At 57.3% G+C, this 57,671-nt stretch carries 53 protein-coding genes and 10 tRNA genes (1 of these 63 cut by a window edge); 21 read left to right on the top strand and 42 right to left on the bottom strand.

The window, feature by feature from the left end; genetic code table 11:
• On the top strand, positions 1-1,284 hold the end of the coding sequence (locus AC6I79_RS13375; protein WP_498027331.1) for an ATP-binding protein. It extends 1,797 nt beyond the left edge of the window; the window shows 1,284 of its 3,081 coding nt (coding positions 1,798-3,081); the start codon falls outside the window, past its left edge; it ends in the stop codon at positions 1,282-1,284.
• A complete protein-coding gene (gene zitB, locus AC6I79_RS13380; protein WP_159378365.1) occupies positions 1,259-2,215 on the top strand; it encodes a CDF family zinc transporter ZitB in 957 nt (318 codons plus the stop codon). The genes AC6I79_RS13375 and zitB overlap by 26 nt, the downstream gene beginning before the upstream one ends.
• Here zitB and pnuC read toward each other — a convergent pair.
• The 3 genes from pnuC to AC6I79_RS13395 form a co-directional block, all read right to left on the bottom strand.
• A complete protein-coding gene (gene pnuC / locus AC6I79_RS13385; RefSeq protein ID WP_021508522.1) occupies positions 2,212-2,931 on the bottom strand; it encodes a nicotinamide riboside transporter PnuC in 720 nt (239 codons plus the stop codon). The two genes, zitB and pnuC, sit on opposite strands and share 4 nt — an antisense overlap.
• A gap of 25 nt (positions 2,932-2,956) precedes the next feature.
• Positions 2,957-4,018, bottom strand: coding sequence for a quinolinate synthase NadA (nadA, locus tag AC6I79_RS13390; protein ID WP_159378366.1), 1,062 nt, complete (start codon positions 4,016-4,018; stop codon positions 2,957-2,959).
• Between the two features lie 126 nt (positions 4,019-4,144).
• On the bottom strand, positions 4,145-4,660 hold the full coding sequence (locus AC6I79_RS13395) for a methylated-DNA--[protein]-cysteine S-methyltransferase (RefSeq protein WP_058757867.1): 516 nt from the start codon (positions 4,658-4,660) through the stop codon (positions 4,145-4,147).
• Positions 4,661-4,818: 158 nt separating this feature from the next.
• Here AC6I79_RS13395 and AC6I79_RS13400 point away from each other — a divergent pair, with 158 nt between their 5' ends.
• Positions 4,819-6,285, top strand: a complete 1,467-nt coding sequence (locus AC6I79_RS13400) for an AlkA N-terminal domain-containing protein (protein WP_159378432.1) — start codon at positions 4,819-4,821, stop codon at positions 6,283-6,285.
• Between the two features lie 363 nt (positions 6,286-6,648).
• Here the strand turns inward: AC6I79_RS13400 and AC6I79_RS13405 are convergent.
• From AC6I79_RS13405 to sdhC, 22 genes are all read right to left on the bottom strand, one after another.
• A tRNA-Lys gene (locus tag AC6I79_RS13405) sits at positions 6,649-6,724 on the bottom strand.
• A gap of 32 nt (positions 6,725-6,756) precedes the next feature.
• Positions 6,757-6,832 (bottom strand) — tRNA-Lys (locus tag AC6I79_RS13410).
• A 50-nt stretch (positions 6,833-6,882) separates the two neighbouring features.
• Positions 6,883-6,958, bottom strand: a tRNA-Lys gene (locus tag AC6I79_RS13415).
• A 166-nt stretch (positions 6,959-7,124) separates the two neighbouring features.
• Positions 7,125-7,916, bottom strand: coding sequence for a cell division protein CpoB (gene cpoB / locus AC6I79_RS13420; protein WP_058757869.1), 792 nt, complete (start codon positions 7,914-7,916; stop codon positions 7,125-7,127).
• A gap of 9 nt (positions 7,917-7,925) precedes the next feature.
• A complete protein-coding gene (gene pal, locus AC6I79_RS13425; RefSeq protein WP_021508527.1) occupies positions 7,926-8,444 on the bottom strand; it encodes a peptidoglycan-associated lipoprotein Pal in 519 nt (172 codons plus the stop codon).
• A gap of 64 nt (positions 8,445-8,508) precedes the next feature.
• Positions 8,509-9,804: a Tol-Pal system beta propeller repeat protein TolB gene (gene tolB, locus AC6I79_RS13430; RefSeq protein WP_021508528.1), complete on the bottom strand. Its 1,296-nt coding sequence runs from the start codon at positions 9,802-9,804 to the stop codon at positions 8,509-8,511.
• A gap of 116 nt (positions 9,805-9,920) precedes the next feature.
• Positions 9,921-11,180: a cell envelope integrity protein TolA gene (gene tolA, locus AC6I79_RS13435; protein WP_021508529.1), complete on the bottom strand. Its 1,260-nt coding sequence runs from the start codon at positions 11,178-11,180 to the stop codon at positions 9,921-9,923.
• Between the two features lie 25 nt (positions 11,181-11,205).
• Entirely contained in the window at positions 11,206-11,634 is a 429-nt protein-coding gene (gene tolR, locus AC6I79_RS13440) for a colicin uptake protein TolR (protein ID WP_021508530.1), read from the bottom strand.
• A gap of 13 nt (positions 11,635-11,647) precedes the next feature.
• Positions 11,648-12,334 (bottom strand): Tol-Pal system protein TolQ, encoded by a 687-nt coding sequence (gene tolQ / locus AC6I79_RS13445; RefSeq protein ID WP_010616001.1) that lies wholly within the window; start codon positions 12,332-12,334, stop codon positions 11,648-11,650.
• Positions 12,331-12,753: a tol-pal system-associated acyl-CoA thioesterase gene (gene ybgC / locus AC6I79_RS13450; protein WP_168714917.1), complete on the bottom strand. Its 423-nt coding sequence runs from the start codon at positions 12,751-12,753 to the stop codon at positions 12,331-12,333. The genes tolQ and ybgC overlap by 4 nt, the downstream gene beginning before the upstream one ends.
• Before the next feature lie 177 nt (positions 12,754-12,930).
• A complete protein-coding gene (ybgE, locus tag AC6I79_RS13455) occupies positions 12,931-13,224 on the bottom strand; it encodes a cyd operon protein YbgE (protein WP_058775290.1) in 294 nt (97 codons plus the stop codon).
• Positions 13,224-13,337 carry a cytochrome bd-I oxidase subunit CydX gene (gene cydX, locus AC6I79_RS13460; protein WP_010615998.1) on the bottom strand — a complete coding sequence of 38 codons (114 nt, stop codon included), beginning with the start codon at positions 13,335-13,337 and terminating at the stop codon, positions 13,224-13,226. Before cydX ends, ybgE begins: the two co-directional genes overlap by 1 nt.
• Before the next feature lie 15 nt (positions 13,338-13,352).
• Positions 13,353-14,492 carry a cytochrome d ubiquinol oxidase subunit II gene (gene cydB / locus AC6I79_RS13465; RefSeq protein ID WP_021508533.1) on the bottom strand — a complete coding sequence of 380 codons (1,140 nt, stop codon included), beginning with the start codon at positions 14,490-14,492 and terminating at the stop codon, positions 13,353-13,355.
• Positions 14,493-14,503: 11 nt separating this feature from the next.
• Positions 14,504-16,075: a cytochrome ubiquinol oxidase subunit I gene (gene cydA / locus AC6I79_RS13470; protein ID WP_058757874.1), complete on the bottom strand. Its 1,572-nt coding sequence runs from the start codon at positions 16,073-16,075 to the stop codon at positions 14,504-14,506.
• A 676-nt stretch (positions 16,076-16,751) separates the two neighbouring features.
• Positions 16,752-17,627, bottom strand: coding sequence for a succinate--CoA ligase subunit alpha (gene sucD, locus AC6I79_RS13475; protein WP_021508535.1), 876 nt, complete (start codon positions 17,625-17,627; stop codon positions 16,752-16,754).
• Positions 17,627-18,793 (bottom strand): ADP-forming succinate--CoA ligase subunit beta, encoded by a 1,167-nt coding sequence (gene sucC / locus AC6I79_RS13480; protein WP_006118458.1) that lies wholly within the window; start codon positions 18,791-18,793, stop codon positions 17,627-17,629. Before sucC ends, sucD begins: the two co-directional genes overlap by 1 nt.
• Before the next feature lie 70 nt (positions 18,794-18,863).
• On the bottom strand, positions 18,864-20,078 hold the full coding sequence (gene odhB, locus AC6I79_RS13485) for a 2-oxoglutarate dehydrogenase complex dihydrolipoyllysine-residue succinyltransferase (protein ID WP_021508536.1): 1,215 nt from the start codon (positions 20,076-20,078) through the stop codon (positions 18,864-18,866).
• Positions 20,079-20,093: 15 nt separating this feature from the next.
• Positions 20,094-22,901, bottom strand: a complete 2,808-nt coding sequence (gene sucA / locus AC6I79_RS13490; protein WP_021508537.1) for a 2-oxoglutarate dehydrogenase E1 component — start codon at positions 22,899-22,901, stop codon at positions 20,094-20,096.
• 206 nt (positions 22,902-23,107) lie between these two features.
• Entirely contained in the window at positions 23,108-23,824 is a 717-nt protein-coding gene (locus AC6I79_RS13495; protein WP_021508538.1) for a succinate dehydrogenase iron-sulfur subunit, read from the bottom strand.
• A gap of 14 nt (positions 23,825-23,838) precedes the next feature.
• Positions 23,839-25,605 (bottom strand): succinate dehydrogenase flavoprotein subunit, encoded by a 1,767-nt coding sequence (gene sdhA, locus AC6I79_RS13500; RefSeq protein WP_021508539.1) that lies wholly within the window; start codon positions 25,603-25,605, stop codon positions 23,839-23,841.
• Positions 25,606-25,953 (bottom strand): succinate dehydrogenase membrane anchor subunit, encoded by a 348-nt coding sequence (gene sdhD / locus AC6I79_RS13505; protein WP_021508540.1) that lies wholly within the window; start codon positions 25,951-25,953, stop codon positions 25,606-25,608.
• Positions 25,947-26,336, bottom strand: a complete 390-nt coding sequence (gene sdhC, locus AC6I79_RS13510; RefSeq protein WP_021508541.1) for a succinate dehydrogenase cytochrome b556 subunit — start codon at positions 26,334-26,336, stop codon at positions 25,947-25,949. Before sdhC ends, sdhD begins: the two co-directional genes overlap by 7 nt.
• A 755-nt stretch (positions 26,337-27,091) precedes the next feature.
• Here sdhC and AC6I79_RS13515 point away from each other — a divergent pair.
• The gene (locus tag AC6I79_RS13515; protein WP_021508542.1) at positions 27,092-28,375 is read left to right on the top strand and encodes a citrate synthase; all 1,284 of its coding nucleotides are present in this window, start codon (positions 27,092-27,094) and stop codon (positions 28,373-28,375) included.
• A gap of 350 nt (positions 28,376-28,725) precedes the next feature.
• Here AC6I79_RS13515 and nei read toward each other — a convergent pair whose 3' ends face one another.
• The 11 genes from nei to AC6I79_RS13570 form a co-directional block, all read right to left on the bottom strand.
• Complete coding sequence (nei, locus tag AC6I79_RS13520; protein WP_021508543.1) at positions 28,726-29,514, bottom strand: endonuclease VIII; 789 nt, start codon at positions 29,512-29,514, stop codon at positions 28,726-28,728.
• A 12-nt stretch (positions 29,515-29,526) separates the two neighbouring features.
• Positions 29,527-30,174 carry a pyroglutamyl-peptidase I gene (gene pcp / locus AC6I79_RS13525; RefSeq protein ID WP_498027332.1) on the bottom strand — a complete coding sequence of 216 codons (648 nt, stop codon included), beginning with the start codon at positions 30,172-30,174 and terminating at the stop codon, positions 29,527-29,529.
• A gap of 7 nt (positions 30,175-30,181) precedes the next feature.
• A complete protein-coding gene (locus AC6I79_RS13530; RefSeq protein ID WP_058769447.1) occupies positions 30,182-31,198 on the bottom strand; it encodes a DUF979 domain-containing protein in 1,017 nt (338 codons plus the stop codon).
• On the bottom strand, positions 31,198-31,926 hold the full coding sequence (locus AC6I79_RS13535) for a DUF969 domain-containing protein (protein WP_058775286.1): 729 nt from the start codon (positions 31,924-31,926) through the stop codon (positions 31,198-31,200). Before AC6I79_RS13535 ends, AC6I79_RS13530 begins: the two co-directional genes overlap by 1 nt.
• A 57-nt stretch (positions 31,927-31,983) precedes the next feature.
• Positions 31,984-32,721 carry a 5-oxoprolinase subunit PxpA gene (gene pxpA / locus AC6I79_RS13540; protein ID WP_058769446.1) on the bottom strand — a complete coding sequence of 246 codons (738 nt, stop codon included), beginning with the start codon at positions 32,719-32,721 and terminating at the stop codon, positions 31,984-31,986.
• Positions 32,705-33,643: a 5-oxoprolinase subunit PxpC gene (pxpC, locus tag AC6I79_RS13545; protein ID WP_058757884.1), complete on the bottom strand. Its 939-nt coding sequence runs from the start codon at positions 33,641-33,643 to the stop codon at positions 32,705-32,707. The genes pxpA and pxpC overlap by 17 nt, the downstream gene beginning before the upstream one ends.
• Complete coding sequence (pxpB, locus tag AC6I79_RS13550) at positions 33,637-34,293, bottom strand: 5-oxoprolinase subunit PxpB (protein WP_136545587.1); 657 nt, start codon at positions 34,291-34,293, stop codon at positions 33,637-33,639. The genes pxpC and pxpB overlap by 7 nt, the downstream gene beginning before the upstream one ends.
• Positions 34,294-34,454: 161 nt before the next feature.
• Positions 34,455-35,198, bottom strand: a complete 744-nt coding sequence (locus tag AC6I79_RS13555; RefSeq protein ID WP_498027333.1) for a type 2 GTP cyclohydrolase I — start codon at positions 35,196-35,198, stop codon at positions 34,455-34,457.
• Between the two features lie 18 nt (positions 35,199-35,216).
• A complete protein-coding gene (phrB, locus tag AC6I79_RS13560) occupies positions 35,217-36,644 on the bottom strand; it encodes a deoxyribodipyrimidine photo-lyase (RefSeq protein ID WP_477529664.1) in 1,428 nt (475 codons plus the stop codon).
• Positions 36,645-36,656: 12 nt separating this feature from the next.
• Positions 36,657-37,613 carry a YbgA family protein gene (locus AC6I79_RS13565; RefSeq protein ID WP_058775282.1) on the bottom strand — a complete coding sequence of 319 codons (957 nt, stop codon included), beginning with the start codon at positions 37,611-37,613 and terminating at the stop codon, positions 36,657-36,659.
• 151 nt (positions 37,614-37,764) lie between these two features.
• A complete protein-coding gene (locus AC6I79_RS13570; RefSeq protein WP_031279882.1) occupies positions 37,765-37,965 on the bottom strand; it encodes a YbfA family protein in 201 nt (66 codons plus the stop codon).
• A 246-nt stretch (positions 37,966-38,211) separates the two neighbouring features.
• Between AC6I79_RS13570 and kdpE the strand changes: the two genes are divergently transcribed.
• Positions 38,212-38,886 (top strand): two-component system response regulator KdpE, encoded by a 675-nt coding sequence (gene kdpE, locus AC6I79_RS13575; protein WP_058775281.1) that lies wholly within the window; start codon positions 38,212-38,214, stop codon positions 38,884-38,886.
• Positions 38,887-38,930: 44 nt separating this feature from the next.
• Here the strand turns inward: kdpE and pgm are convergent, their stop codons facing one another.
• Both pgm and seqA read right to left on the bottom strand, forming a co-directional pair.
• Positions 38,931-40,571, bottom strand: coding sequence for a phosphoglucomutase (alpha-D-glucose-1,6-bisphosphate-dependent) (gene pgm, locus AC6I79_RS13580; protein ID WP_021508555.1), 1,641 nt, complete (start codon positions 40,569-40,571; stop codon positions 38,931-38,933).
• Positions 40,572-40,596: 25 nt separating this feature from the next.
• Positions 40,597-41,136, bottom strand: coding sequence for a replication initiation negative regulator SeqA (gene seqA / locus AC6I79_RS13585; RefSeq protein WP_058775280.1), 540 nt, complete (start codon positions 41,134-41,136; stop codon positions 40,597-40,599).
• Between the two features lie 248 nt (positions 41,137-41,384).
• On the opposite strand from seqA, the gene ybfF reads away from it, so the two are divergent.
• The 4 genes from ybfF to fur all read left to right on the top strand — a co-directional run bounded on the left by ybfF (position 41,385) and on the right by fur (position 44,064).
• On the top strand, positions 41,385-42,149 hold the full coding sequence (gene ybfF, locus AC6I79_RS13590; protein ID WP_058769443.1) for an esterase: 765 nt from the start codon (positions 41,385-41,387) through the stop codon (positions 42,147-42,149).
• A 169-nt stretch (positions 42,150-42,318) separates the two neighbouring features.
• The gene (ybfE, locus tag AC6I79_RS13595; protein WP_010616122.1) at positions 42,319-42,594 is read left to right on the top strand and encodes a LexA regulated protein; all 276 of its coding nucleotides are present in this window, start codon (positions 42,319-42,321) and stop codon (positions 42,592-42,594) included.
• A 137-nt stretch (positions 42,595-42,731) separates the two neighbouring features.
• Positions 42,732-43,262, top strand: a complete 531-nt coding sequence (gene fldA, locus AC6I79_RS13600; RefSeq protein ID WP_021508557.1) for a flavodoxin FldA — start codon at positions 42,732-42,734, stop codon at positions 43,260-43,262.
• Between the two features lie 352 nt (positions 43,263-43,614).
• Positions 43,615-44,064: a ferric iron uptake transcriptional regulator gene (gene fur / locus AC6I79_RS13605; RefSeq protein ID WP_021508558.1), complete on the top strand. Its 450-nt coding sequence runs from the start codon at positions 43,615-43,617 to the stop codon at positions 44,062-44,064.
• A 61-nt stretch (positions 44,065-44,125) separates the two neighbouring features.
• Here the strand turns inward: fur and AC6I79_RS13610 are convergent, their stop codons facing one another.
• The 3 genes from AC6I79_RS13610 to nagE form a co-directional block, all read right to left on the bottom strand.
• Positions 44,126-44,521, bottom strand: a complete 396-nt coding sequence (locus tag AC6I79_RS13610; RefSeq protein ID WP_021508559.1) for a hypothetical protein — start codon at positions 44,519-44,521, stop codon at positions 44,126-44,128.
• A gap of 236 nt (positions 44,522-44,757) precedes the next feature.
• Complete coding sequence (glnS, locus tag AC6I79_RS13615; RefSeq protein WP_338670413.1) at positions 44,758-46,425, bottom strand: glutamine--tRNA ligase; 1,668 nt, start codon at positions 46,423-46,425, stop codon at positions 44,758-44,760.
• Positions 46,426-46,576: 151 nt separating this feature from the next.
• Positions 46,577-48,610, bottom strand: a complete 2,034-nt coding sequence (gene nagE / locus AC6I79_RS13620) for an N-acetylglucosamine-specific PTS transporter subunit IIBC (RefSeq protein ID WP_031279883.1) — start codon at positions 48,608-48,610, stop codon at positions 46,577-46,579.
• Between the two features lie 343 nt (positions 48,611-48,953).
• On the opposite strand from nagE, the gene nagB reads away from it, so the two are divergent.
• From nagB to AC6I79_RS13680, 12 genes are all read left to right on the top strand, one after another.
• A complete protein-coding gene (gene nagB / locus AC6I79_RS13625) occupies positions 48,954-49,754 on the top strand; it encodes a glucosamine-6-phosphate deaminase (protein WP_031279884.1) in 801 nt (266 codons plus the stop codon).
• Positions 49,755-49,812: 58 nt separating this feature from the next.
• A complete protein-coding gene (gene nagA / locus AC6I79_RS13630) occupies positions 49,813-50,961 on the top strand; it encodes an N-acetylglucosamine-6-phosphate deacetylase (RefSeq protein WP_058758042.1) in 1,149 nt (382 codons plus the stop codon).
• A 7-nt stretch (positions 50,962-50,968) separates the two neighbouring features.
• Positions 50,969-52,189 (top strand): DNA-binding transcriptional regulator NagC, encoded by a 1,221-nt coding sequence (gene nagC, locus AC6I79_RS13635; protein WP_058757890.1) that lies wholly within the window; start codon positions 50,969-50,971, stop codon positions 52,187-52,189.
• A gap of 41 nt (positions 52,190-52,230) precedes the next feature.
• Positions 52,231-52,983, top strand: coding sequence for an HAD-IIA family hydrolase (locus tag AC6I79_RS13640; RefSeq protein WP_021508565.1), 753 nt, complete (start codon positions 52,231-52,233; stop codon positions 52,981-52,983).
• A 339-nt stretch (positions 52,984-53,322) separates the two neighbouring features.
• The gene (asnB, locus tag AC6I79_RS13645) at positions 53,323-54,990 is read left to right on the top strand and encodes an asparagine synthase B (RefSeq protein ID WP_021508566.1); all 1,668 of its coding nucleotides are present in this window, start codon (positions 53,323-53,325) and stop codon (positions 54,988-54,990) included.
• 216 nt (positions 54,991-55,206) lie between these two features.
• Positions 55,207-55,283, top strand: a tRNA-Met gene (locus AC6I79_RS13650).
• A 7-nt stretch (positions 55,284-55,290) separates the two neighbouring features.
• Positions 55,291-55,375, top strand: a tRNA-Leu gene (locus AC6I79_RS13655).
• 21 nt (positions 55,376-55,396) lie between these two features.
• Positions 55,397-55,471 (top strand) — tRNA-Gln (locus tag AC6I79_RS13660).
• Between the two features lie 34 nt (positions 55,472-55,505).
• Positions 55,506-55,580, top strand: a tRNA-Gln gene (locus AC6I79_RS13665).
• A 29-nt stretch (positions 55,581-55,609) separates the two neighbouring features.
• Positions 55,610-55,686: transfer RNA gene (locus tag AC6I79_RS13670), tRNA-Met, on the top strand.
• 7 nt (positions 55,687-55,693) lie between these two features.
• A tRNA-Gln gene (locus AC6I79_RS13675) sits at positions 55,694-55,768 on the top strand.
• Positions 55,769-55,796: 28 nt separating this feature from the next.
• Positions 55,797-55,871 (top strand) — tRNA-Gln (locus AC6I79_RS13680).
• Positions 55,872-55,976: 105 nt separating this feature from the next.
• Here AC6I79_RS13680 and ubiF read toward each other — a convergent pair.
• Positions 55,977-57,158, bottom strand: a complete 1,182-nt coding sequence (gene ubiF / locus AC6I79_RS13685) for a 3-demethoxyubiquinol 3-hydroxylase (protein ID WP_498027334.1) — start codon at positions 57,156-57,158, stop codon at positions 55,977-55,979.
• Positions 57,159-57,671 lie beyond the last annotated feature (513 nt).

The raw sequence follows: 57,671 nt of genomic DNA on the forward strand, positions 1-57,671 counted from the left end.
GCCCGGTCGCTGATGACGCTGCTGAACGATTTGCAGGATCATGCGCGTATCGAGAATCACAGCTTCCGCCTGACGCCGCGCCCGCTCGATCTCAGGTTGTGGCTACAGCAGCAACAGCAGTTTTACCACCCGCTGATGCGCGATGGCGGGCCACAGCTGCACGTAGCGGCGCTGACCCCGCTGCCGGCCAGCGTGATGCTCGACAGCGATCGCCTGCAGCAGGTGGTGAACAATCTGGTGGCCAATGCGCTGAAATTTACCCGCCACGGCGAAATCCGCCTGACGCTGGCGGTCACTGGGGATATCGCGCTGACGGTGAGCGACAGCGGCAGCGGCATTCCGCTCAGCGAGCAGGCGCAGCTGTTTGAACCGTGGTATCAGGCGCCGTCGGGCAAGCGCCATGCGGTGCAGGGCAGCGGCCTCGGGCTGTTTATCTGTCGCGAGATTGTACAGCGCATGGGCGGCACGCTGTCGCTGCACTCCGCACCGCAGCAGGGCACCACGGTAAGCGTGCGCCTGCCGCTGGAACCCTGTGCGGCGACGGCGGTGGATGACGCCACGCACTGGCCGCACTATCCGCAGCTGCGCGTGGCGATTGTCGACGATCACCCGACCAATCTGCTGGTGATGCAGCAGCAGCTGGCGAGCTTTGGCATTACTGCGGCGGTGTTTGAGGATGGTCGCGAACTGCTCCGGGCCGATGCGCAGCAGCCGTTTGATGTGCTGTTTATTGACCAGATGATGCCGCGCCCGGATGGCCTGACGCTGCTGCGCATCCTGCGCCGCCGTCAGCGCCAGCGCGTGCAGCCTGCGCTGCGCATACTGTGCTCCGCCGACGTACAGCTGCTGAAACTGCCGCTGCAGGCGCACGAAGCGCAGCTGGTCAAGCCGGTGACTCTGCGGGATATTGCACCGCTGCTGGCGCAGGCGGTGCGCGATCCGTTGCAGGTGTTGCCGGACAGCCTGCAGATTCTGGCGCAGCACAATCCGGCTTTCATCCCGCGTATTTGCCATACCCTGCAGCGTACGCTGCAGCAGGATCATGATGCGCTGCTGCAGGCGAGCGCGGCCGCAGACTGGCCCCAGCTGGCGCGCGCGGCGCACCGCCTGAAAGGCAGCTGGCTGATGCTCGGCATTGACGACGTAGCCGCCCGCTGCCAGCAGCTGGCCGACGCGGCAAAACAGCATCAGCCTGACCCTGATAATCTCAATTTACTGATATCATTAACGAACAGGCTACTTAACCAACTGGAACGTTATGGCACACACTCATTCTCACAGTGAGCACGGCGGCAACCGCACGCGTCTCGCCGCCGCGTTTGGCGTCACCGCGCTGTTTATGGTTGCCGAGGTCATCGGCGGGCTGGTGTCCGGCTCGCTGGCGCTGCTGGCCGATGCCGGACATATGCTTACCGACGCTGCCGCGCTGCTAATGGCGCTGCTGGCCGTGCAGTTCGCCCGGCGCAAACCGAATGCGCGTCACACCTTTGGCTTGCTGCGTCTTACCACACTGGCAGCGTTCGTTAACGCGATCGCGCTGCTGGTGATTACCGTCCTGATCGTCTGGGAAGCACTGCGCCGTTTTTATCAGCCCGAGCCGATTGAAGGCGGCCTGATGCTCGGCATCGCCATTGCCGGCCTGCTGGCGAATCTGCTGTCGTTCTGGCTGCTGCACCGCGGCAGCGAAGAGAAGAATCTCAACGTGCGTGCTGCCGCGCTGCACGTGCTGGGCGACCTGCTGGGTTCGGTGGGCGCAATCGTGGCGGCGGTGATCATCATGCTGACCGGCTGGACGCCGATCGATCCGATTCTGTCGCTGCTGGTGGCGTTGCTGGTGGTGCGCAGCGGCTGGGCGCTGCTGCGCGAAAGCCTGCACGAGCTGCTGGAAGGCGCACCGACGCATATCGACGTGGATAAGCTGGCGCGGGCGCTGACACGTCACATTGATGAAGTGCGCAATGTGCATCATGTGCATGTGTGGCAGGTGGGCGAAAAGCCGGTACTGACGCTGCACGTACAGGTGATTCCGCCGTACGATCACGACGGCCTGCTGCGACGTATTCATCAGTATCTGCACCAGCATTATCAGATCGCCCATGCCACGGTGCAGATGGAGTATCAGCCCTGCGTCGGCCCGGACTGCGAGTTATGCGAGGAGAGCGGCACGCAGCACGAGCACGCAGCGCAGGAAGGCCACGCGCATCACCACCACTAATGGGACAGCGCGCGCGAACCCTGTTCCCGTGCGCTCTGCATCCACAGACGCGTGCCGTTCAGCGCGATCAGCGTCAGGATGGCGTACTCCAGCGCCATGGCATACACGCCCTGACGCGCAAAGATCATCACGCTGATAACGTTGATCACCACCCACAGCAGCCAGTTCTCGACGTATTTGCGCGTCATCAGGATCATCGCCACAATCGACAGCACCATCATGCAGGAATCCCAGAACGGGAAGGCATCCGGCTGCAGCTGCGGCATCACCACGTTAAGGCCGAGCGACTGCATCAGACCCACCGCGGTGCGCGTGAGGAAAGCGAATACCGGGTCGATATAGCGCGTCATCAGCGCAATGGCGATCACGCAGGCGGCGCCCCAGCCGATGGCTTTCGGCAGCGGCAGCCAGCGGATTTTCAGCGCCGCTTCATGGCTGCTGGTCTGCCGGCTCCACGCGTACCAGCCGTACACGTTGGCAACAAAGAAGAACAGCTGCAGCAGCAGGCTGGCATACAGCTGAATCTGAAAGAAAATCACCGCAAACAGCGTGACGTTAATCAGACCAAACAGGTAGTTGATAATTTTTTCCTGGCTGGCGAGCCAGATACACAGCAGGCCGGCCAGCGTACCGATCGCCTCAATCCATGACAGATCGTAGCCGCCGACGCCAATCGGAATGTGAACCAGGATATTGTGTGTGCTAAAGAAGTCCATCATCTGCACCTGTATGAAAACCGCCTCAGGCGTTCCCTTTCAGCGTAAGTTTGAGTTGTGCTGCAAAGTCTAGCATGCGGTTGAGCGGCAGTAACGCCGCCTGACGCAGCGCCGCATCGACGTGAATTTCATGCTGCTCGCCGCCGTGTGCCAGCCCTTCAGCGATAGCCTGCAGGCCATTCATCGCCATCCACGGGCAGTGCGCGCAGCTGCGGCAGGTCGCTCCTTCGCCCGCGGTGGGCGCTTCCAGTAACTCTTTATCCGGTACCGCCTGCTGCATTTTGTAGAAGATGCCGCGATCGGTCGCCACAATCATCTGCGGATGCGGCAGCGTTTTGGCGGCCTGAATCAACTGGCTGGTGGAACCGACCGCATCGGCCAGTTCGACAATCGCCTGCGGTGACTCCGGGTGCACCAGCACCGCCGCGTCAGGATAGAGCGCTTTCATGCGCTGCAGCGCCTGGGTTTTGAACTCATCATGCACGATGCAGGCACCCTGCCAGCACAGCACATCAGCGCCGGTTTGCTGCGTAACGTAACGGCCCAGATGGCGGTCCGGTGCCCAGATAATTTTCTCACCGCGACTGTCGAGGTGTTCAATCAGCTCAACCGCAATGCTGGACGTCACCACCCAATCGGCACGTGCTTTTACCGCCGCCGACGTGTTGGCATACACCACTACAGTCCGATCCGGATGCGCATCACAGAAGCGGTTAAATTCGTCAATCGGGCAACCGAGGTCAAGCGAGCACTCCGCCTGCAGCGTGGGCATCAGCACGGTTTTTTCCGGGCTAAGGATTTTGGCGGTTTCGCCCATGAAACGCACGCCGGCCACCAGCAGCGTTTGCGCCGGATGCTGGCTGCCAAAGCGCGCCATCTCAAGGGAATCCGCCACGCAGCCGCCGGTATCTTCGGCCAGCGCCTGAATTTCCGGATCGGTGTAGTAATGCGCTACCATCACCGCATCGCGTGCTTTGAGCAGACGTTTAATTTCTTCGATGTAACCGGCTTTTTCCTGCGGGCTGAGGCGCGCCGGTTTCGGCGGGAAGGGATAAATGGCGCTTTCAGCATCAAACATTGCACTCATGACACGGCTCTCGTTTTATCGATTTAACAAAATCGCCCATCAGGACGATGATGCGGCATTAAATCCGCCATCGTGTTTTATATGCTAAACACAATAGCGGATTACACCGAGCCTGTCGTGTGATTTTTATGCGGGAAGTACCAGCTGCGCGCCGGCCTGCGCCTGTTGTGGGCTTTCCAGCTCAAGCAGAAACGCTTTTACCGCCAGGCCGCCAGCGAAGCCGGTGAGCTTACCGTTGCTGCCGATAACGCGATGACAGGGCGCCATGATCGACAACGGATTTTTACCGTTGGCAGCCCCGACGGCACGTACCGCTTTCGGGTTGCCGATCTGCTCCGCGATTTGCAGATAGCTGCGGGTTTCACCAAACGGAATGGTGAGCAGCGCCTGCCAGACCTTTTTCTGAAACGGCGTGCCGACCGTGTCGTACGGCATGTCAAACTGCTGGCGCTCGCCAGCAAAGTACTGGCGCAGCTGGCGCTCAGCCTCACAGAGAATCGGATGCTGGTCGTTACGCGCGATCGGTTTCAGCGGCACGCGCTGCGCGCCTTCGTTTTCCCATAAAATGGCTGACAGACCGCGATCCGTGGCAATGAGCGTCAGTTCTCCGACGGGCGTGGTAATGATTTTAGCGTGATACATGTTGCACCTCCGGCATGGGCTATGCGGATGATTATCGCACTTTTGCGCGGCGAAACTGGCTGTTTTCGGCCATGAGCATAAACTGGTTAGCTGTCCGAAAGCAGCCAGTTTTCCATCTGCACCTGCGCGACGATGGTGTTTATTTGCCGGAGACGATGATGTTTGATCCTGAAATTGCCTATCAGGCGCTGACGGCGCGCGACAGCCGTTTCGACGGGGTGTTTTTTGTCGGCGTGACCTCCACCGGTATTTACTGCCGTCCGATCTGTCCGGTGAAAGCGCCGATGCAGAAGAACTGCCTGTTTTTCACCAGTGCCGAAGCGGCTGAAAAGGCGCACTTTCGCCCCTGCCTGCGCTGTCGTCCCGAGCTGGCACCTGGTTCGGCGCCAGTCGATAGTCATCATCGCATCGCCGACCGGCTGATACGCCGTATCGAAGAAGGCTTACTGGAAGAACAGGAGACGCTGGCTGAGATCGCCAGCGAGTTTGACCTGAGTGAACGCCAGCTAAGGCGGGTGATTCAGCAGGAGCTGGGCGTGTCGCCACTTGAACTGCGGCAAACCCGGCGTATGCTGCTGGCGAAGCAGCTACTGACTGAAACCGCATTGCCGGTGACCGAGATTGCCTATGCCAGCGGTTTTCGCAGTCTGCGCCGTTTTAACGACGTGTTCCAGGCTCGCTATCGCATGACGCCTTCGCGTCTGCGTAAGCAGATTCAGACGGAAGCCCTGAATGGTGAGCAGGAGAGCGCCGAACTGCGCCTCAGCTACCGGCCTCCTTATGACTGGGACGCCATCCTCGATTTCCTGCAACAGCGCGTGATGAAGCAAGTCGAGTGGGTCAGCGAGGGCGTTTATCATCGTACTGTGGCGCTCGGTCAGTGTCGTGGCTGGGTGCGCATTAGCCATTTGCCGGAAAAGCAGGCGCTGAAGGTGCAATTTACTACCACGCTGACGCAGGTGCTGCCTGCCCTGCTGCGCCGCTTGCGCGATCTGTTTGATCTGGATGCCCAGCCACAGCGCATCAGCGAGCAGCTCAGCCAGGATCCGCTATTAGCTGCGAGTCTGGCACGCTATCCAGGTTTGCGCGTTCCTGGTGCCTTTGACGGCTTCGAGCTGGCGGTCCGCGCCATCCTCGGCCAGCAGGTGACGGTGAAAGCCGCGACCACGCTGAGCAGTCGCGTGGCGGAGCGTTTTGGCGCGCCCCTCACCACGCCGTGGCCTGCGCTCTCCCGCTTACCGCCAGAGGCCGAATCACTGGCTACTGCAACTCTGGATGATATCGCCAGCCTCGGCATTGTGAGCGCCCGCGCGCAGGCGATCCAGGCACTGGCCGGGGCCTGCGCCTCAGGAGCGCTGCGCTTCAATGGCGCGGTTAATCCGGACGTGGTGCAGCAGCAGTTGCTGGCGCTGAAGGGTGTCGGGCCGTGGACAGCGAGTTATATCGCCATGCGCGCCCTGCGCTGGCCGGATGCCTTCCCGCAAGAGGACATTGCGATCCGCAATAATCTCGGCGGCGTGAGCGCAAAGGTCGCAGAGCAGATGTCACAGGTGTGGCGCCCGTGGCGCAGTTACGCGGTGCTGCATATCTGGAAGAGCCTGACGCCGGATAAGGTAAAAAAGTAGATCAGCTTGAAACCTTGCAGCCAGCCGAAAGTACCGGGCGGTTCCGTAAAGTCGCCGTAAATACGTCCCTGTAGGCTCTGCCGGCGCATCCATGCGCCGGAAGCTTTACTCCACCGCCCGGCCCTTCCGTCTTCTTTGAGCATGGGTGCGATTATCTAAAGCAATGACAAGGCTTGATGGCCAGTTAAGGCGGGAGCGGAAGGAGCGAAGCGTCCGAGCCATGGATGGCGAGGCCGATCCACAGGGATGTGAGGTTCCTTTGCGATCCGCCCCGCCTTATCTGGCCTGAGTACGATCTCAAAGTAACATACCGAACTTCGTAAAAAAGCAAAAAGGCGCCTTTAGGGCGCCTTTCTACATAACTGGTGGGTCGTGCAGGATTCGAACCTGCGACCAATTGATTAAAAGTCAACTGCTCTACCAACTGAGCTAACGACCCGCTCGGGAAGTGGCTTACAACTTTCGACTTGATGGTGGGTCGTGCAGGATTCGAACCTGCGACCAATTGATTAAAAGTCAACTGCTCTACCAACTGAGCTAACGACCCATCAAGGTTGTGAAGCAAACTGAAGTGACATCAAAACTGAATGGTTGAGATGGTGGGTCGTGCAGGATTCGAACCTGCGACCAATTGATTAAAAGTCAACTGCTCTACCAACTGAGCTAACGACCCATCTTCAGTGCTGCCGATACTTGTTAAGATATGTCCCGGCAACGGCGGCATATATTACTGATTTAGCGGGAGGGCGCAACCCTTATTTTCCGCTAAATGTCTCAACTGCTTACCTTTCATGCGGCAAGACCAGAAATCAGACGAAATCCGGTCTTAACTGCAGCAATTACATCGCAGCGAGCCGTTTTTGTGCCTGCTTAGCAGACTCAGAGTTAGGGAACTGTTTGATCACCTGCTGGTAGACCGCTTTCGCTTTCGCTGTATCGTTCTTCTCCTGCATGATCACCCCAACCTTAAACAGCGCTTCCGCCGCTTTTGGCGATTTCGGGTAGTTTTTAACTACAGTGGCAAAATAGTAGGCCGCATCGTCCTTTTTGCCTTTGTTGTAAAACAACTGACCCAGCCAGTAATTAGCATTCGGCTGATAGGTGGAGTCCGGATACTTCTTCACCCACGCCTGCAGCGCAGTAATCGCCTGATCGTACTGTTTCTTCTCAAGAATCAGCGCGACGGCAGCATTGTAATCGGTGTTGGCATCGCCGGTTTGTGCGGGTGCAGCGGCAGCCGTATTGCTGCTCCCCGCATCAGCGTTTCCCGCTGCGGCACCGGCTGCTGCATCGGCACCACCGCTGGCCTGCGCACCATTACTGCTGCTCAGACTGTCGATCTGCTGATAAAGCTGCTTCTGCCGCTCAATCACCTGATTAAGCTGATAACTGTTCTGCTGGATCTGCCCGCGCAGCGAATCGATATCGCTTTGGTTATCACTCATCTGCTGCTGCAACTGCTGCAGAAGCTGAGCCTGGGCATTGGAGATACGTTCAAGAGTGGTGACACGGTCTTCGACCGAGCCTGAGCCAACGCTACTGATTGACGCCTGGGCATTAGCGGCCCAGGGGGCCGCTACGCCAACCAGTAACGACAGACTCAACAGATGAAGTCTGAAGTTACTAATCATGTGATTCTCTTAGTAAACCAGTACGGCACGACGGTTTTTAGCGTAAGCCGCTTCGTCGTGGCCCAGTACAGCAGGTTTCTCTTTACCGTAAGATACGATAGACATCTGGTCAGCAGACACGCCTTTACCCTGCAGGTACATTTTAACGGCGTTAGCACGACGTTCGCCCAGGGCGATGTTGTACTCTGGGGTGCCGCGCTCATCCGCGTGACCTTCGATGGTCACTTTGTAAGATGGGTTGCTGCGCAGGAAAGCAGCGTGCTGATCCAGCATCTGAGCGTATTCAGACTGCACGTCATACTTGTCCAGACCGAAGTAAACGATGTTGTTCTGCTGCAGCTGCTGCATCTGCAGACGCGCCTGCTCGTCAGAAGACATGTTGCCGTTCTGGCCAGCGCCAGCGCCGTATGCACCGTCAGCACCCATACCGGTCTGATCGTTGTTGTTGTTTTTGTGAGAGCTACATGCAGCTACCGCGATAACCGGCAGAGCCAGCATCAAACCCTTCAGCACTTTGTTCAGTTGCATTTCTTTATCCTATTATTTTGTTTGCCATACATTTTACTCCCCCGCCAGGCGAGGGAGCGATGCATCACAGATACGGCGACCAGGCAGGGAATTTGACCTGTCCATCAGTTGCCGGAAGACGCGCTTTGAAACGCCCATCGGTTGAAACCAACTGCAACACGGAACCCATCCCCTGAGTAGAGCTATAGATTACCATCGTGCCGTTAGGAGCCAGACTTGGCGTCTCATCCAGGAACGTGTCCGTTATTGTCTGAACGGCTCCCGTTTCCAGATCCTGTTTGGCGACGTGCTGCGCGCCACCGGCGCTGCTGATCATCACCATCGTTTTACCGTCAGATGACACATCCGCATCCTGGTTCTGAGCCCCTTCCCAGGTAATGCGCTGTGGCGTTCCGCCGTTAACGTTAACTTTGTAAATCTGTGGCGCACCGGCCTGATCCGAAGTGTAAGCCAGCGTCTGGCTGTCCGGGAACCAGGTAGGTTCGGTGCTGTTGTAGCGGCCATCGGTCACCTGACGCGTCTGACCAGAGGCCAGATCCATCACGTACAGGTTCAGGCTACCGGTTTTCGACAGGGCGAAGGCCAGCTTAGAGCCGTCCGGCGAGAAGGCCGGTGCACCGTTGTGACGCGGATAAGAAGCCACCTGACGGATAGCGCCGTTGGCCAGCGTCTGCACCACCAGCGCCGATTTACCGCTTTCAAAGGTCACGTAAGCCACTTTGCTGCCGTCTGGCGACCAGGCCGGTGACATCAGCGGCTGCGGCGAACGGTGTACCACAAACTGGTTGTAACCATCGTAGTCAGACACGCGCAGCTCGTACGGGAACTGACCACCGTTGGTCTGCACCACATAGGCGATACGGGTACGGAACGCGCCTTTGATACCGGTCAGCTTCTCAAACACTTCATCGCTGGCGGTATGCGCAGCATAGCGCAGCCACTGTTTGGTGACTTTATAGGAGTTCTGCGCCAGCACAGTACCCGGTGCGCCACCGGTATCCACCAGCTGATAAGCCACCTGGTAGCTGCCATCGGCGTTCGGCGTAACCTGCCCGACGACCACGGCATCAATACCCAGTGCGCTCCACGCGGCAGGCTGAACTTCCTGTGCGCTGGTCGGCTGCTGTGGCAGACGAGAGCGATCCAGCGGGTTGAATTTACCGCTGTTACGTAAGTCTGCTGCGACGATGCCACCAATATCTTCGGGTGCAGCGCCCGGACCGGCCCACTGGAACGGCACCACACCAATTGGGCGTGCGGTATTAACGCCCTGCGTAATTTCAATGCGTACTTCCGCGTGCAGCATCGCTGCCCACAGCAGTACAAAAAAACCTAAGGTTACACGAAGTGCCTGCTTCATCTTATCTCCCTTATCTGAACCTGAGTTCATGATAATTCGCACAGTTCCTGAAAAAACACGAGTACTCATAGAGTACGGCAAGCTAACCTTAGTTCAACCTGCCGTACGTTACTGCATTATTCTGGTTTGAAACGCATCGGTGCGTTCTTAAACACTTCATATACGGCCTGCGAAGGCGGCTTCGGAATGCGTGCCTGCTTCGCTGCGGTAATCGCCGCCTGACATAGCGCCGGATCGCCGCCTTCAGCTTTCACGTCAATCAGCAAACCATCCGGTGCCAGTTTAATCCGCAAATCACAGCTTTTGCCGCGATACAGATCGGCATCGTAGAAGCGGCTCTGAATCGCACTGGTGATCTGACCCAGATACGCATTCACCTCAGCACCTGAGGCACCGGCCTTCTTCTGATTGCCCTGACCTGCCGCCGCACCACCACCGGAAGCGGCACCGCTTTTCGGCGCATTCTTACCGGAAGAGAGACCGCCTAACAGATCATCCACATCGCTCTCGTTCTTCGCCGCTTCGGCAGCCGCTTTCTTCTTCGCATCGGCGGCCGCTTTAGCTTTCGCCGCCGCATCCGCTTTGGCTTTGGCTGCTGCCTCAGCTTTCGCTTTGGCTTCGGCGGCCGCTTTCTCTTTCGCGGCTTCCGCAGCTTTCTCTTTGGCTTCCTGTGCAGCTTTGGCTTTTGCATCTGCCGCGGCCTGAGCTTTGGCTTCTGCCTCCGCTTTGGCTTTTGCTTCAGCTGCGGCTTTCGCCTGCTGCGCGGCTTTCTCTTTCGCCGCTTCAGCTGCGGCGGCTTTCGCCTGCTCTTCCGCTTTCTTCTTCGCGTCGGCAGCGGCCTGCTTCGCCTGCTCTTCCGCTTTGGCTTTCGCGTCCGCTGCGGCCTTCGCCTGAGCATCGGCCTGCGCTTTGGCATCGGCTTTGGCTTTCGCTGCGGCCGCTTCTGCAGCTTTCTGCTGCTCCTGCGCCTGCTTCGCTGCTGCTTCAGCCGCCTTCTGCTGCTCTGCCTGCTGCTTCGCCTGCTCTTTGGCTTCCTGCTGCGCCTGCAGACGCTCTTTTTCCAGCTCTTTCAGCCGCTGCTGTTCAGCGGCCTGTTTCTGCTGCAACTCTTCCGCCTGCTGCTGTGCCTGCTTCTGGCGCTGCTGCTCGGCGCGCTGACTATCACTCTGCTGATTCTGCTGACGGTTATACTGCTCAACCACCGCGCCAGGATCGACCATCACCGCGTCGATATCACTGCCGCCACCGCCGCCGCTGGCTTCGATATGTTCGTTAAACGAGCTCCAAATCAGCAGGGCGATCAGCACGATGTGCAGAATCACCGAAATGATTATCGCGCGTTTTAACTTCTCGTTCTGCTCGGTTGCCTTCGACACTCTCGGTTCCCAAAAACGGTTCGCGTTAAATCGGCTGCGTCATCAAACCGACGGATTTCACGCCAGCCTGATGCAACAGGTTCAGCGCCTTGATGATTTCGTCGTAAGGCACATCTTTCGCCCCACCAATCAGGAAGACCGTCTTCGGATTGGCTTCAATACGGCGCTGCGCTTCGCTCACCACCTGCTCCGGCGGCAGCTGCGTCATACGATCGTGATCCACCACCAGGCTGTACTGCCCTACCCCGGCCACTTCCACGATCACCGGCGGATTATCGTCGCTGGAAACGGTTTTCGAATCGGTTGCGTCCGGCAGGTCCACTTCCACGCTCTGTGTAATAATCGGCGCGGTTGCCATAAAGATGAGCAGCAACACCAGCAGCACGTCCAGCAGCGGAACAATGTTGATTTCCGACTTAAGGTCGCGACGCCCGCGACCACGGGTTCTGGCCATCGTTAACCTCGACTTACTTGCTGTTGTCGGTAGAGAAAGCCTGACGATGCAGGATGGCCGTGAACTCTTCCATAAAGTTGTCGTAGCCCTGCTCCAGCTTGTTCACGCGCTGGTTCAGACGGTTATACGCCATAACGGCAGGAATGGCCGCGAACAGACCGATTGCGGTGGCGATCAGCGCTTCAGCGATACCGGGCGCGACCATTTGCAGTGTGGCCTGTTTCACCGCACCCAGTGCGATAAAGGCATGCATGATCCCCCACACCGTACCAAACAGACCGATATACGGGCTGATGGAACCGACGGTGCCAAGGAATGGGATGTGATTTTCCAGCGCTTCCAGTTCACGGTTCATCGAGATGCGCATGGCGCGACCGGCCCCTTCGACCACCGCTTCCGGCGCATGGCTGTTGGCGCGGTGCAGGCGGGCAAACTCTTTGAAGCCAGAATAGAAAATCTGTTCGGACCCGCTCAGCTCGTCACGGCGCGCCTGGCTCTCCTGATAGAGACGCGACAGCTCGATACCGGACCAGAACTTGTCCTCGAACGCCTCGGCCTCACGCCCCGCCGCGTTAAGAATGCGGGTGCGCTGAATGATGATTGCCCAGGAGGCAATAGAAAAGCCGATCAAAATCAACATGATAAGTTTGACCAGAAGGCTTGCCTTCAGGAACAAATCAAGAACGTTCATGTCAGTCACTGCTTGAACTCCGCGACAATAGACTTGGGAAGCGCAATCGGCTTCATTAGATGTGGGTTGATGCAGGCAATCAGGACGTCTGCTTCATTGAGCACTTTGCCTTCAGCATTCACGATACGCTGCGAGAACGTCATGGTTGCGCGCGTCATTGCTGTCACTTCGCTCTGGATCTCCAGAAGGTCGTCGAGACGTGCCGCGGCAATAAAGTCCACCGTCATGCGCCGTACCACAAAAGCCACCTGCTCTTCCAACAGGGCCTGTTGATTGAAATGGTGCTGGCGCAACATCTCGGTACGTGCTCGTTCATAAAAAGCAAGATAGCTGGCGTGGTAAACCACACCACCGGCGTCAGTGTCTTCGTAATAGACCCGAACCGGCCAGCGAAACAGCGTTGTACTCACTCTACATCCCGGTCTCATTTTAAACGTTGCTACTATACGCAAGTGAGATCGGCTTGGGAATGGTCCGCCAGAGCCAGGAGAAAATAATTATCAGACGTTAACAACTGGAAGGATTTTTGGGAGATTTCCTGACCAACCGCTGACAAAAACTCACGTCAGCAGCGGTAAAACAGCCCTTGCGGGCTGAGACAGAACTTAATGGTAGAACCAGTAAATTCCCAGCGCCAGCACGATCAGCGCCGGCAGCGGGGCAAACAGCGCCTGCCAGCGGGCACGCTGTGGCCGGAAACCGGTGCCGTGAATCACGCCGCTGCACACCGCCCAGATTAACAATAATCCGTGCCAGATGGCGAGCTCACTGGTGCGTGCGGCAAAGCGCGCCGGCTGCCAGATGACGCATCCGGCCAGCCACAGCGCCAGAATCAGTGAAAGGGCCCGCAGCGGGCCCTTATCCATCAAACGATACAGCGTCTGTATCAGGCTGCGCATCAGAGCTTGTCGTCCTGCGCGCCGCCCTCTTCCACATGCTCGATCGCCAGTGCCGTGACCACGCCAAACGCACAGGCCAGCAAGGTGCCAAGAATCCAGGCAAAATACCACATGCTTAATCTCCTCAATCAGTACAGGGAGTGCGTATTGCGCTCAATGTGTTCTTTGGTGATGCGGCCATACATCTTGTAGTAACACCAGCTGGTGTAAGCCAGAATAATCGGCACAAAGATGATGGCGGCCACGGTCATGATCTGCAGCGTCAGCAGGCTGGAGGTCGCGTCCCACATGGTCAGACTGGTGCCTGGCACGGTACTGGATGGCATGATGAACGGGAACAGCGCAATGCCCGCCGTCATAATGACGCACGCCAGCGTCAGCGAAGAGAAGATAAACGCCCATGCGCCCTTCTCCATGCGCGAACACAGGATCGTCAGCAGCGGCAGCAGCGCGCCGAGCAGCGGGAACAGCCACAGCACCGGCATCTGTTCAAAATTGACCAGCCAGGCCCCGGCTTCACGCACCACGTCTTTACCCAGCGGGTTAGACGCCGCGTGATGATCGATTGCGCTTTTCAGCACATAGCCATCAATGCCGTACTTCACCCACACGCCGGCCAGTACAAAGCCTACCAGCATCACCAGCGCGCTGATTTGCGCCGCGGTGCGGGAACGCAGGTGCAGTTCGCCGCTGGTGCGCATCTGCAGGTAAGTCGCGCCCTGGGCCAGAATCATCGCGACGCTGATCACCCCAGCCAGCAGGCCAAACGGATTAAGCAGCTGGAAGAAATTACCGGTGTAGAACAGGCGCAGGTACTCATCAGCATGGAACGGCACGCCCTGCAGCAGGTTACCGAACGCCACGCCAATCACCAGCGGCGGCACAAAACTGCCAATGAAGATGCCCCAGTCCCAGGCACCGCGCCAGCGCATATCTTCAATCTTCGACCGGTAATCAAAGCCGACCGGACGGAAGAACAGCGAGGCCAGCACCAGAATCATCGCCACGTAAAAACCGGAGAACGCGGCGGCATAGACCATTGGCCAGGCGGCGAACAGCGCCCCGCCGGCAGTGATCAGCCAGACCTGGTTACCGTCCCAGTGCGGCGCGATGCTGTTAATCATGATGCGACGCTCGGTATCGGTGCGACCGAGGATGCGGGTCAGCATTCCCACGCCCATATCGAAGCCGTCGGTGACGGCAAAACCGATCAGCAGAATGCCAATCAGCAGCCACCAGACAAAACGCAACACTTCATAGTCAAACATGGTCGCTCTCCTTATCCGCGCGCCGGTTGAGTCACAGCCTGCACTGTTTCATGGTGATAGCGGCCGGTTTTCAGGCTGCTTGGACCAAGGCGGGCAAATTTGAACATCAGATACATCTCCGCCACCAGGAACACGGTATACAGGCCGCAGATCAGGATCATCGAGAACAGCAGATCGCCGACGGTCAGCGACGAGTTGGCCACGGCGGTTGGCAGCACCTCACCAATCGCCCACGGCTGACGGCCATATTCAGCGACAAACCAGCCAGCTTCGACGGCAATCCACGGCAGTGGAATACCGTACAGCGCCGCTTTCAGCAGCCAGCGATTCTTACCGATGCGGTTACGAATCACGCTCCAGAACGACAGCGCAATGATGCCCAGCAACAGCACGCCACACAGCACCATGATGCGGAAGGCGAAATAGAGCGGCGCCACGCGCGGAATCGAATCCTGCGTTGCCTGCTGGATTTGCGCTTCCGTAGCGTTCGCCACGTCCGGGGTATAACGCTTGAGCAGCAGACCGTAGCCAAGATCCTGTTTATGCGTCTCAAACTCACTGCGCACCGCCGGATCTTTACTGCCGGCACGCAGCTCGTTCAGCAGCGCATAGGCTTTCATACCGTTGCGGATGCGCACTTCATGCTGCGCCAGCAGATCTTTCAGGCCGGTGACCGGCGTATCGACGGAACGCGTAGCAATCAAACCGAGCAGATACGGGATCTGGATGGCGTACTTGTTCTCCTGCGTCGCCTGATCCGGCACGCCAAACAGCGTAAAGGCCGCCGGCGCCGGCTGGGTTTCCCATTCGGCTTCGATGGCGGCCAGCTTGGTTTTCTGCACGTCGCCCATTTCATAGCCGGATTCGTCACCCAGCACGATGACCGACAGCACAGCAGCCATACCGAAGCTGGCAGCGATCGCAAAGGAGCGTTTGGCAAACGCGATGTCGCGCCCTTTCAGCAGATACCAGGCGCTGATGCCCAGAATGAACATCGCACCGGTGGTGTAACCCGCGGCCACGGTATGCACAAATTTCACCTGCGCCACCGGGTTCAGCACCAGCTCGGAGAAGCTCACCATCTCCATACGCATGGTTTCGAAATTGAATTCGGAGGCGATCGGGTTCTGCATCCAGCCGTTCGCCACCAGGATCCACAGCGCGGACATGTTCGAGCCGAGTGCCACCAGCCAGGTCACCGCCAGGTGCTGCACTTTACCGAGGCGATCCCAGCCGAAGAAGAACAGGCCGACAAAGGTGGATTCAAGGAAGAACGCCATCAGGCCTTCGATGGCCAGCGGCGCACCGAAGATATCGCCGACGTAGTGGGAGTAATAAGACCAGTTGGTACCGAACTGAAATTCCATGGTCAGGCCGGTGGCCACACCCAGCGCAAAGTTGATACCAAACAACTTGCCCCAGAATTTGGTCATATCTTTATAAATCTGTTTTCCCGACAGGACATAGACCGTTTCCATGATCGCCAGTAAAAACGCCATACCGAGCGTTAAGGGCACGAACAGGAAATGGTACATCGCCGTCAGGGCAAACTGTAAACGCGACAGCTCGACAATATCTAACATGATGACTCCTTGCTCCTCGCATGAACTCATCCTGCGAATAACAACCACAAATAGCGGGCAGTGCGATGCAGAATAAGGTCAGGAACGACTGATTATTGATTCCAGTTTTGTTACCGACAGCACAATGCGTACTGCGGCCCGAAGTGAGCGAGTAACAGTGGTGAAAATTCCCCGAAAAACCGATCGCTTCAGCCTGTTTCGAGCAGGAGTAAGATGAGGAGGCGACAGAATTGATATGAAAACGCCTGGCACAAACTCCTGAAAAATGATGAAAAAGACTGAATTGATGCAGCGCAATTTATACCGGTTGGGTTGCTTTTAGCCAGCGGTAAAGTTTGCTATATATCGCCTTTTATTGATCTGGATTAAGACAATAATTTTCCAGATATGTAGTGTTAGAGTTGTTGTTAATTAGTTGTCATAAATCGATAGCGCAATTAAGAAAACAATTACCTTTCCCGTAATTATTTAACCTCTGTGCCAGCCAGACGCCTGGACGCTGACGGGAAAAAGCACGCCTCTTTGCCCTTCTTTACTCAACGACAAAGTAAGCATAGCCGCAGAAAATGTTGCCGTTACGTTTTTACTGCAAATGTGTGAGGACGGCTAATGGCCGTGCATGACAGCCATAAAAAAAGCCACCCGCAGGTGGCTTTTTTCTTTCAGCAGCAAAATGTTATTTCGCTGGCAGTACCGCTTTCACCGCGTCGCCGATATCGGCCAGGCTGCGAACGGTTTTCACACCGGCCGCTTCCAGCGCAGCAAATTTCTCATCGGCGGTGCCTTTACCACCGGCAATGATGGCGCCGGCGTGACCCATACGCTTGCCTTTCGGCGCCGTTACGCCGGCGATATAGCCGACGACAGGCTTGGTCACATGCTCTTTGATGAACGCCGCGGCCTCTTCTTCAGCGCTGCCGCCGATCTCACCGATCATCACGATCGCTTCGGTCTGCGGATCGTCCTGGAACATTTTCAGGATGTCGATGAAGTTGGAGCCTGGGATCGGGTCACCGCCGATGCCCACACAGGTGGACTGGCCGTAGCCGATGTCGGTGGTCTGCTTAACCGCTTCATAGGTCAGCGTACCGGAACGTGACACGATACCGACGCGACCTGGCTGGTGAATGTGGCCCGGCATAATACCGATCTTACATTCGCCTGGGGTGATCACACCCGGGCAGTTCGGGCCAATCATGCGCACGCCTGCTTCGTCCAGCTTCACTTTCACCGTCAGCATATCCAGCGTCGGGATACCTTCGGTGATGGTGATGATCAGTTTGATGCCCGCGTCGATCGCTTCCAGGATACCGTCTTTGCAGAACGGTGCCGGCACGTAGATCACGGTAGCGGTGGCGCCCGTGGCTTCTACTGCTTCACGCACGGTGTTAAACACCGGCAGACCGAGATGAGTGGTGCCGCCTTTACCTGGCGTCACACCGCCAACCAGCTGCGTACCATAGGCCAGCGCCTGCTCAGAGTGGAACGTTCCCTGGCCACCGGTGAAACCCTGGCAAATGACTTTGGTGTTTTTGTCGATCAGAATGGACATTATTTACCCTCCGCAGCAGCGACAACACGCTGTGCTGCGTCTGTCAGGCTGGTTGCTGCAATGATGTTAAGACCGCTGTCCGCCAGTTTCTTCGCGCCCAGCTCGGCGTTGTTACCTTCCAGACGTACCACGACCGGTACGTTGACACCCACTTCAGCCACAGCACCGATGATGCCGTCTGCGATCAGGTCGCAGCGCACGATGCCGCCGAAGATGTTAACGAATACCGCTTTCACAGCATCGTCAGACAGGATGATTTTGAAGGCTTCGGTAACGCGCTCTTTGGTTGCGCCGCCGCCAACATCAAGGAAGTTTGCAGGCTGACCACCGTGGTGTTTCACGATGTCCATGGTGCCCATCGCCAGACCAGCGCCGTTGACCATACAGCCAATGTTGCCTTCCAGCGCGACGTAGTTCAGTTCCCACTGCGTCGCGTGGGCTTCACGTGGGTCTTCCTGGCTTGGGTCGCGCATTTCACGCAGCTCGGGCTGACGGAACAGGGCATTGCCATCGGCACCCAGTTTGCCATCCAGACAGATCAGGTCTCCCTGTTTGGTGATCACCAGCGGGTTGATCTCAACCATCGCCAGGTCGCGCTCCAGGAACATGGTCGCCAGACCCATGAAGATTTTGGTGAACTGGCTGACCTGCTTGCCGGTCAGGCCCAGTTTGAATGCCAGCTCGCGGCCCTGGTATGGCTGCGGGCCGGTCAGCGGATCCAGCGCCATTTTGTGGATCAGGTGCGGGGTTTCTTCCGCCACTTTCTCGATTTCCACGCCGCCTTCAGTTGACGCCATGAAGATCACGCGACGGGTGGCACGGTCAACCACTGCACCCAGATACAGCTCCTGATCGATGTCGGTCGCCGCTTCAACCAGGATCTGGTTTACCGGCTGGCCATTGGCGTCAGTCTGGTAGGTCACCAGACGTTTGCCCAGCCAGTTTTCAGCGAAAGCACGAATGTCTTCTTTACTGTTAACCACCTTCACACCGCCCGCTTTACCGCGGCCACCGGCATGAACCTGACATTTCACCACCCACGGACCCGCGCCAATTTTCGAGGCGGCTTCTTCGGCTTCACGTGGCGTGGTGCAGGCGTAGCCAGTCGGTGCTGGCATACCATACCGTGCAAACAGCTGCTTCGCCTGGTATTCGTGTAAGTTCATGATGTTCTATCCATTCAGATCTAAACAGGGTTAATTTGGGCGCGCCTCGTGCCAGCGCGCCCGGCGAAAATCAGACATCCAGCAGCAGACGCGCCGGATCTTCCAGCAGCTCTTTCACCGCGACCAGATAGCCGACAGATTCACGACCATCGATCAGACGGTGATCGTAGGAGAGCGCCAGATACATCATTGGCAGCACCACCACCTGACCATTCACCGCCATTGGGCGATCTTTAATGGCGTGCATCCCCAGAATCGCGCTCTGCGGCGGGTTGATGATCGGCGTAGACATCAGCGAACCGAACACACCACCGTTGGTGATGGTGAAGTTACCGCCGGTCAGTTCTTCCACCGTCAGCTTGCCGTCACGGCCTTTCACCGCCAGCTCTTTAATTTTCTTCTCGATGTCGGCCATGCTCAGCGCATCAACATCTTTCAGCACTGGCGTCACCAGACCACGCGGCGTTGAGACCGCGATGCTGACATCGAAATAGTTGTGGTACACCACATCGTCGCCGTCGATCGACGCGTTGACTTCCGGGAAGCGTTTCAGAGCTTCAACCACCGCTTTGATGTAGAAGGACATAAAGCCCAGACGCACGCCGTGACGCTTCTCGAAGGCATCGCCGTACTGCTTGCGCAGATCCATGATCGGCTTCATGTTGACTTCATTGAAGGTGGTCAGCATTGCGGTGCTGTTTTTCGCTTCCAGCAGACGCTCGGCCACGCGCTTGCGCAGACGGGTCATTGGCACACGCTTCTCGCTGCGGTTGGCAACGGCCTGCGGAGCCGCATCGGCTGCCGGTGCCGCTTTCGCGCCGTCGGCTTTCTTCGCCAGATGTTTTTCCACATCTTCGCGCGTCAGACGGCCGCCAACACCGGTGCCTTTAATCTGGCTGGCGTCGAGGTTGTTTTCCGCAATCAGGCGGCGCACGGCCGGGCTGAGCGCGTCATTGCTCTCTTCTTCCAGAGATGCAGTCTGACGCTGTGCAGGCGTAGACTCCTTGCTTTCCACTTTCGCCGTGGTCTCTTTCCCGCCGCTGTTGCCTTCCTTCAGACGGCCCAGAATCTGGCGCGATGTTACGGTGGCGCCTTCGTCTTCCAGCACCGCTTCCAGCACACCGTCAGCGGCGGCAGGCACTTCCAGTACCACTTTGTCAGTTTCGATCTCGACCAGCACTTCGTCGCGGGTCACAGAGTCGCCGGGTTTTTTATGCCAGGTGGCTACCGTGGCATCCGCTACGGATTCAGGCAAATCGGGAACGAGAATTTCTACGCTACTCATTTTCTTTCCTTTTAATTAACCAAGGTTCAGCGCGTCATTGACCAGGTCTTGCTGCTGTTGTTGATGTACGGACATATAGCCCACGGCCGGTGAAGCAGAAGCCGGACGGCCTGCGTAACGCAGTGACGCACCAAATGGAACCACTTCGCGGAAATGATGCTGACTGCAATACCATGCGCCCTGGTTCAGTGGCTCTTCCTGACACCAGACGAAATCCTGAACATGGGCGTAATTCTTCAGCGCTTCCTGCACCGCTTTGTGCGGGAACGGATAGAGCTGTTCGATACGCACGATGGCGACATCGGTCTGCTCGTTCTTACGACGCTGCTCCAGCAGATCGTAATAAACTTTACCGGAGCACAGCACCACGCGTTTCACCTGCTGCGGATCGAGATCGTCGATCTCACCAATCGCCGGCTGGAAGCTGCCGTTGGCCAGCTCATCAAGGCTGGATACCGCCAGCGGATGACGCAGCAGCGACTTCGGCGACATCACGATCAGCGGACGGCGCATACCGCGCAGCGCCTGACGACGCAGCATGTGGTAGACCTGCGCTGGCGTTGATGGCACGCAGACCTGCATGTTCTGCTCAGCACACAGCTGCAGATAGCGCTCAAGGCGCGCGGATGAGTGCTCCGGACCCTGCCCTTCGTAGCCGTGTGGCAGCAGCATCACCAGACCACACATGCGGCCCCATTTCTGCTCGCCGGAGCTGATGAACTGATCGATCACCACCTGAGCGCCGTTGGCAAAGTCACCGAACTGCGCTTCCCAGATGGTCAGCACGCGCGGCTCGGCGGTGGCGTAACCGTATTCGAACGCCAGAACCGCTTCTTCCGACAGCACCGAATCCCACACCTTGAACTGACCCTGACCGTTATGGATATGGTGCAGCGGGGTGTAAGTCGAACCGTTCTGCTGGTTGTGAATCACCGCGTGACGGTGGAAGAAGGTGCCGCGGCCGGAGTCTTCACCCGACAGGCGCACCGGAATGCCTTCGTCCACCAGCGTGGCGTAAGCAAGGTTTTCCGCGCCGCCCCAGTCGAACAGCTTGTTGCCTTCCGCCATCTCTTTGCGGTCGTTGTAAATCTTGGCAACGCGCGACTGCACTTCCACCGCTTCCGGAATGCTGCTGATGCGGCGCGCCAGCTCCTGCAGACGTTTCATGTCCACGGTTTCCGGGTAGCTCTCATCCCACTCGTGGTTGAGGTACGGAGACCAGGTGAACGAGTGCAGGCTCATTGGACGCCATTCCGGCACCACGCACTCGCCTTCATCCAGCGCATCGCGGTACAGGTTTACCAGCTCGGTGGCATCTTCCTGCGTGGCCACGCCTTCGCTTTCCAGCTGATCGGCGTAGATTTTGCGCGGCGTCGGATGCTTTTTGATTTTCTGATACATCAGCGGCTGGGTTGCGCTTGGCTCGTCGGCTTCGTTATGGCCGTGACGGCGGTAGCACACCAGGTCGATGAACACATCGCGTTTGAAGGTGTTGCGATAATCCAGCGCCAGACGGGTAACAAACGCTACCGCTTCCGGATCGTCCGCGTTGACGTGGAAGATCGGTGCCAGCACCATTTTGCCGATGTCGGTGCAGTAAGGGGTAGAACGCGCATCTTTCGGATTCGAGGTGGTGAAGCCCACCTGGTTGTTAATCACGATGCGCACGGTGCCGCCTACTTCGTAACCGCGAGCCTGCGACATGTTCAGGGTTTCCTGCACCACGCCCTGGCCAATAACCGCGGCGTCACCGTGAATGGTGATCGGCAGTACTTTGTTGCTGCCCGGCTCCGCCAGACGATCCAGACGCGCACGCACCGAGCCCATGACTACCGGGCTTACAATTTCCAGATGCGACGGGTTGAACGCCAGCGCCAGGTGCACCAGGCCGCCTTCGGTTTCCACGTCTGACGAGAAGCCCATGTGGTACTTCACGTCACCGGTACCGAGGTGCTCTTTGTGCTTGCCGGAGAACTCGTCGAACAGATCCTGCGGTTTTTTACCCAGCACGTTGATCAGTACGTTGAGACGGCCGCGGTGCGCCATACCCAGCACCACTTCACGCGTGCCGCTCTTGCCGGCGTGGCGAATCATTTCGCGCAGCATCGGTACCAGCGCATCACCGCCTTCCAGCGAGAAGCGTTTGGCACCCGGGAATTTCGCGCCGAGGTATTTTTCCAGGCCCTCTGCCGCCGTCAGCTCTTTCAGGAAACCTTTTTTCTCGTCCGCGCTGAATGACGCATGGCCCACCACCGATTCCAGACGCTGCTGAATCCAGCGCTTCTCTTCGGTGTTGTTGATGTGCATGTACTCTGCACCAATCGAACCACAGTAGGTCTGCTGCAGTGCGGCATAAAGATCGGCCAGCTTCATGGTCTCTTTGCCAATGGCGAAAGAGCCTACGTTAAAGCTTTCCTGAAAATCGGCGTCGGTCAGATCGTGGAAGGCCGGATCGAGATCCGCCACGCGCTCCTGCTTCCACAGGCCGAGCGGATCGAGGTTAGCGTGCTGATGGCCGCGGAAGCGGAACGCATTAATCAGCTGCAGCACTTTAACCTGTTTGGAATTAGCGGCCGGATCGGTGACTGTGGAGGTGTAGCGGGTGGCGTCTTTCGCCAGGCGGCGGAAGTATTCACGCGTCGTGGAGTGAAACTGCTCAGGTTTCACACCGGTGCCCGGCAGCTGCTGGAACATCGAGCGCCACACTTCATCAACAGAGTCAGGATCGGTCAGGAAATCCTCATAGAGTTGCTCTATGTAGGACTGGTTCGCGCCGGCCAGCCAGGAGGAGTCCAGCCAGGGTTTCATCGCGCTGTTCTGCATTGTGATCCCTTAAGCATTAATCTGCTTTTTTGAGGTTTCATTTGTTGCCGCTTACGCGGCTTGCCGTAGTGAGTTCAGCGATACGAACCTGTGCGCAACCGGCGCCTGGCCCGTAAGGGAACCTTTATAAGCGTGGTCAGTACCGCGCTTATAGAGGCTTCCGTAAACGATCGGGAACCTGAGTTCCCGACCGTGACTTCCGTTTATTACGCCCCGCGCTGCAGCAGCATCGACTTAATATGGCCGATGGCGCGCGTTGGGTTTAAGCCTTTCGGGCACACGCTCACACAGTTCATGATGCTGTGACAGCGGAAAACACTGAAAGCATCATTCAGATTGTCGAGGCGCGCATCGGTTTCGGTGTCGCGGCTGTCAATCAGGAAGCGGTAGGCCGCCAGCAGGCCGGCCGGACCAATGAACTTGTCCGGATTCCACCAGAACGACGGGCACGATGTGGAGCAGCAGGCACAGAGAATACACTCGTACAGGCCGTCCAGGTGCTCGCGCTGCGCAGGCGTTTGCAGATGCTCGCGCGCTGGCGGATTTTCCCCATTATTCAACAGGAAAGGCTTAATCTTCTCATACTGAGCATAGAATTGTCCCATGTCCACCACGAGGTCGCGGATTACCGGCAAACCGGGCAGCGGACGGATAACAATCTTCTTGCTGCCATTGCCCAGTGCGGAGACCGGCGTGATACACGCCAGGCCATTTTTACCGTTCATGTTGAGGCCATCGGAGCCGCACACGCCTTCACGGCAGGAGCGACGGAAGGCCAGCGTAGGATCCTTCTCTTTCAGACGGATCAGCGCGTCCAGCAGCATCATGTCGCGACCATCTTCCGCTTCGAGGGTGTAATCCTGCATGCGCGGTTTGTCATCGACTTCCGGGTTGTAACGATAGATAGAAAATTCGAGTCTCATGATGATCTCCGCAATTAGTAAGTACGCGCTTTCGGCGGGAAGGCCGCACGCAGTTTCGGTTGCATGTTCACCTCACGGCGCGTCATGCTTTCCGTTTGCGGAACATAGAGGCTGTGGCACAGCCAGTTGGCATCATCACGCTCCGGGTAGTCGAAGCGGCTGTGAGCGCCACGGCTTTCGGTGCGGAAGTTGGCCGCTACCGCGGTTGCGTAAGCGGTTTCCATCAGGTTATCCAGCTCAAGGCATTCGATACGCTGGGTGTTGAAGTCCGGTGAACGGTCATCGAGACGCGCGTTTTTCAGGCGCTCACGAATCTCTTTCAGCTCGGCCAGGCCTTCACGCATCGCATCCCCTTCACGGAATACCGAGAAGTTGTTCTGCATGCAGCGCTGCAGCGCCTTGCGGATTTCAACCGGGTCTTCACCGGTGGTGTTGTTTTCCCAGCGGTTGAAGCGGGCCATCGCCGCGTCGATTTCATCTTCGGTGGCGTCGCGCAGTTCGCCCTGCTCAGCGATACACTCCATCAGATGAACACCGGCCGCGCGGCCAAATACCACCAGGTCGAGCAGCGAGTTGCCGCCAAGACGGTTTGCGCCGTGTACCGATACGCAGGCAATTTCACCTACCGCGAACAGGCCCGGAATCACTTCATCTTCGCCCTGCTCGTTGACGCGCAGCGCCTGACCGGTCACGCGGGTCGGCACGCCGCCCATCATGTAGTGGCAGGTCGGGATAACCGGAATCGGTTCTTTAATCGGGTCGACGTGAGCAAAGGTGCGCGACAGTTCGAGGATGCCCGGCAGACGGGATTCCAGCACTTCAGCGCCCAGATGGTCGAGTTTCAGTTTGATGTGCGGACCCCATGGGCCGTCGCAACCGCGACCTTCACGGATTTCCACCATCATTGAACGCGCCACCACATCACGGCCCGCCAGATCTTTGGCGTTCGGCGCGTAGCGCTCCATGAAACGCTCGCCATGCTTGTTCAGCAGATAGCCACCTTCACCACGGCAGCCTTCGGTCACCAGCACACCCGCCCCGGCGATGCCGGTTGGGTGGAACTGCCACATCTCCATATCCTGCATTGGCACGCCGGCACGCAGCGCCATGCCGACGCCGTCGCCGGTGTTGATGTGGGCGTTGGTGGTGGACTGATAGATACGGCCAGCACCGCCGGTCGCGAGGATAGTAGCTTTGGCTTTGAAGTAGACGGTTTCACCGGTTTCGATGCAGATGGCGGTACAGCCGACGATCGCGCCGTCAGCGTTTTTCACCAGATCCAGTGCATACCATTCGGAGAAGATGGTGGTTTTGTTTTTCAGGTTCTGCTGATACAGCGTATGCAGCAGGGCGTGGCCGGTACGGTCGGCAGCAGCAGCGGTACGCGCCGCCTGCTCACCACCGAAGTTTTTCGACTGACCACCAAACGGACGCTGATAAACGCGGCCGTCATCAAGACGGGAGAATGGCAGGCCCATGTGCTCCAGCTCCAGAATCGCTTCCGGACCGGTTTTACACATATATTCGATTGCGTCCTGGTCACCGATGTAATCGGAGCCTTTGACGGTATCGTACATGTGCCATTCCCAGTTATCTTCGTGGGAGTTACCCAGTGCCACGGTAATCCCGCCCTGCGCCGATACGGTGTGGGAACGGGTTGGGAACACTTTGGATAACAGAGCACAGCTCTGGCCCGACTGGGAGATTTGCAGCGCGGCGCGCATACCCGCACCACCTGCGCCGATCACCACGGCATCAAATTCTCTGACTGGCAAACTCATTTACACACCCCACACCACAACAGTTCCATAAATTGCATACGACAACAGCGCGACCACAATCACCAGTTGCAACACCAGACGCGTTGCCAGCGGTTTCACGTAGTCGGTCAGGACCTGCCACATGCCAATCCAGCCGTGGACCAGAATCGAGAACAGCGTCAGCAACGTGAACACTTTGGTAAAGGAGGAAGCGAAAAAGCCGCGCCAGACGTCATACGTCAGCGTGCCGGTCATCACGACAAAACCGAGGATGTAGAGAATGTAGAGCGTAATTAAGATTGCAGCAGCACGCAGTAACAGCCAGTCATGGATACCGTTGCGTCCTAATGCAGAAGCATTGCTTACCATACGAGGACTCCAGCCAGAATTGAGAGCACGACAGTGATAACAAAAACCGCTTGCGCGGTACGGGTTCCCACCTGCAGGGTTTCTGCCGTAAAACCGAAGTCGGCCAGCATGTGACGAATGCCGCTTGCTGCGTGATAAGCCAGCGCGGTCAGAATGCCCCACATGATGAATTTGGCGAAGAAGCTATCCATGATGGATGCCGCTTGCTGGAAACCTTCCGGAGAAGAGAGGGAGAGACCCAGTAACCAGAGCAGAATTCCGAGAGCGACAAAGGTAATCACGCCGGAGACGCGGTGGAGAATGGACGATATTGCAGTAACGGGAAACCGGATCGTCGAGAGATCCAAGTTAACAGGTCTTTGTTTTTTCACGGTTTTGCCCACACAGCTCTTTTTTATTTTGCTTCCTCCGGTCCTGAGTTACAGAAGAGCACAGTGCGTGTTCGGACTGCAACCGCCACCAAAATAGCAACATCCAGTGTTAAATGAAGCGGGTAAAACGCTGGGTGGCTCCTGGTGTCAGGGTATTCCGGAGACCTGGCGGCAGTATAGGAGGATCACATTCTGATTACAATTCCCCTACAATCTCTTTGGTCACATTTAAGCTGAACAGTGATCCGCCTCACGTATTTCACAATTTATACATTTTTAATTATCTGATTTGACAATAGATCAACATTTCAGTTACAAACGAACGCACTAAAACCCTATGATGCATAAAAGTTATGGGGATACACTTTCCCCTAAGCTCAAGTTATGTAACATTGCCTTTACGAGCAACACAAACCGTCAGGTTATTGGTTACCAAGAAGTTATGTCGTGACAGGATCTTTAACATCCACGATGTGCAGCGCGTCATGCCCGGACACCACCGATTGGCTTTACACATTTCGCTCCGTAACCTTGCAGCATGAACGTTACCGCTGAGTGATGCTGTGAAGATTCTGTTTTAGCCTAAGTCGTGCGGGTTGCAACAAGGCAGTAAGTGTGCAAATGATGGGCGTTTACGCAAGTAAATGACCGCACTGCGCGCGCGCAGCCAGTGTAGCGGCGGCCCGAAAATACGGCGGGTAAACGCAACATGATGACTGTTCTGGTGTCTAAGATCCTTACCTACTAAGGCGCTATGGAGACGAAAAATGACAGATAAAAAAGTGACGCTAACCCTACAAGATAACAACTCCGTGGAACTGGATGTGATGCAAGGCACGCTGGGACAGGATGTTGTTGATGTCCGCGCCCTTGGCTCAAAAGGCCTGTTCACCTTCGACCCCGGTTTTACCTCTACGGCGTCCTGCGAATCAAAAATTACCTTTATTGATGGTGATGAAGGGATTTTGTTACATCGCGGTTTCCCTATCGATCAGCTGGCTACCCACTCAAACTATCTGGAAGTGTGCTACATCCTGCTGAACGGCGAAGCCCCAACTCAGGCGCAGTACGACGAGTTCCGCACTACCGTAACCCGTCACACCATGATTCACGAGCAGATCACCCGCCTGTTCCACGGCTTCCGTCGTGATTCACACCCGATGGCAGTGATGTGCGGCGTGACCGGCGCGCTGGCCGCCTTCTATCACGATTCATTAGACGTGAATATTGAACGTCACCGTGAAATCGCCGCATTCCGCCTGCTGTCAAAAATGCCGACCATGGCCGCGATGTGTTACAAATACTCCATCGGCCAGCCGTTTGTGTATCCGCGTAACGACCTCTCCTATGCCGGTAACTTCCTGCATATGATGTTTGCTACGCCGTGTGAAGAGTACAAAGTGAACCCGGTGCTGGAACGCGCCATGGACCGTATCCTGATCCTGCACGCTGACCACGAACAGAACGCATCAACCTCTACCGTGCGTACCGCCGGTTCTTCCGGTGCCAACCCGTTTGCCTGTATCGCCGCCGGTATCGCCTCGCTGTGGGGACCTGCGCACGGTGGTGCCAACGAAGCCACGCTGCGTATGCTGGAAGAGATCAGCACCGTTGATCACATCCCGGAATTCGTGCGTCGCGCCAAAGATAAGAACGATTCGTTCCGTCTGATGGGCTTCGGTCACCGTGTGTATAAGAACTATGACCCGCGCGCGACCGTGATGCGTGAAACCTGTCATGAAGTGCTGAACGAGCTGGGCATGAAGGACGACCTGCTGGAAGTGGCGATGGAGCTGGAGCACATCGCGCTGAACGACCCGTACTTCATCGAGCGCAAACTCTATCCGAACGTCGATTTCTATTCCGGCATCATCCTGAAAGCGATGGGCATTCCGTCATCAATGTTTACCGTGATCTTCGCGATGGCGCGTACCGTTGGCTGGATTGCGCACTGGAAAGAGATGCACGACGAAGGCATGAAGATTGCCCGCCCACGTCAGCTCTACACCGGTTACACCGAGCGCGAATTCAGCTCGGCGCTGAAAAAATAACAATCAGGGCGGGTTATCCCGCCCTTTTCTTTTTTAGTACACGGCGAAAGTTTGGGGCGCATCGTGCCGAGCCCTGCCTGGCTGAGCCCCGTTTCAGGCGTCCTCGCGCCGCTGACGCGGTACCTTCACATCCCTCGTCAGTCTGACGGACCGCCGTCGACGGGACATCCTGTCCCGGCTCCGGCTTTCGCCCGCATCCATGCGGTCTCATCCTGACTTCCTCATGCTGTTCAGCGCTGCGAATTGCCTGTCCCGGGGCTCAGCCAGTCAGTGCATTAGCTCTGGTGCAGTTTGCCGGGAGACGATGCGGGGATGGTCTGTCCCGCGCCTTTTCTAATGATGACCAAAACTCAATGCTGACAGCCCGGACACCAGTAAAACGGTCGTGATGACAGTACGCCCTTCTCAATGACGGTGCCGCAGCGCCGGCACTTTTTGCCCTGACGGTGAAACACCTCGAAACGAAACGCGGCCTCTTCGTGATACTTCTTCATGCTGCCACGCATCTGATAGGACAAACGTGGCACCGCCAGCATGGCGTAGCTCAGGGCATCCAGCTGCTGGTCGTTCAAATCCTGTGCACGATGCTGCGCCAGCAAACCGGCGTGCCACAAAATCTCGACGCGCAGATAGTTGCCGAGCCCGGCGAGAAATGCCTGATCCAGCAGCAAACCGCTGAACTGACGCCGACGAAAGCGCGGCGACAGCAGCCGCTCGCGCACCTCTTCCACCGTCAGCGTAGCGTCCAGCACGTCAGGTCCGACGCGTTGTAAAAACGGATGCGCGCCGAGCGTATCTGCGTTCAGTAGCTCAATATCCGAAGCGCTATAGAGCAAAATTGCCCGGTCGGCATTACCCAGCCGCACGCGCAGCTGGCGCGAAGTATTGGGCTCAGTTCCGCTCGGCACCACACGCCACACGCCGTACAGCTGATTATGGCTGTACAGCGTCAGTCCGTTAGAGAAGTGCGTCAGCAGTGCCTTGCCGCGCGTTTCAAAGGCGTCGATGGTTTCCCCCATCAGCGCCGGTTCGTAGGTCTTCAGCGCCGGAAAAGCAAACCACACCTCTGTCAGAGGCTTGCCCACCATTGCCGCTGCAAGTTGATCCGCCGCGCGGCGGATCTCCGGTCCCTCTGGCATAACCGCTCCTGATTAATGGGTTGCGCCGCCCACTTCGCGAATGTCTTTCTCTGTGCTGAGAATCACCTGCAGCGACGTTTCCAGCGCCTGAATCACACTGGCGGTCGACATACTCGGTGCACCAGGATGCTGCGCCGCCTGCTGCGGCATATACGGGATATGCACGAAACCGCCGCGTGCTGCGCTGCCTGTGGTCTCCAGCCAGTGCAGCAGGTGATACATGACGTTATTGCAGGTAAATGTCCCGGCGGTTTGCGACACCGAAGCCGGAATCCCCACTTCGCGCAGTGCCGCGACCATCGCTTTGATCGGCAGCGTGGAAAAATAGGCCGCCGGTCCCCCGGTGACAATCGGCTGATCGACCGGCTGCTGCTGGTCGTTATCCGGAATGCGCGCATCGTTCACATTAATCGCCACGCGCTCTACGCTGATATCGCTGCGCCCGCCAGCCTGGCCGACGCACAGCACGCGGTGCGGCTGCAACTCTTCCAGCGCAGCGGTCAGCACCTGGCCGCAGCGGGCGAATACCACCGGCAGCTGGCGCACCACAATCCGCGCGCCGCCGAACTCCCGACCATCAAAGCTGCGCACCGCTTCCCACGACGGATTAATGCGCTCGCCGCCAAACGGCTCGAACGCCGTCATTAACACCGTTTTCATCGCAACCTCACAGGAACATCAGGAAATAAAGCAGGAAAATATTTACTACTAACAGTAGCACACCGGTTGGCACCTGAGCCTTGATCACCGCGTTACGATCCGGCAGCTCCAGTAAACGTGCCGGAACAATATTGAAGTTGGCAGCCATCGGTGTCATCAGCGTACCGCAGTAGCCGCAGAACATGCCGATCGCTGCCATCACCGCCGGATTGCCGCCGTGCTGCAGCACCAGAATCGGAATACCGATGCCGGCGGTGACAATCGGGAACGCCGCAAACGCATTGCCCATCACCATGGTCAGCAGCGCCATGCCCAGTGCATACACCGCGACCGCAATCAGCCGGTTATCCACCGCCAGATAGTGTTCAGTCAGATGCGAAATCGCCGTGCCGACGCCGGCGCTGGTAAACAGCAGGCCGAGCGTGGCGAGAATCTGTGGCAAAATAAACGCCCAGCCAACCGCATCCAGCAAACGCCGCGTCTCCTGCATCGACTGCAGCGGCTTCTCATGGGTAAACTTCAGCGCAATCAGCCAGCCCAGCACGCAGCCAATCATCATCGAAAACAGCGTGACCAGCGTCGAATGATTGCCCGGGCCAAACACCCTCTCCTGCAGACCGGGAATATGATTGAACGCCAGCACGCCAATCACCGTCACCAGCGGGATCGCCAGCGCCGGCAGAAACAGCTTATTGCCCAGACGCTGCGCGCTCTGCTGCTTCTGTTCATCGCTGCGCTGATGATAGCGACCGAGGCGCACGCCGCCGAACCCGGCAACCAGCGCCATGATCACCACCGCCGCGCCCACGGCAATATGCAACCAGCGACGTCCCAGCTCCGCATCACCGGCCCACTGCCCCATCAGTTGATAAGCACCGTCGCCAATCAGGAAAATCAGACCGTACAGCGCCCAGAATAAACCGGTGGTAAAACGGCGCGGGTTGGCGCTATCGCGCCATGACAGCAGCGCGACAATCAGCAGGATCGCCCCGGCCAGCCACATCAGATACTGTTGCTGAAACATCACTCACCTCCTTTTGCGCGCAGCGCCTGCTGGTTGAGCGCGCCCAGCTCACGCGACAGCTGACGGTCGAGCCGCACCAGTCGCGATGCATGAATCAGGAACGCACACAGCGCGGTCGGAATGCCCCACAGCGCGATGTGCAACGGCTCGGTGCTGATGCCCGCCGACTCCTGCATAAAGTTGTGCATAAAAATGATCGCGCCGAAGGCCACGAAAATATCTTCACCGAAGAACAGCCCGACGTTATCGGTGGCCGCCGACATGGCGCGCAGCCGCTGACGAATCTCCGGTGATACGCTGCCGTAACGGTTTTCAGTGGCACCTTCGGCCATCGGCGCCAGCAGCGGACGCACCATCTGCGGATGCCCGCCCAGGCTGGTCAGCCCCAGCGCCGCAGTCAGCTCACGCACGAACAGATAGACGATCAGTAAACGGCCGGCGGTGGCGGTTTTGATCCGGGCGATCCACGTCTGCGCACGCTCTTTCAAACCGTGGCGCTCCAGCAATCCGATGACCGCCAGCGGTAACAGCAGGATCAGCGGCAGATTACGGGTATTGAGAAAGCCGGAACCGAGCTTCTCCAGAATATCGCCGAGCGGCATATGCGCCGCCAGCCCGGTGACAAAACCGGCAACAATCACCACCAGCACCGGGTTGAAGCGCAGCACAAAGCCAAGCACAATCGCGGCAATGCCAAGTAACGGCCAGAGATTGACCACGTTATCCATGTTTTCCCCTCGTCAGAAATAAAAAGCCCGGCAACAGGCCGGGCTAACAGTCAATGATCAGGCGCTGGTGACAGCAATCTGATTTGTCGCAAAAGCGGCGCGCAGCGTGCGGGCGAATTCCAGCGCATGGGCACCATCGCCGTGCAGACAGACCGTCTGCGCATTCACCGCCACCCATTCGCCGCTGACGCTGCGCACCTGACGCTGCTGCACCATGGTGAGCGTCTGCGCCAGCGCCTGCTCAGCCTCTTCGATTAACGCCCCCGGCTGGCTGCGCGGCACCAGCGCGCCACTGGCCAGATAGCCGCGGTCAGCAAACACTTCTTCGCGCGTGCGCAGACCATGATGCGCGGCGGCGGCAATTGAGGCGCTGCCCGCCAGGCCAACCAGAATCAGCGCCGGATCGACGGCTTTCACCGCGCGCGCAATCGCATCCGCCAGCGCTGCATCCGCCGCCGCCTGGTTATACAGCATGCCGTGCGGTTTCACGTGCACCAGCTTCGCCCCTTCACTTTCAGCGAGGCTTTTCAGGGCACCAATCTGGTAGATCACCTGCGCGTAGACGGTTTCCGGCGGCAGCTGCATGGCGGTCCGGCCAAAATTTTCCCGGTCGGGAAAGCTCGGATGCGCACCGATCGCCACGCCATTGGCGCTGGCCCAGCGCACCGACTGCAGCATGGTTTCGGCATCGCCGGCATGGAAACCGCAGGCGATGTTGGCCGAGCTCACCAGCTCCAGCAGGGCCCGATCGCTGGCACTGCCTTCACCGAGGTCGGCGTTAAGATCGATCTTCATGAGCAAGCCCCCAGGCTATCTGATCAAGCGAACGTTGCTGCTGCTGTTTGGCCAGCAGCGCCTCCTCCAGCGTGCAGCGGATGAAGTGAATCGGTTCTCCCAGACGAATCTGCGCCAGCTGATAGAGATCGGCCTCGATGACGCAGGCAATACGCGGATAGCCGCCGGTGGTTTGCGCATCGGCCATCAGCACAATCGGCTGACCGTTCGGCGGCACCTGCACCACACCCGGCACCAGGCCGTGCGACAGCAGTTCACGTGCGACACTGCGCTGCAGCGGACTGCCCTGCAGCCGGTAGCCCATGCGGTTACTTTGCGGGCTGAGCTGCCACGGGTTACGCCAGAATGCGTCCTGCGCGTCGTGGGTAAATTCGTTGTACTCCGGCCCCGGCAGCGCGCGGATGCGGTTGCCCCACAGCAGCTGCCGGACGCCAGCCTGATGGCTGAAGCGGCGCGTCGGCTTGCCCAGCGGCAGCTGATCGCCATCCTGCAGTTTACGTCCCTGCCAGCCGCCAAAGGCCGCTTTGAGATCGGTGCTGTGCGATCCCAGCATGGCGTCGATGGCGAAACCGCCGTTCACCGCCAGATAGCTGCGCATACCGCGCGTGGGCATGGACAGACTCAGCACCTGGCCTTTTTTCACCGGCAGACGCCAGCCGGTCCACACCGGCTGGCCATCCAGTTCGGCGCTGCAGCTGGCACCGGTCAGCGCAAACCAGCCGTCGCGACGAAACTCCGCTTTGAACTGGCCGAGCACAATTTCCAGCACCGCGCTGTTTTCCGCGTTGCCGACCAGCATATTGGCCGTGCGCATTGAAGGCTCATCCAGTGCGCCGCTCAGGCTGATGCCGTATTGCCGCCAGCCGTGGCGGCCGCGATCCTGCACCGAGGTCATTAATCCGGCACGCAAAATGTTTAACATACGCCCTCCCGTTGTGGCACGAAGCGGACGCTGTCGCCGGGACGCAGCAGCGTCGGCGGCTGCTGTTGTGGATCGAACAGGTTGAGCGGCGTGTGGCCAATCAGCTGCCAGCCACCGGGCGCGGCCAGCGGATAGATGCCGGTCTGGCTGCCGCCAATGCCCACCGAACCGCCAGGCACCACCAGCCGGGGCTCGGCGCGACGCGGCGTGTGCAGCCGCTCATCAAGCCCACCGAGATAAGGGAAACCCGGCTGAAAGCCAATGAAATAGACCACGTAATCCGCGCTGCTGTGCAGCTCCACCACCTGTTGCGAGGTCAGCTCCGCCGCACGGGCGACCTCCGCCAGATCCGGTCCGCCCGCGCCGCCATACACCACTGGAATTTCCACCTGACGCGGCTCGGCCAGCAGCACCTCGCTCTCTTCCCACCAGCACTGCAAACGCTCGATGGCATCCAGCGCTTTCAGCTGCGGATCGCGCAGCAGCAGCGTCAGGTTATTCATGCCCGGAATCACTTCCGCGATCTGCTCATTCTGCTGCAGCCGCTGGCACAATCCCCAGATGCGCTGCTGGCTGACGAGCGAAACCGGCGGTTCCAGCTCCAGTACCACAGCCCGCTCACCCAGCAGATAACAACGTGCTCGTTGCAAAACCCACCTCCCGGTCATTAATAAAACGCGCCGTGACCGCAGTGACGGCGCGCCTGAGGGCATTCGCTTATGCGAAAAGTCAATAAGTTATGCGAAAGTGAAGGAGACGTGTCAACTGATTTGCGCCCGGCACGTGTTTTCCGGGCGCATAAGCGAGGCGGTCAGGCGGGATTGTCGATATCGATAAAAGTCACATCCAGACCATGCTGGCTGGCGAGCCACTCACCGAGCGCTTTAATGCCACCGCGTTCGGTGGCGTGATGGCCGGCAGCAAAGAAATGCAGCCCCTGTTCACGGGCGCAGTGGATGGTCTGCTCAGAAACTTCACCGCTGATAAAGGCGTCAACGCCAAAGGCGGCGGCCGCATCGATAAAGCCCTGGCCGCCACCGCTGCACCATGCCACCCGGCGAATCAGCGCCGGAGCATTATCACCGCAGTGCAGCGGCTGGCGTCCAAGGCGCGCCGCGATCTTTTCCGCCAGCGCCGGACCGCTTAGCGGCTCAGCCAGCTCGCCCCAGGGCACCAGCGGCTGAATTTCACCTTTGACGTCGATATCAAACAGCGTGGCCAGCTGGGCGTTGTTGCCCAACTGTGGGTGAGCATCGAGCGGCAGGTGCCAGCCGTACAGGTTGATGTCATTGGCCAGCAGCGTGCGCAGACGCTGGCGCTTCATGCCTTTGATCACCGGCGCTTCGCTCTTCCAGAAGTAGCCATGATGCACCAGTATCGCATCGGCCTGGCGTTTTACCGCCTCATCCAGCAGCGCCTGACAAGCCGTCACCCCGGTAATTACGCGGCGCACCTGCTCACGCCCCTCAACCTGCAAACCGTTGGGCGCATAGTCGCTGAAGGCACTGGTGTTGAGTTGCTGATTGACGATCTGTTCTAACTCGAAATTGTTCATAACGGCTCCGTGACCGCCTCAGGCTGCGCTGCGCGCGCGCTCGAAGGCGTCTAGTGTCTTTTTACGTGCCGCCTTATGTTCCACGATTGGCACCGGATAATCGAGTTTCTTGTTATTTTTCTCCGCCCAGGCGTGCGGCTGATGGATGGCGCTGTCCGGCACGTCTTGCAGCTCCGGCAGCCACCGGCGGATAAACTCGCCCTGCTTATCAAAGCGCTCGCCCTGGGTCGTCGGGTTGAAGATGCGGAAGTAAGGCGCGGCGTCGGTGCCGGTCGACGCGGCCCACTGCCAGCCACCGTTATTGGCCGCCAGATCGCCGTCAATCAGCTGCTGCATGAAATAGCGTTCACCCTCGCGCCAGTCAATCAGCAGATCTTTCACCAGAAAGCTGGCGGTGATCATGCGTAACCGGTTGTGCATCCAGCCCAGCGTATTGAGCTGGCGCATCGCTGCGTCAACAATCGGATAACCGGTTTTGCCCTGCTGCCAGGCGGTAAGGTGTTGCTCATTCTGTTGCCAGCTGACGTTGCGCGTCCAGTCGACAAACGGCTGATGCTTACACAGCGCCGGAAAGGCCACCATCAGGTGACGATAAAATTCGCGCCAGACCAGTTCATTCAGCCACACCAGCGCGCTGCCGTTGTTCAGCGCCTGCGGATGCTCCTTCAGAATGCGATGCAAACACTGACGCGGCGACAGTACACCAATCGCCAGATACGGCGACAGGCGGCTGGTGCCGTCAATCGCCGGTATGTCGCGCTGCTGGTCATATTTTTCCACCCGCTGCTGGGCAAACTGGCGCAGTTGCTTCAGCGCCGCCTCTTCTCCGGCGGGGAACCAGGTTTCGTCGAATTCTTCCACAGGATAATCGAATGCCGCTATTTTTTTACCGGCGGCCACGGGTGCCCCGGCGCGCGCTTTTGGTGCGTGATGGCACTCTGGCAGCCCCTGTTGCAGACGCCGGATAAACGCTTTGCTGAACGGCGTGAACACTTTGAACATGCTGTTGCTGCCGGTCTGTACGCTGCCCGGCGGTAACAGCAGGCTGTCATCGAACCCCTGGCACACCACGCCCTGCTGATCGAGCTGCTTCTCAACCGCAGCATCGCGCTGGCGCTCATTGATTTCATACTGATAGTTGTAAAACAGCGCATCCACCTTGTGCTGCTGGCAGAAGGTCGCCAGATAGTCGACCGACGCGGCGAAGTCATCGCACTGATGAAAGTGCAGCTTAATACCGCGTTCTGCCAGCGACTGCTGCAGCAGACACAGGTTTTGATGGATAAAAGCCGCCTGTTTGGGGGCCATACTGTGTTGCTGCCACTGGCCGGGCGTGGCGATGAACAGCGCCAGCACCTCGGCCTGACTGTCGCGGCAGGCCGCGGCCAGTGCGCTGTTATCATTCATGCGCAAATCGTTACGCAGCCAGACTAAATGAGTGCTCATAACGCTCCGTGTTTACTGGCCGTAGCGCAGACGCAGCGCTTCCGGGTAGGGATCGAAATAACGCTGCTGCGCCAGCCACGGGTGCGGGAACTCTGCCATGTAATGTTTCAGCATGGTGATGGGGGCCAGCAACGGCTGCACACCGCGACGGTAGCGATCGATCAGCTGCGCCAGCTCCTGACGCTGCGGTGAACTCAGCTTCGGCCGGAAATAGCCCTGTACATGCATCAGCACATTGGTGTGATTACGACGCGACGCCTGGTGCGACATCAGGTGCATAAGACGGTTACGGTATTCAAAGGCGTACGCATCCAGTGACTCCCACTGTTCCATTGCCGCGACAAACCTCCCCATCTCGCGGTACTCATCCTGCGCATGCGACAGCAGCAGTAATTTGTAGCGACTGTGGAAGGCAATCAGCTTGTGGCGCGTCAGCCCGCTACGCCACATTTCGTTGAACTCATGCAGCGCATAGACGCGTCCCATAAAGTTTTCGCGGATCGCATCATCGTGCAGGCGTCCATCCTCTTCCAGCGGCAGCCACGGCAGCTCTTTTTGCAGGAACGAGGTGAACACACCGGTGCCAGCTTTGCGATTGTTGTTAGTGTCAGGCTCGTAGACGCGCACGCGCTCCAGTCCGCAGCTCGGCGATTTGGCACACAGGATGTAGCCGCAGAGGTGGTGCAGCGATTTGACGCGCTCCGCAGACCAGCGGGCCATTTCGTCGGTCAGCTCTTCCCCGCCGTCTTTACTGAAACACAGGTGGATCTGATCGTCGCTCTGTTTGACCAGCCGCAGCGCTGGGCGCGGCGTCGGCAGACCGATGGCCATTTCCGGGCAGACAGGTTCGAAGCGCACAAATGGCGCGAGCTCGTCAGTCGCAAAGGCAAAACGCTTGTGGCCGCCATCGAATCGGACGCTATCCCCGAGCAGGCAGGCACTGATACCTACAGGAATTTTCTCGCTCATACTTGTACAACCTCCAAAATCTTGTAGAGGTTTAAGTGTAGCTGAAATGCCGCGAGATAACAGCGGGACAATGCGTTTGTCGCACCACTTTAAGATAAAAAAACCCGGTGCCTCGAGCGAGGTCACCGGGTTATCACCGCGAAGCCGGGGGTTACCAGTAGATACCGCCTGCCGCTTCCGATTGCGCCAGCCAGACTGGTTTGGTGCTGGTTTTGCACCACATGCGGTGCAGATAACTGTAGAAGCGCGCGCGATCCTGGCGGAACAGCATCACTGGCAGCGCCAGTACGCCAATCAATACCACCAGCACACGGCGCAGCACAATTTTGGCGAGTGGATATGCCTGATACATCAATGCCTCCTCGTGGTAAATTTTGCTATGAAATGTGATCTGCCTCAGATATTACGCCTGGTTGTGTAATTTTACTACTCATCCGACCACTATTTTGATCTTTTTTCAGTCATTTCCTGGCCGGGATGAAAGGAAGTTACATTTTTGTAAAATTTTGGATCACAGCGAGTTACTGAGATCGTGACGGACGCCGTCGCGGTTTATTGTTAAAGTAATGCGTTAACCTTATTTGCCGCAGGAGTCAGCGTGACGACCATCTTGATTGTCGAAGATGAAAAGGAGATTCGCCGTTTCGTGCGCCTGGCGCTGGAGAGCGAAGGCCTGAAGATTGTGGAAGCGGAGCAGTTGCAGCGCGGCCTGATTGAAGCGGCTACGCGCAAACCGGATTTGGTGATTCTCGATCTCGGTTTACCGGACGGCGATGGCAATGCCTTCATCCGCGAAGTGCGGCAGTGGAGCAGCATGCCGGTAATTGTGCTGTCAGCACGCAGTGACGAGCAGGATAAAATAGAGGCGCTGGATGCCGGCGCTGACGACTATCTCACTAAGCCGTTTGGCATCGGCGAACTGCTGGCGCGCGTGCGCGTGGCGCTGCGTCGTCATCAGCGCAGCCAGCCGGAGCCGCTGGTGCAGTTTGGTGAGGTGAGTGTCGATCTCGCCGCGCGACGCGTGCTGCGCAGCGGTGAGGAAGTGCATCTGACGCCGACCGAGTTTCGTCTGCTCAGTCTGCTGCTGAATAACGCCGGTAAGGTGCTGACCCAGCGCCAGTTGCTTAACCAGGTTTGGGGCCCTAACGCCGTCGAACACAGCCATTATCTGCGCATCTATATGGGACACCTGCGGCAAAAGCTGGAAGCCAATCCCACCCAGCCCAGTCATCTGCTGACGGAAACCGGCATCGGCTATCGCTTTATGCCATAAAAAAAGGCCGCGAGCGCGGCCTTCATGTCATGCGTGCCGCCCTGTCAGGCGTTTTTCAGCACTTCGCTGACAATTTCTACCGCTTCTTTCTCGATCTGCTGGCGATGCTCAGCGCCGAGGAAGCTTTCACAATAGATTTTGTAGGCGTCTTCGGTACCGGACGGACGCGCGGCAAACCAGCCGTTTTCAGTCATCACTTTCAGACCACCAATCGAGGCGCCGTTGCCCGGTGCCGCGGTCAGACGTGCGGTGATCGGGTCGCCCGCCAGCGTATCGGCGCTGACCATTTCAGGTGACAGCTTCGACAGCGCCGCTTTCTGCGCAGAAGTGGCAGGTGCCTGCAGACGGTTGTAGCTTGGCGCACCAAAACGCGCGGCCAGCTCATCATAGTGCTGCTGCGGGTTCTTACCGGTAACCGCAGTGATTTCCGCCGCCAGCAGACACAGGATGATGCCGTCTTTGTCTGTTGACCAGGCGGAGCCGTCGAAACGCAGGAACGAGGCGCCGGCGCTCTCTTCGCCGCCAAAGCCAAAGCTGCCGTCGAAAAGACCATCCACGAACCATTTGAAGCCGACCGGGACTTCCACCAGCTTGCGACCAATGTCGTTCACCACGCGGTCAATCATCGCGCTGGAAACCAGCGTTTTACCAACGGCCACCTCTTTGCCCCACTGCGGACGGTGCTGGAACAGGTAGTTGATCGCTACCGCCAGATAGTGGTTCGGGTTCATCAGACCGGCGGGCGTGACGATGCCGTGACGGTCGTAATCCGGATCGTTACCGAAGGCCAGATCGAACTTATCTTTATACGCCAGCAGACCGGCCATCGCGCACTCGGACGAACAGTCCATGCGCACCACGCCATCTTTATCCAGATGCATGAAGCGGAACGTCTGGTCGATGGCATCATTGACGATGGTCAGATCCAGCTGGTAGTGCTCAGCAATGCGCTGCCAGTAGGCCATGCCGGAACCGCCGAGCGGATCGACACCGATTTTCAGGCCGGCTTTCTGGATCGCCGGGAAGTCAATCACCTGCGCCAGACCTTCAACGTATGGCTGGATCAGATCCTGCTCAACGATGTGGCCACTGGCCCACGCCTGATCCAGCGCCAGACGCTTAACCTCTTTCAGCTCACCTTTGATCAGCTGATTCGCGCGATCTTCCACCACTTTGGTGACGTTGGTGTCAGCCGGTCCACCGTTCGGCGGATTGTACTTGATGCCACCGTCTTCCGGCGGGTTGTGCGACGGGGTAATCACGATACCGTCCGCCTGCGCGCCGCCGCGCTTGTTATGCTCCAGAATGGCGTTGGAGATCGCCGGCGTCGGCGTATAGCCGTTGTCCTGCTGCACAATCACATCAACGCCGTTGGCGGCCAGCACTTCCAGCACTGACAGGATCGCCGGCTCAGACAGCGCATGGGTGTCTTTGCCTACGTAGCACGGACCGGTGATGCCGTTCTTTTTACGCTCTTCAGCGATCGCCTGCGCAATCGCCAGAATGTGTACTTCGTTGAAGCTATGACGTCCCGCGCTGCCGCGGTGGCCGGAGGTGCCAAATTTCACCGCATGGTCCGGGTTCGCCGCATCCGGCTTCAGGACGTAGTACTGCGAGGTTAATTGTGCAACGTTAATCAAATCGCTCTGCTGGGCAGGTTGCCCGGCACGGGGGTGATTGGCCATTGGCGCTTCTCCCTGACGCTTCGGTTTAAATGGTGCCGCAAACTTTCTCTGCCAGTTCCTGCGGGAACTGCATGGCAAGCATGATGTGTTCCACCATGCTGCATTTACGACCTGTATTGGTATTGGTGATCACCCAGTACGGCGTGCCGGGCACGTGCTTCGGCTTAGTATGGGTGCCATTTTGCAGCAGCGTGTGCTCGTCGCCCGCAAAGTAAACGCGGGTGCGGCCCTGCAGCGAGGCAGTGGCATCAGCAAAGGCTGCCGGATCAAGACGATAAAGCGTTGACAGGATCAGCATGAAGCGATTAACCGCCTTCTTCTGCTCCGCATACTCGTCAGACAGCAGCAGCTCGCGTACGGCGCGCACGCGATCCTGAGGTCGCGCTTCGCTGCGTGCAGCCGGTGCTTCTTTTACCGCCGCATTCGCCGCTGACGCGGCGGATGCGCTCTGGCCGGCAGTGAATTTCAGCATACGGCGCAAAATGTCCGAGGCGCTTTCACCAATGTGCTGCGTGTGGCTGGCAATATAACGGTAGAGTTCTTCGTCAACTTCAATCGTTTTCATCTTTTTCCGTGCGATTCTGGCAAATGGCAGAACCACGCTACTTTGCAAAGGCCTTAACAAAATCCGGTCGTGCAAAATGTGAGCGGGCTCTAACATAAGGATTATAAAGTTAAATCCGCGACAGCCGGTAGCGCTGGCATCGTTTACGGGCAAAAGTCGGAATATGCCCTAATGCCTGACCGCCTGGCGCCGGGACAGGTGAATCCATGATACCCTAAGCCCAGGTCTCAACCGAAAGAACTTTAGCCATGATTTTGAACGCCCGTCTGCAAACTGAACAATCTGCCCCTGATGCCCAGCCCATTCTGTTAATTCATGGCCTGTTTGGTAGCCTGGATAACCTCGGCGTACTGGCGCGCGGCGTGCGCGATGCACGGCCCACGCTGCAGGTGGATGTCCGTAACCACGGCCTGTCTCCGCGCAGCGAAGAGATGCACTACGCTGCGCTGGCGCAGGATATGGTCGATACGCTTGACGCGCACCACATCGAACGGGTCGATGTTATCGGCCACTCAATGGGCGGCAAAATTGCCATGGCGCTGAGCGCCGTTGCGCCCGAACGGATTGGCAAAATGGTACTGATTGATATCGCGCCGGTGGATTACCAGACGCGACGCCACGATGAGATCTTCGCGGCAATCCGCGCGGTCAGCGCAGCTGGCGTCACGCGCCGCAGCGCTGCAGCCGACGTGATGCGTGAATATGTACGCGAAGAAGGCGTGATTCAGTTCATTCTGAAATCCTTCCACGAAGGCGAATGGCGCTTTAACGTGCCGGTGTTATGGGACAATTATCCGGTGCTCTCCGGCTGGCAGGAGGTGCCCGCGTGGCCTCATCCGGCGCTGTTTATTCGCGGCGGTGATTCACCCTATCTGGACAATCAGCACCGTGATGCGCTGCTGCGCCAGTTCCCGCAGGCGCAGGCGCACATTATCAGCGGTGCCGGCCACTGGGTGCATGCCGAAAAACCCGATGCCGTACTGCGCGCGGTGCGCCGCTTTTTTAACCTGTAAAAGCAAAAGCTTGCTACGGGCGGTTTAGGGTTGGCGTCGCGCCGGGCGCTGGAGTATGATGTCGCGCTAAAAATTTGCCGCGGATGCTTTTTTCGCCGCGGTCGGGCCGATAAATGTTTAAATCGCGCAGCGCCTTTCCGCCGTTCGCGCCCACGCAGTTTCACAAACCATGGCAAAAGAACAGACAGATCGTACCACGCTCGATCTCTTCGCAGACGAGCGGCGTCCCGGTCGCCCTAAAACCAGTCCGCTGTCGCGTGATGAGCAGCTGCGCATTAATAAGCGCAACCAGCTGAAGCGCGACCGGGTGCGCGGCCTGCGCCGCGTTGAGCTGAAAATGTCCAGCGAAGCGGTCGACGCGCTTAATACGCTGGCCGAGCAGCAGAACATCAGCCGCAGTGAACTGATTGAACAAATGCTGCTGGCGCAGCTCAAACTGGCGTAACGTGCGCAGACCGCACGCTGGAACACAAACTCAGCGCTTTACACATTCCGCGCTTTTCGCCGGTCTGCTATCATTCGCATAACTGTGTCGTCTTCTGACTTACTTTCACAATCAGGATTTAAGAGGTTACTCACTCCATGGCAATCGTAGGCATTTTCTTCGGCAGCGATACCGGCAACACTGAAAACATTGCAAAAATGATCCAGAAACAACTGGGTAAAGATGTCGCCGAAGTGCATGACATTGCTAAGAGCACCAAAGAAGATCTCGAAGCATTCGATATTCTGCTGCTGGGTATTCCGACCTGGTACTACGGTGAAGCCCAGTGCGACTGGGATGACTTCTTCCCGACGCTGGAAGAGATTGATTTTAACGGTAAGCTGGTGGCGCTGTTTGGCTGCGGCGATCAGGAAGATTACGCCGAGTACTTCTGTGACGCGATGGGCACCATTCGCGACATCATTGAGCCAAACGGCGCAGTGATTGTGGGCCACTGGCCAACCGAAGGTTACCACTTCGAAGCCTCTAAAGGTCTGGCAGACGACAAACACTTCCTCGGCCTCGCCATTGATGAAGATCGTCAGCCTGAACTGACTAACGAGCGCGTCGACAAATGGGTTAAGCAGATCTTTGATGAGCTGCAGCTGCAGGCGATCATCGAAGCCTGATGCTTTCCTGTCCGATGTGGGCGCTGGCTCACATCGGGCAATGGAATTACCTATAAAAATAATAGCTACGGTTTTTTAACTTTTTCCCTCAATTCTGTAGAATACCCGCAACGGTCATCTGCTTATTCCTCGGGCATCAGACTGAGACTGCGCGAAAAGGAACATCGATCTGCACGATCCCGCTGAGGCTCACGACATTTCTCCTTACAGCATCCGGGGAATTGTCCGCCGCAGCCGGTTTTCATTTCGCAGGCTGAGCTCTATAATGAGACGCAAATGAGAATGCGCGTTGACCACACATTCAAGGCCTTTGCGCCGTAAGTGACTAGCAAAGTAACAGGACAATATCCGCATGACTGACAACAACTCCGCATTGAAAAAGGCTGGCCTGAAAGTCACGCTGCCCAGACTGAAGATTCTGGAAGTGCTTCAGGGACCCGGACCCGAGTCCCATCATGTCAGTGCGGAAGATTTGTACAAACGCCTGATCGACATGGGCGAAGAGATTGGTCTGGCGACGGTATACCGTGTTCTGAACCAGTTTGACGACGCCGGCATCGTGACGCGTCATAACTTCGAAGGCGGGAAATCCGTGTTCGAACTGACCCAGCAGCATCATCACGATCACCTGATTTGCCTCGACTGCGGCAAAGTGATCGAGTTTAGCGATGAATCTATCGAAACGCGTCAGCGTGAGATTGCGACACGCCACGGTATCAAACTCAGCAACCACAGCCTGTATCTGTACGGCCACTGTGCGCTGGGAGACTGCCGCGAAGACGAGACGCTCCACGATCAGTAATTGAATATGCTATGCAGTATAAAAAAACCGGTGCCAGGCACCGGTTTTTTTATGGCTGCGTTCAGGCGACCAGCGTTTCCTGCAAATAGCGCCAGCGCGGAACCGGCGTGCTGCAGTCCAGCACCGCCAGCGAAATGCGGGTCTGGTTGTTGCCGTTGAGCATTTGCAGTTCGTGATACTGAATGGTCACTTCCTGCTGCTGCTGGGAAATGATGGCATGCTCACTGGTGGCGATTCGCATCCCTTCCCGCTGCCCGTGCAGTTTGCGAAACAGGGTTTCAGTGTCATTGAGATCGAGCTGTTTGCCTTGCGGCGTCACCATTTTGAAGTCGGGATGAAAGTGCGACAGCAGCAGATCCATACTGTCATCGCTGCCTTCGGCCTGATTAAAAATACGTTCGATAAGCTGATGTAAAACCACCACGCTATGTTTGGCTTCCAGAGCGAGACTTGTCATTTTTCTTCCTTCGCTAACCCGCACAGCAACATTTAAGAGCGCATAGCCTACCTGAAAATAACGATTTCACACGGGTAAATTAGTTAATTTTATTAAAGTCAGATTAGTCGTAATCGCGCGTGATTACTGTTTTTTGTCTGGTTCAGCATAATCGATTCCCGTTTGCAGATAACGGGCAATAAAAAAGGGCGATTGCTCGCCCTTTGCTGATCATATCGTGCTATCAAGCAGTAAAATTATTCGCCGATTTTTGCCCAGGTATCACGCAGACCCACAGTGCGGTTGAACACCAGTTTCGACGGCTGCGAGTACACGCTGTCAGCGCAGAAGTAACCTTCGCGCTCAAACTGATACGGCGCCAGCGCGCTGGCGGCACGCAGACCCGGCTCAACGAAGCCCTGTTTGATCTCCAGCGAGTTCGGGTTAATGGTGGTGAGGAAATCCTCGGCCGCGCCCGGGTTTGGCACGCTGAACAGACGATCGTACAGGCGGAATTCGGCAGGCAGCGCGTGAATCGCCGACACCCAATGGATAACGCCTTTCACCTTGCGGCCATCGGCCGGATCTTTGCTCAGGGTGTCGACATCGCAGGTAGCGTAGATGCAGGTGATGTCGCCGGCTTCATCTTTCGCCACGCGCTCGGCACGAATGACGTAAGCGTTGCGCAGACGAACTTCTTTACCCAGCACCAGACGTTTGTACTGCTTGTTGGCCTCTTCACGGAAGTCGGCACGATCGATCCACACCTCACGGCTGAACGGCACCTCACGCGTGCCCATCTCCGGCTTGTTCGGGTGGTTCGGCATGCTGATGATTTCTTCATGCCCGGCCGGCAGGTTCTCGATCACCACTTTCAGCGGATCCAGCACCGCCATGGCGCGCGGCGCGTTCTCGTTGAGGTCGTCACGAATGCACGACTCCAGCGACGCCATCTCAACAATGTTGTCCTGCTTGGTCACACCGATACGGCGGCAGAATTCGCGGATTGACGCCGCGCTATAGCCACGACGGCGCAGACCGGATACGGTCAGCATGCGCGGATCGTCCCAGCCTTCAACAATCTTCTCGCTCACCAGCTGCGTCAGCTTACGCTTCGACATCACCGCATATTCCAGATTCAGGCGCGAGAACTCGTACTGACGCGGATGCACCGGAATAGTGATGTTATCCAGCACCCAGTCGTAGAGACGACGGTTATCCTGGAACTCCAGCGTACACAGGGAATGGGTGATGCCTTCCAGCGCATCGGAGATGCAGTGGGTAAAGTCGTACATCGGATAGATGCACCACTTGTTGCCAGTCTGGTGGTGTTCGGCAAATTTAATGCGGTACAGCACCGGATCGCGCATCACAATAAAGCTGGATGCCATGTCGATTTTGGCACGCAGACAGGCTTTGCCCTCTTCGAAGCCGCCATCACGCATCTTCTGGAACAACGCCAGGTTCTCTTCCACGCTGCGATCGCGATACGGGCTGTTTTTGCCCGGCGCGGTTAGCGTGCCGCGGTATTCACGGATTTGCTCTGGCGACAGCTCGTCAACGTAGGCCAGGCCTTTGTTGATCAGCTCAACCGCGTAGTTGAACAGTTGGTCAAAGTAGTCAGAGGAGTAACGAATGTTGCCGCTCCACTCAAAGCCCAGCCATTGCACATCATTCTTGATCGATTCAACGAACTCCATATCCTCTTTGACCGGATTGGTGTCGTCGAAACGCAGGTTGCACTGCCCCTGATAATCTTGTGCGATACCAAAGTTCAGGCAGATCGATTTTGCATGGCCAATATGCAGGTAACCATTGGGCTCAGGCGGGAAACGGGTATGCACACTGTTGTGCTTACCGCTCGCCAAATCTTCGTCGATGATCTGACGAATAAAGTTCGTTGGGCGGGCTTCAGCCTCACTCATCTCAAAATCCTCAAAACAATAGCGGGTGATTTGTACCACGAAGTAACGGAGTATGATCCACAAAGCGCTGAAGGGAAACAACCGTTTGTTGGTCGTTTTAAAACAAAAAAGGCAGGAATTGCTTCCTGCCTTCAGTGACGATCAATACGTGTTAATTTTTGACTTCGTACAGCGGCGTAACGCCTGCCACCACGGTACCGCCTGCCAGCAGATTCAGACCAGCAAAATCATCGCTGTTGCTGACCACCACCGGGCTGATCATCGAACGCGCATTGGCGTTGAGGAAGTCCAGATCCATTTCGAGGATCGGCTGACCCGCTGTGACGGTTGCGCCCTCTTCCACCAGACGGGTAAACCCTTTACCTTCCAGCGCGACGGTATCGAGACCCATGTGCACGACAATCTCAACGCCATTTTCGGCTTCAAGGCAGAATGCATGGTTGGTGTTGAAGATTTTCACCACAGTGCCCGCCACCGGCGCGACGACAGTTTTATCGCTCGGTTTGATCGCCAGACCATCGCCTACCGCTTTGCTGGCGAAGGCTTCATCCGGCACGTTTTCCAGCGCTACCACTTCGCCACTGACCGGTGCCAGCAGCGTTGCAATCACCTTTTTCTCGCTGTTGCGCACGGCCTGGGGCTGAGCAGCCGCAGGCGCGGCGGTGGTTGCCGCAGCAGGTGCCGCTGCGCCGGCTACCGGACCTTTGCTCAGTACGGTTTTCATCGCGGTCGCAATGCTTTCGGCCTGCGTACCAACAATGATCTGCACGCTCTGCTTGTTAAGGCGGATCACACCAGAAGCACCGAGGCGTTTAGCCACACTCTCATTCACCTGCGCAGAGTCTTTCACATTCAGACGCAGACGGGTGATGCAGGCGTCGATGTTGGTCAGGTTGTCAGAACCGCCTATCGCACCGATATAGCGACGCGCCAGTGATTCGGTTTCGCTCTCACCGTTGCTGCTGTGATCAACGTTGACGTCGTAGCCGTCTGTCTCATCACCGGCAGCCAGCTCGCGACCCGGCGTCAGCAGGTTGAATTTCTGAATGGTGAAGCGGAACACCACGTAGTAGATAACGAAGAACACCAGACCCTGCGGGATCAGCATCCACCAGTGCACCGCCAGCGGGTTACGCGTCGACAGCACCATGTCCACCAGACCGGCACTGAAACCGAAACCGGCAATCCAGTGCATGCTGGCAGCGATGAAGACCGAAATACCGGTCAGCACGGCGTGGATGACATACAGCACCGGTGCCACAAACATGAAGGAGAATTCCAGTGGCTCGGTGATGCCGGTGAAGAAGGCTGCAAAAGCCGCTGCCAGCATGATACCACCGACTTTCGCGCGGTTTTCCGGGCGTGAGCAGTGATAGATTGCCAGCGCCGCACCCGGCAGACCGAACATCATGATCGGGAAGAAGCCCGCCTGATAGCGACCGGTGATACCCGGGATGCCGGTACCATTGGCAATAGACTGCGCGCCGCCCAGGAATTTAGGAATATCGTTGATGCCCGCCACGTCGAACCAGAACACCGAGTTCAGCGCGTGGTGCAGGCCAACCGGAATCAGCAGACGGTTAAAGAAGGCGTACACGCCCGCGCCGACCGAGCCCAGTTTCTGGATGTGCTCACCAAAGCTCACCAGACCGCCGAAAATGATCGGCCAGACATACATCAGGATAAAGGCGACCACAATCATCAGGAAGGAGACCAGGATCGGCACCAGACGGCGACCGCTGAAGAACGACAGCGCCTTGGGCAGCTCAACGTGGCTGAAGCGGTTGTACACTTCCGCCGAGAGAATGCCCACCAGAATGCCGACAAACTGGTTATTGATTTTACCGAAGGCGGCAGGAACCTGCTCCACCGGCATTTTCTGAATCATGGCCACCGCGGCGGGTGAACATAGGGTAGTAACCACGAGGAAACCTACAAAGCCGGTTAATGCCGCTGCACCGTCTTTATCTTTTGACATGCCGTAAGCCACACCGATGGCGAACAGCACGGACATGTTGTCGATGATGGCAGAACCCGATTTGATCAGCAGTGCTGCCAGCGCATTGCCTGCGCCCCAGCTGTCCGGATCGATCCAGTAACCTACCCCCATCAGGATTGCCGCTGCCGGCAGGGTCGCTACCGGCACCATAAGCGCGCGGCCGACCTTTTGCAGATATCCTAAAATACTCACCTTATTCTCCCCCTATGAGACTGGCGTTTTGCCGTGATGCGGGTTGATTTTATTATCCCGGCACCCGGTACCTTGATGACACACTTCACCACGAGGCGCAGTGTAAAGATAAATTAATTCGCCTCGCAAATTAAAACCAGTGTAACTGTGACTTTAATCACCAAAATGGACGTTTTTCACTGCGAAATGCTAGCCACTACCACAAACTTATTTTATGATGAAAAATATCAGGTCGCACTTTTCCAACGCCGCGAGCGCGCAAACGGGTTACCCTATAAGCAGCCAGCTGCAGCAGTAAACGCGACCCTAACTTTCCAATCTTAACTGAGGTGAAGACATGAGACTGATCCCTTTGGCCACACCGACCCAGGTGGGTAAATGGGCTGCACGCCATATCGTTAATCGCATCAATGCCTTTAAACCCAGCGCAGACCGTCCCTTTGTGCTGGGACTGCCAACCGGCGGTACGCCGCTGGAAGCCTACAAGCACCTGATCGAGATGCATAAAGCGGGCCAGGTTAGTTTCAAACACGTGATCACCTTCAATATGGATGAGTATGTCGGTCTGCCGAAAGAGCATCCGGAAAGCTATCACAGCTTTATGTACCGTAACTTTTTCGATCACGTTGATATTCAACCAGAAAATATCAATCTTCTGAATGGCAATGCCGAAGATATTGACGCAGAATGTCGCCAATACGAAGAGAAGATCCGCGCACTGGGTAAAATCCACCTGTTTATGGGCGGCGTCGGCAACGATGGCCACATTGCGTTCAACGAGCCGGCTTCTTCGCTCTCTTCCCGCACCCGCATTAAAACCCTGACGCACGACACCCGTGTGGCGAACTCGCGTTTCTTCGACGGCGATGTTGATCAGGTGCCTAAATATGCCCTGACCGTGGGCGTCGGCACGCTGCTGGATGCGGAAGAAGTGATGATTCTGGTGACCGGCCACGTCAAAGCCCAGGCGCTGCAGGCGGCGGTAGAAGGTAACGTCAACCACATGTGGACCATCAGCTGCCTGCAGCTGCACCCGAAAGCAGTGGTGGTGTGTGATGAGCCAGCCACCATGGAACTGAAAGTGAAAACCGTGAAATATTTCCGCGAAATGGAAGCGGAAAATATGAAGGGTGTGTAACAACACGTTGTAGAAAGCCTGCTGTTAAGCGCAGCAGGTTCAGCCGGGAGAAGAGATGATGTACGCATTAGTTAACGGCCGGATTTTTACCGGTCATGAAGTTCTGGACAATCACGCCGTGGTGATTGCCAATGGCCTGATTGAGCGTGTCTGCCCGCGCGATGCGCTGGACGCCGCGATTCCACAACAGGATGTGGCTGGTGCGTTCATCGCTCCCGGATTTATCGATCTGCAGCTCAACGGCTGCGGCGGCGTGCAGTTCAACGATGACATCAATGCCCTGAGCGTGGAAACGCTGGAGATCATGCAGCGTGCCAATGAAAAATCTGGCTGCACCAGCTATTTACCGACGCTGATTACCAGCAGTGATGAACTGATGAAGCGCGCGATTGAAACCATGCGTGCTTACCTGGCGAAGCATCAGAATCAGGCGCTGGGCCTGCATCTGGAAGGGCCGTGGCTGAATAAAGAGAAGAAAGGCACCCACAATCCGCAGCTGATTCGTCTGCCGGATGCGGAACTGGTGGATTTCCTGTGCGCCAACGCTGACGTCATCACCAAAGTTACGCTGGCACCGGAAAATGCGGGCAGCGCCGTGATTCGCCAGCTGCGTGACGCCGGAATTATTGTGTCGTCTGGTCACTCCAATGCCACCTATGCCGAAGCCAAAGCAGGCATCAGCGCGGGCGTCACCTTTGCCACCCACCTGTATAACGCCATGAGCGCCTTTAGCGGTCGTGAGCCAGGTCTTATCGGTGCGCTGTTTGATTCGCCTGATGTATACTGCGGCATTATTGCAGACGGTTTACATGTCAATTACGCTAACGTGCGCAATGCAAAACGAATCAAAGGCGACAAACTGGTGCTGGTGACCGATGCCACCGCGCCAGCCGGTGCGTCGATTGATCAATTCATTTTTGCAGGTAAAACAATATACTATCGCGACGGCCTGTGCGTAGATGAGAACGGTACCCTGAGCGGATCTGCGCTGACGATGATTGAAGCGGTGCAGAATAGCGTGGAACATTGTGGTATCGCGCTGGACGAAGCGCTGCGCATGGCGACCCTGTATCCGGCAAGGGCAATGGGTGTGGAAAAGCAGTTTGGTACGGTGGAAGCAGGAAAAGTCGCCAACCTCACTGTCTTTACCCGCGATTATCAAATCACTAAGACGTTCGTCAACGGAGACAACGTCCTCAGCGAGTAAGTACTGAATGACCACTGGCGGCCAGACTCAAATAGGAAATGTCGATCTTGTCAAACAACTTAACAGTGCAGCTGTTTACCGGCTGATTGATCAACAGGGGCCGATTTCGCGTATTCAGATTGCCGAACTCAGCCAGCTTGCGCCCGCCAGCGTCACCAAAATTACCCGTCAGCTTATCGAACGCGGCCTCATCAAAGAGGTGGAGCAACAGGCCTCCACCGGTGGGCGCCGCGCCATCTCCATCATCACCGAAACCCGCCATTTTCATACCATCGGCGTGCGCCTGGGGCGCAACGATGCCACGCTGACGCTGTTCGATCTCAGCGGAAAATCGCTGGCGCAGGAAGATTATCCGCTGCCGGAGCGCACCCAGGAGACGCTGGAGAACGCGCTGTTCAACGCCATCAGTGCCTTTATGAGCACGCACCAGCGTAAAATTCATGAGCTGATCGCTATCGCGGTGATCCTGCCGGGGCTGGTCGACCCGATTAACGGCATCATTCGCTATATGCCGCATATCGCCGTCAGCCACTGGCCGCTGGTGGCGAGCCTGAAAAAACGCTTTAACGTCACCAGTTTTGTCGGGCACGATATCCGCAGCCTGGCGCTGGCTGAGCACTATTTCGGTGCAAGCCGCGACTGTGCGGACTCCATTCTGGTGCGTTTACATCGCGGAACCGGCGCCGGCATCATCGCTAACGGCCACATTTTCCTCGGCAGCAATGGCAACGTGGGTGAGATTGGCCACATTCAGGTCGATCCGCTCGGCGAACGCTGCCACTGTGGTAACTTTGGCTGCCTCGAAACCATTGCCGCTAATGGCGCGATTGAGAACCGCGTGCGCCACCTGCTCAATCAGGGTTATCCCAGCAGCCTGACGCTGGATGATTGCCAGATGCCACAAATCTGCCGCGCCGCCAATCAGGGCGACGCGCTGGCCTGCGAAGTGATCGAGTACGTTGGCCGCTATCTCGGCAAAGCGATCGCTATCGCCATTAACCTGTTTAACCCGCAAAAAGTGGTGCTGGCCGGCGAAATTACCGATGCCGATAAAGTGCTGTTCCCGGCGATTGAGGGCTGCATTAACACCCAGGCGTTGAACGCGTTTCGCAAAAATCTGCCTGTGGTGCGGTCTGAGCTGGACCATCGTTCGGCAATTGGCGCTTTCGCGCTGGCAAAACGCGCTATGCTGAATGGCATTCTGCTGCAGCACCTGCTGGAAGAATAATAGTAAGCCTGCCGGCTGGCAGGCCCGACCGGAAGCCACCTATGACCATCAAAAGCGTAATCTGTGACATCGACGGCGTGTTGATGCACGACAATACCGCCGTGAAAGGCGCAAACGAATTCCTGCAGCGCATTCTGGAAAAAGAGATGCCGCTGGTGGTACTGACCAACTATCCGTCACAAACCGCGCAGGATCTGGCCAACCGCTTTGCCAACGCCGGCGTCGACATCCCGGATTCGGTGTTTTACACCTCCGCCATGGCCACCGCGGATTTCCTGCGTCGTCAGGAGGGCAAAAAAGCCTACGTGATTGGTGAAGGCGCGCTGATTCATGAACTGTATAAGGCCGGTTTTACCATCACTGACGTCAACCCGGATTTCGTCATTGTCGGCGAGACGCGATCGTTTAACTGGGAAATGATGCATAAAGCCGCCTTCTTTGTGGCTAACGGTGCGCGTTTTATCGCGACCAATCCCGATACCCATGCACGCGGCTTTGTGCCGGCCTGTGGCGCGCTCTGTGCCGGTATCGAAACTATCTCCGGCCGCAAACCGTTTTATGTCGGTAAGCCCAGCCCTTACATCATGCGCGCCGCACTGAATAAAATGCATGCGCATTCAGAAGAGACGGTGATTGTGGGCGATAACCTGCGCACCGATATTCTGGCTGGCTTCCAGGCCGGTCTGGAAACCATTCTGGTGCTGTCCGGCGTCTCTACGCTTAGCGATATCGACGCCATGCCGTTCCGTCCGGACTGGATCTACCCTTCCGTGGCTGATATCGACCTGTTCTGATTAGCGTCATGCTGTCTGCTTATGGCCCTGCACGCCGTTACGGTGTGCAGGGCTTTTTTATGTGTCTGGCATACCGCTGTGATTCAGCCGCTGACGCGGCCTCATCGGTTGCGCACAAAACCATCACTCCTGACAATTCATTAGACGACATCTAATTTAATCGCTAATTTTTTGAATAAAACTCAACATTAATTCACACCAACAATCTTTTTATCAATATTTAGTGATTTTGCTTGCGTTACCACCATCAATTAGCGCATTTTCTTATACATCACGCAGCGCAGGCTGCCGGACAAACTAGTCAATAACATCGCCACAGGGTGAGATCAGGAGTCAGTTATGTGTTCGATTTTTGGTGTGCTGGATCTGAAGACCGATCCTGTTGAACTGCGCAAGAAAGCGCTGGAATGTTCGCGTCTGATGCGTCACCGCGGCCCGGACTGGTCAGGTGTCTTCGCTGATGAGAAAGCCATTCTGGTGCACGAGCGCCTGTCCATCGTTGACGTGAACAACGGCGCCCAGCCGCTGTACAACGCGGATCACACCCACGTACTGGCTGTTAACGGCGAAATTTATAACCACCAGGCGCTGCGCGCGGAACTGAGCGATCGCTACGCGTTCCAGACCGGTTCAGACTGCGAAGTCATCCTCGCGCTGTATCAGGAAAAAGGCCTCGATTTCCTCGACGACCTGCAGGGCATGTTCGCCTTCATTCTGTGGGACAGCGTCAAACAGCAGTATCTGATTGGCCGCGATCACATCGGTATTATTCCGCTCTATATGGGCAACGATGAGCACGGCAACCTGTATGTTGCTTCTGAAATGAAAGCGCTGGTGCCGGTGTGCCGCAGCATCAAAGAATTCCCGCCGGGAAGCTACCTCTCCAGCACCGATGGCGAAATCCGTCGTTACTGGCAGCGTGACTGGATGGATTTTGCTGCCGTGGCGCAAAACACCACCGATGCCGCTGGCCTGAAGCACGCGCTGGAAGAGTCAGTGAAGAGTCACCTGATGTCAGACGTACCGTACGGCGTGCTGCTGTCCGGCGGCCTCGACTCTTCCATCATCTCTGCGGTGACCAAGCGCTTTGCCGCCAAACGTGTGGAAGATCAGGACAAGAGCGATGCATGGTGGCCGCAGCTGCACTCGTTTGCCGTCGGTCTGGAAGGATCGCCGGATCTGAAAGCGGCGCAGGCGGTGGCCGATCACCTCGGTACCGTGCACCATGAAATTCACTTCACCGTGCAGGAAGGTCTGGATGCGATCCGCGATGTGATTTACCACATCGAAACCTACGATGTGACCACCATTCGCGCGTCGACGCCAATGTATCTGATGTCGCGTAAAATCAAAGCGATGGGCATCAAAATGGTGCTGTCCGGTGAAGGCGCGGACGAAGTGTTTGGTGGTTACCTCTACTTCCATAAAGCACCGAACGCCCAGGAGTTCCACGAAGAAAACGTGCGTAAGCTGCTGGCACTGCACATGTTTGACTGCGCGCGCGCTAACAAAGCGATGTCGGCGTGGGGCGTGGAAGCACGTGTGCCGTTCCTTGATAAAAAATTCCTTGATGTCGCGATGCGCATCAACCCGGAAGACAAAATGTGCGGCAGCAACGGCAAAATGGAAAAACACATTCTGCGTGAGTGTTTCTCCTCTTACCTGCCGGAGAGCGTGGCGTGGCGTCAGAAAGAGCAGTTCTCTGATGGCGTAGGCTACAGCTGGATTGACACGCTGAAAGAAGTGGCGGCGAAGCAGATTAGCGAGCAGCAGCTGGCGACCGCACATTTCCGCTTCCCGCACAACACGCCAACCTCGAAAGAAGCGTATCTGTACCGCGAGATCTTTGAGGAGCTGTTCCCACTGCCAAGCGCGGCAGAGTGCGTGCCGGGCGGTCCATCCGTGGCCTGTTCGTCGGCGAAAGCCATTGAGTGGGATGAAGCGTTTAAATCGATGGACGATCCGTCTGGCCGTGCGGTAGGCGTGCATCAGTCAGCGTACAAATAAGCATTTTCTTTATGCGTATAAGGGGCCCATTGTGGCCCCTTTTTCTTGCATCTGGCGCGGATACGATCGAAAATTGCCGAATAAATCATCAGCCTGGTTACAAGCCAGACAAACAGGCGCGTTAAGGCAAAAAACGGCAAAAAATTTGTTGACGCTACAAAGCTCAATACGCATAATGCGCCCCGCAACGCCGATGAAGGTAACGCGAAAAAAGATGGCTACGTAGCTCAGTTGGTTAGAGCACATCACTCATAATGATGGGGTCACAGGTTCGATTCCCGTCGTAGCCACCATCTTTTTGCGGGAGTGGCGAAATTGGTAGACGCACCAGATTTAGGTTCTGGCGCCGCAAGGTGTGCGAGTTCAAGTCTCGCCTCCCGCACCATTTCAGTCTTCGGCAGCCGGATGGGGTATCGCCAAGCGGTAAGGCACCGGTTTTTGATACCGGCATTCCCTGGTTCGAATCCAGGTACCCCAGCCAATCCGATGCACTCTCGTGGATACGAGTCGACGAATGGGATATCGCCAAGCGGTAAGGCACCGGTTTTTGATACCGGCATTCCCTGGTTCGAATCCAGGTATCCCAGCCATCATCGGGCGCAGTAAAGCAGTACAATCTGGCTACGTAGCTCAGTCGGTTAGAGCACATCACTCATAATGATGGGGTCACAGGTTCGATTCCCGTCGTAGCCACCAAACAAATTGGGGTGTCGCCAAGCGGTAAGGCAGTGGATTCTGATTCCACCATTCCGGGGTTCGAATCCCTGCACCCCAGCCATACAAAGACAATTTGACCAAACACCTATTGGGGTGTCGCCAAGCGGTAAGGCACCGGATTCTGATTCCGGCATTCCGGGGTTCGAATCCCTGCACCCCAGCCAAATTGCACAACAGGCCCGCTTTTGCGGGCTTTGTTGTTTTTGTCGTTCCTCAATTTCACGCCTTATACAACAGATGGCGCCGCCACGATTGCGGCGCCCGGTGTGTTACAACCCCAGCGCGTAACGCAGCACCTGACGCTTGAGCACGCCAGCATTCTCTGCCGCAATCAGTCCAAGGTTACGCACCACACGCAGCGGCGGCAGCGCGTTGCTAAAGGCGAAGTAGAACAGATCCATACCGCCCTGCATCAGCAAATTATCTTTGTAGCGCTGACGGTGATAACGCTGCAATACCGGCAGCGATGCCCAGCGCTGCGCCTGGCTGCGCGCATCCACCAGCGTATCAATCAGCGCATCCACATCGCGGTAGCCGAGATTAACCCCCTGCCCGGCCAGCGGATTGATGGTGTGTGCAGCATCACCGACCAGCGCCAGGCCCGGTAGCACGTAGCGCGTGGCATGGCGGCGCACCAGCGGGAACGACGCCGCGTTCTTCACCTGGAAGCGGCCGACGCGCGCCGGGAAGTTGGCCTGTATTTCTTTGGCCAGCTGGCTGAGCGGCAGATTTTGCAGCTGACGGATCCGCGCCGGCGCGTCGTACCACACCAGCGAAGCGTGACGATCAAACAGCGGCAGAAACGCGCGCGGTCCGTCCGGCGTAAATTGCTGCCAGGTGGCATCGCCGGCCTCGTGTTCACACTCAACGCTGATTAGCATGCAGGATTGCGCATAGTTCCAGCCGCGCACGCCGATACCCGCCAGCTGTCGCACGCGCGAATTAGCACCATCGGCCCCCACCACCAGCTGGCTATCCAGCGTGGTCCCGTCATCCAGCTGCAGCTGCCAGCCGCCGCTGTGCGCCTGCAGCGCCTGCAGCGCCTGCAGTGAGGCCGGACACAGCAGCGTTACGCCATCCTGCTGCATCTGCTCCCACAGCGCGCGCTGCAGCACGCTGTTTTCCACCATATAGCCCAGCTCGGGAATGCCCAGTGCAGCGGCGTCAAAGGTGACGTGTGCGCTTTGCCACTCCCAGGTTTCCAGCTTGCGGTAGGGCGCGCTGCGCATCGCCTGGACACGCGGCCAGACATTGAGCTGGCGCAGCAGCGCCACCGATGACGCACCAATGGCGGAGATGCGTATATCCGGCGCCAGGCTGGCGTCAAACGCGGCCGGCTCGGCACGCTCAATCACCGCCACGCGAAACTGCTGCTGCGCCAGACCACAGGCCAGCGCGGCACCGACCATGCCGCCGCCCACTACCACCACATCAAACTGTGAATCCTGCATCGACTCTTATCCTTCTGATTGCCGTGACGCCTTGCGGCAGCACTCTATGTGGCAAAGTGTACCGGAAATTTACCGCACCAGCAGAAAAGCCCTGCTAATCTTGTGCTTCAGCCGTGCATGTTTAACGCACCTGTCGCGTGAAATATAACCGGGCATCATGCCCAAAATAATTCGTGCGCCGGGAAGGCGGCAAGCAAGGATCATCCCGGGAGCTTACATCAGTAAGTGACCGGGAGAGCCGCGCGCAGCCAACGCACCCGGCGTGTGAAATATAACCGGGCATCATGCCCTAAATAATTCGTGCGCCAGGAAGGCGGCAAGCAAGGATCTCCCCGGGAGCATACATCAGTAAGTGACCGGGGGAGCTGCGCGCAGCCAACGCACCTGTCGCGTGAAATATAACCGGGCATCATGTCCTAAATAATTCGTGCGCCGGGAAGGCGGCAAGCAAGGATCATCCCGGGAGCTTACATCAGTAAGTGACCGGGGGAGCCGCGCGCAGCCAACGCACCT

Source organism: gamma proteobacterium symbiont of Scutellera amethystina, assembly GCF_059730845.1.

Bases quoted from the DNA above. Each gene is read 5' to 3' on its own strand.
- zitB (WP_159378365.1), top strand. From the start codon at position 1,259: ATGGCACACACTCATTCTCACAGTGAGCACGGCGGCAACCGCACGCGT.
- pnuC (WP_021508522.1), bottom strand. From the start codon at position 2,931: ATGGACTTCTTTAGCACACACAATATCCTGGTTCACATTCCGATTGGC.
- nadA (WP_159378366.1), bottom strand. From the start codon at position 4,018: ATGAGTGCAATGTTTGATGCTGAAAGCGCCATTTATCCCTTCCCGCCG.
- AC6I79_RS13395 (WP_058757867.1), bottom strand. From the start codon at position 4,660: ATGTATCACGCTAAAATCATTACCACGCCCGTCGGAGAACTGACGCTC.
- AC6I79_RS13400 (WP_159378432.1), top strand. From the start codon at position 4,819: ATGTTTGATCCTGAAATTGCCTATCAGGCGCTGACGGCGCGCGACAGC.
- cpoB (WP_058757869.1), bottom strand. From the start codon at position 7,916: ATGATTAGTAACTTCAGACTTCATCTGTTGAGTCTGTCGTTACTGGTT.
- pal (WP_021508527.1), bottom strand. From the start codon at position 8,444: ATGCAACTGAACAAAGTGCTGAAGGGTTTGATGCTGGCTCTGCCGGTT.
- tolB (WP_021508528.1), bottom strand. From the start codon at position 9,804: ATGAAGCAGGCACTTCGTGTAACCTTAGGTTTTTTTGTACTGCTGTGG.
- tolR (WP_021508530.1), bottom strand. From the start codon at position 11,634: ATGGCCAGAACCCGTGGTCGCGGGCGTCGCGACCTTAAGTCGGAAATC.
- ybgC (WP_168714917.1), bottom strand. From the start codon at position 12,753: ATGAGACCGGGATGTAGAGTGAGTACAACGCTGTTTCGCTGGCCGGTT.
- ybgE (WP_058775290.1), bottom strand. From the start codon at position 13,224: ATGCGCAGCCTGATACAGACGCTGTATCGTTTGATGGATAAGGGCCCG.
- cydX (WP_010615998.1), bottom strand. From the start codon at position 13,337: ATGTGGTATTTTGCCTGGATTCTTGGCACCTTGCTGGCCTGTGCGTTT.
- cydB (WP_021508533.1), bottom strand. From the start codon at position 14,492: ATGTTTGACTATGAAGTGTTGCGTTTTGTCTGGTGGCTGCTGATTGGC.
- cydA (WP_058757874.1), bottom strand. From the start codon at position 16,075: ATGTTAGATATTGTCGAGCTGTCGCGTTTACAGTTTGCCCTGACGGCG.
- sucD (WP_021508535.1), bottom strand. From the start codon at position 17,627: ATGTCCATTCTGATCGACAAAAACACCAAAGTCATTTGCCAGGGTTTC.
- sucC (WP_006118458.1), bottom strand. From the start codon at position 18,793: ATGAACTTACACGAATACCAGGCGAAGCAGCTGTTTGCACGGTATGGT.
- odhB (WP_021508536.1), bottom strand. From the start codon at position 20,078: ATGAGTAGCGTAGAAATTCTCGTTCCCGATTTGCCTGAATCCGTAGCG.
- sucA (WP_021508537.1), bottom strand. From the start codon at position 22,901: ATGCAGAACAGCGCGATGAAACCCTGGCTGGACTCCTCCTGGCTGGCC.
- AC6I79_RS13495 (WP_021508538.1), bottom strand. From the start codon at position 23,824: ATGAGACTCGAATTTTCTATCTATCGTTACAACCCGGAAGTCGATGAC.
- sdhA (WP_021508539.1), bottom strand. From the start codon at position 25,605: ATGAGTTTGCCAGTCAGAGAATTTGATGCCGTGGTGATCGGCGCAGGT.
- sdhD (WP_021508540.1), bottom strand. From the start codon at position 25,953: ATGGTAAGCAATGCTTCTGCATTAGGACGCAACGGTATCCATGACTGG.
- AC6I79_RS13515 (WP_021508542.1), top strand. From the start codon at position 27,092: ATGACAGATAAAAAAGTGACGCTAACCCTACAAGATAACAACTCCGTG.
- nei (WP_021508543.1), bottom strand. From the start codon at position 29,514: ATGCCAGAGGGACCGGAGATCCGCCGCGCGGCGGATCAACTTGCAGCG.
- pcp (WP_498027332.1), bottom strand. From the start codon at position 30,174: ATGAAAACGGTGTTAATGACGGCGTTCGAGCCGTTTGGCGGCGAGCGC.
- AC6I79_RS13530 (WP_058769447.1), bottom strand. From the start codon at position 31,198: ATGTTTCAGCAACAGTATCTGATGTGGCTGGCCGGGGCGATCCTGCTG.
- AC6I79_RS13535 (WP_058775286.1), bottom strand. From the start codon at position 31,926: ATGGATAACGTGGTCAATCTCTGGCCGTTACTTGGCATTGCCGCGATT.
- pxpA (WP_058769446.1), bottom strand. From the start codon at position 32,721: ATGAAGATCGATCTTAACGCCGACCTCGGTGAAGGCAGTGCCAGCGAT.
- pxpC (WP_058757884.1), bottom strand. From the start codon at position 33,643: ATGTTAAACATTTTGCGTGCCGGATTAATGACCTCGGTGCAGGATCGC.
- AC6I79_RS13555 (WP_498027333.1), bottom strand. From the start codon at position 35,198: ATGAACAATTTCGAGTTAGAACAGATCGTCAATCAGCAACTCAACACC.
- phrB (WP_477529664.1), bottom strand. From the start codon at position 36,644: ATGAGCACTCATTTAGTCTGGCTGCGTAACGATTTGCGCATGAATGAT.
- AC6I79_RS13565 (WP_058775282.1), bottom strand. From the start codon at position 37,613: ATGAGCGAGAAAATTCCTGTAGGTATCAGTGCCTGCCTGCTCGGGGAT.
- AC6I79_RS13570 (WP_031279882.1), bottom strand. From the start codon at position 37,965: ATGTATCAGGCATATCCACTCGCCAAAATTGTGCTGCGCCGTGTGCTG.
- pgm (WP_021508555.1), bottom strand. From the start codon at position 40,571: ATGGCCAATCACCCCCGTGCCGGGCAACCTGCCCAGCAGAGCGATTTG.
- seqA (WP_058775280.1), bottom strand. From the start codon at position 41,136: ATGAAAACGATTGAAGTTGACGAAGAACTCTACCGTTATATTGCCAGC.
- ybfF (WP_058769443.1), top strand. From the start codon at position 41,385: ATGATTTTGAACGCCCGTCTGCAAACTGAACAATCTGCCCCTGATGCC.
- ybfE (WP_010616122.1), top strand. From the start codon at position 42,319: ATGGCAAAAGAACAGACAGATCGTACCACGCTCGATCTCTTCGCAGAC.
- fldA (WP_021508557.1), top strand. From the start codon at position 42,732: ATGGCAATCGTAGGCATTTTCTTCGGCAGCGATACCGGCAACACTGAA.
- fur (WP_021508558.1), top strand. From the start codon at position 43,615: ATGACTGACAACAACTCCGCATTGAAAAAGGCTGGCCTGAAAGTCACG.
- AC6I79_RS13610 (WP_021508559.1), bottom strand. From the start codon at position 44,521: ATGACAAGTCTCGCTCTGGAAGCCAAACATAGCGTGGTGGTTTTACAT.
- glnS (WP_338670413.1), bottom strand. From the start codon at position 46,425: ATGAGTGAGGCTGAAGCCCGCCCAACGAACTTTATTCGTCAGATCATC.
- nagB (WP_031279884.1), top strand. From the start codon at position 48,954: ATGAGACTGATCCCTTTGGCCACACCGACCCAGGTGGGTAAATGGGCT.
- nagA (WP_058758042.1), top strand. From the start codon at position 49,813: ATGTACGCATTAGTTAACGGCCGGATTTTTACCGGTCATGAAGTTCTG.
- nagC (WP_058757890.1), top strand. From the start codon at position 50,969: ATGACCACTGGCGGCCAGACTCAAATAGGAAATGTCGATCTTGTCAAA.
- AC6I79_RS13640 (WP_021508565.1), top strand. From the start codon at position 52,231: ATGACCATCAAAAGCGTAATCTGTGACATCGACGGCGTGTTGATGCAC.
- asnB (WP_021508566.1), top strand. From the start codon at position 53,323: ATGTGTTCGATTTTTGGTGTGCTGGATCTGAAGACCGATCCTGTTGAA.
- ubiF (WP_498027334.1), bottom strand. From the start codon at position 57,158: ATGCAGGATTCACAGTTTGATGTGGTGGTAGTGGGCGGCGGCATGGTC.